Source organism: Acinetobacter soli (assembly GCF_000760595.1).
Classification (GTDB): Bacteria; Pseudomonadota; Gammaproteobacteria; order Pseudomonadales; family Moraxellaceae; genus Acinetobacter; species Acinetobacter soli.
Map to the genome: position 1 here is coordinate 288,358 of NZ_BBNM01000002.1, position 57,671 is coordinate 346,028.

Here is a 57,671-nt window from a genome sequence, read left to right on the forward strand (position 1 = left end):
CCAGATTAATCGTCTTGAAACGTATTTTGTCGAGCAGAATTTACCGGTTATCTATATTCAGCATATCAACCCACCAGAAGCCACTTTTTTTCGTCCCAATACATCTGGAGTCGAGTTACATGCCGGGCTCAAGCGCCAAGCTCATGCGATTGTCATTCCAAAAAACAAACCGAACAGTTTTTTAAATACCTCACTAGAAGACACCTTAAAAACCTTGGAGATTGAACAGTTGGTCATTACCGGCATGATGACGCACATGTGTATCGACTCCAGTACCCGTGCCGCAGCAGAGCGTGGCTATCAGCCGATTTTAATTGCCGATGCAACAGCAACACGCGATTTAACCTTTGAGGGTCACACCACACCCGCCGATGCCGTACAACATGCGTTTTTGAGTGCACTCACCACCTTTGCCGATGTTCAAAGCACCGCGGCTTTTTTACAAGCGCACGCTGCAACCTGAGATTCAACACCAAAGGTCATGGTTAGGAATAAAAACTAGGATGCGGAACTTTGCCAGTTAATACCCACTCCCCGACCTCTTGATATTTGTAATCGATTGGATCATGCAAGGTTTGGGTTCTTACATTTCGCCAGAAGCGATCCAGATTCAGCGCTGCTGTAGTCGCTCTGGCACCCATCACCTGAAACATATCTTGTGTGAGCATCAGCCCCGTGCGAGTCGCTGCAATTTTCGCTGTGGCCACCGCCACCGATACCTCACCCCGTTGCTGAGCACTCAAGTCTGGCCCTTCGTTCCACGCGTTTTGTAAGAGCGTACGGGCTTTGTTGGTCAGTAAGCGGACACTTTCAAGTTGCACGTAAAATTCGGCAAAATGCTTTTGAATATAGGGGTCATCTACACTTTGCGTTGCGCTTGACGTGGCCCATGCTTTTTGATGTTGCACCGCCTGATGCGCGACTTTAAAAGCGCCCTCTGCGACGCCCAAAAACAAATGTACAAAAATCAACTGCGCAATTAAAGGCCTCAGGCTCGAATACGGTGTACTCAGTGGCCCGGGATTGAGCAGTAATTCATGCTTTAAAATCTTGACCTGTTCAAAATGAGTGGTGCCGCTGTCTGTCTGGCGCTGCCCCATGTTATTCCAGTCGCCTAAAAAACGAATACCGTCACGTTGCGTGGGCACTACCGCAATCAGCAGTTTATCCTCTTGGTTATAACCCGAACAAAGCAGCATGTCTGAATCGATTGAACCCGAACAAAAACTTTTTTCACCCTGAAAAATAAAAGTATCGTCGTTGAGCTGTTGCACCTGCGTACGCCGATCTAGCGGATTCAGAGCATTGCCCCAAAAGAGCTGTTGCTGAGCGGTCTGGCGAAACCAGCTCTCATACTGCTCGGGCTGGGCAAAAAGCTGAACCGTGGCAATCAGTAAGTGGTGAAAACCATAGACATGCGCCAGAGAACTATCGACCTGTGCAATCAGTTGAATGGTCTTAAAAATTGTTTCCCAGTCGGCTCCCTGCCCACCATATGCTTTGGGAATTGAGAGCGAGAGTAGTCCGCTAGCCCGAATCAAATCACGCTCAATTTTGGCCGTGCCCCCTTGCTTGTCCCGTACGGCTGCGGTTTTCTCAAACGCTGCCGCCAAGCCTTGAGCTTGTGCCAAGGGATCAAATGTCTGTGCAAAATAAGGTTGATTCATGCGCAAATCCGAAGGACCAAAACAAGGTCTAAGCCTAGCAAATCTCTGCCCACTGCTTTATGCAAATTTAGGCATAGCTTTGCTCAAAACAATAAAATAAAAACACCTCCTGCTCACTTAAGCAGGAGATGCTGTCAGTACTTAAGTGGCTGCTTTCGACGCTGGGTATACCGTATGAATCAGATGTTCAACCACGGCGGGATCTGCCAAGGTGGAGGTATCGCCCAAGCTGTCTAGCTCATTTGCCGCAATTTTTCTTAAAATGCGCCGCATGATTTTTCCAGAGCGGGTTTTGGGCAAAGCAGGTGCCCAGTGCAGCGCGTCTGGAGTGGCAATCGGTCCCAGTATTTTTCGCACCCACTGTACCAGCTCTTGACGTAATTCTTCAGACTCTTCCACACCTGCCTGTAGCGTCACAAAGGTACAAATGCCTTGCCCTTTAATGTCATGCGGCATACCCACCACCGCAGCCTCAGCCACATGCGGATGCGCAACCAGTGCACTTTCGATCTCGGCTGTACCCAAGCGGTGCCCCGAAATATTCAACACATCATCAACTCGTCCGGTAATCCAGTAGTAACCGTCTTCATCACGACGTGCACCATCGCCGGTAAAGTAACGCCCGGGAAAGGTCGAGAAATAAGCTTCAATGAACCGTTTCGGATCGCCCCAGATGGTTCGCATCTGTCCCGGCCAAGCATCTTTAATCACAAGATTGCCTTCGGCAGCCCCTTCAATTTCATGTCCGTCACCATCTACCAGTGCAGGTTGCACACCAAAAAATGGACGTGTAGCCGAGCCCGGTTTTAGATCGGTTGCACCCGGAAGTGGTGCAATCAAAATTCCGCCAGTTTCGGTTTGCCACCAAGTATCGACCACTGGACAGCGTCCCTCTCCCACCACGTTGTAATACCATGACCACGCTTCCGGATTAATCGGCTCACCCACCGTGCCCAGCAGTCGTAAACTGCTCCGATCACTTTCACGTACATAGGCATCGCCTTCACGCATCATGGAGCGTATTGCCGTTGGGGCAGTATATAAAATGGTGACCTTGTGCTTATCGATAATATGTCCAATTCTGGCCCACGTCGGATATTGCGGTACACCTTCAAACATCAGCGTACTGGTACCGTTCGACAGTGGCCCGTAAATCAGGTAACTGTGCCCCGTGATCCAGCCCACATCGGCAGTACACCAATACACATCATCTTGCTTGATATCAAAAACTTCTCTAAATGTGGTGGTGGCGTACACCAAGTAGCCACCTGTGGTATGCAGAACACCTTTGGGTTTACCCGTCGAGCCGGAGGTATACAAAATAAATAACGGATCTTCTGCATTCATGGGTTCGGGTGGACACACATCATTCACTTCGGTAATCACCACGTGATACCAAAGATCACGCCCCTCTTGAAAGCGAACCGGATTACCTGTGCGATGAACCACGATCACATGCTCAACCGACTCGGTTCCCTTAACTTTTAGGGCTTCATCGACACTTTCTTTTAATGGCAGTAACTTCCCGCCACGCATACCGGCATCGGCAGTGATCACCAGTTTAGCCTGACAATCTTCTATCCTGCTGGCGAGCGAATCGGGTGAAAAACCACCAAATACCACACAATGCACCGCACCAATCCGTGCGCAGGCCAACATGGCGATCGCCGCTTCAGACACCATTGGCATATACAACACCACACGGTCGCCCTTTTCGATGCCATATTTTTTTAGCACGTTGGCAAAACGGCACACCTCTTCATACAGCTCTTTGAAAGAAATAATTTTATGCCGTGATGGATGATCGCCTTCCCAAATGATGGCAGGCTTGTGCGGATGTGTTTTAAGATGTCGATCCAGACAGTTGGCACATACATTTAATTGCCCGTCGGCAAACCATTCGATTTTAAAATCATCGGCCGCGTAATTGGTATTTTTAACTTGTGTAAATGGCTTGATCCAATCGACATTTCGGGCTTCTTCTGCCCAGAATCCATCAGGATCATCGATTGATTGCTGATAGCGCGCCAAATAATCGGCTTCAATGGTTCGGGCTGTTTTTTTAAACTCTTCTGGTACTGGATAGATTTCATTCATAGTATCACTTCCTTGATTTTTAGGCCCCATCACGAGGCTTTTTTAACCGACACTGTGTTTGATCTTTTTTTGTTGTTGCTGATGCAGTATCCACACACGTGGTTGGGCCTGACAATACGCATTTGGTCGTATATTTTTCAACCTATCAGATTCGAAACAATTTAAACACCCAAAGATTCAACATTTTTTGTATGTTGGTTGTAGTATTTCTTGAAGACATTCATACGATTGCCTGTATCCGCATCTATCTTGACGTTTCAGGCAGCACTTCAACAGGAGGGTGATATGCATTCTACCTCAACCGATCATTCCGACTGGTCATCACACCCTGCGCGCCGTAACGATCACCCCTTCTCGACTCGAGGGCGCTTTAATCGTTTAAGCTACTTGGGCTGGTATGGTTTCTTTAATTTGTTACCCATTGCATTGCTGTTATTGCTTCACTTCGGCTTGGGTGTAATTCGTCTTGATTTCGGAACACTGTACGATCATGGGTTTGCATTATGGCTCGATGGCTCGGGGTGGTTGCTGCTCGCTGGCACGTTGTTATTTATCTATCTTCATCTGCTCCTCATCATTCGACGCTTACACGACACCAATCATTCTGGCTGGTGGAGCCTGCTGTTTTTAGTGCCCGTGATTCAATGGATTCTATTGCTGTATTTACTGATCGCGCCAGGTTCATCTGGGGTAAATGATTATGGTCCACCCCGACCTTCTCATTTTTTAGAAAAGCTGATGGGATGGTTGGTCATGTTGATGTTTGTGATGAGCATTTTGGTTTTTGGACAAGCCATGCACTTTATGATGAGTACTGGCAATATCGATTTACAGCATTTAATGCTTCAGTCACACACTGGTTATTTCTAAACAAAATATGTGAAAGGTTGAGCGAATATACAGTTCATACTACACTTTCGCATTACTTTTCTCTTAACTTTTATCACATCAGGAATTCGAGTGTCTGAAGAAAATAAACTAGATCAGGTCGCATCAGATACAGCGATGCTATTGCAACAAGCGGGGCAAAAAACCACTCAATCCGTTCTACAGCATACCGAGAAATACCATGAAACTTACACTGCAATTGATAAAATTGTAGATAGTTTTTGGGAGCGTATTCCTTATTTATGTATCGCGCTTGTCGTATTTTTAGTTTTCTGGTTGTTGACCAAAGTCTTTAAACTATTCGTTGATAAAACCCTGACCAATCGTAGTTATACCCGTCAAAATTTGGTCTTGGTTCTGAATCGTGTTGGATCTGTCCTCATCTTGTTTATCGGCTTTCTGATTGCACTGGTGATTGCGATTCCAGGATTCACACCAGGCCAGCTCATGAGCGCACTCGGTATCGGTTCGGTGGCAATTGGTTTTGCATTCAAAGATATTTTCCAAAACCTGTTATCTGGCGTACTGATTTTACTGGGTGAACCGTTTCGTATTGGCGATGACATTGTTGTCAACGGAATGGAAGGTACAGTTGAAGATATCCAGATTCGCGCAACCTTTATTCGTTCCTACGATGGGCGCCGCATTGTGATTCCAAATGCCACGGTGTATACCAGTGCCATTACCGTGAATACCGCCTATCAGCGCCGTCGCTGTGAGTTTGTGGTCGGCATCGGTTATGACGACGATGAACAACAAGCCAAAAGCATTATTTTGAATATTTTGGACAATAATCGTAATGTCCTCAGCCAGCCTGCATTTAGTGTGAATGTGACAGCGCTGGCCGATTTTTCGGTCAACCTCACGGTGCGTTGGTGGATTGATACCACTGAAACCAATATTTCGGCTTCAGTGAGTGAGATTCAGACTGAGGTGAAACGTGCTTTTAATCAGGAAGGTATTAATATTCCTTACCCGGTACAAGAAGTAAAAGTACATAAAGAGTCGACCGCAGCATTGCCACATACTGCCTCAGCGCCTACCGACTCAGCTAAACAGTCGACCTAACACGTAAGATACTGCGGTTTCGGTTCGCAAAATACGGCTGCCTAACTGATACGTCTGGCAGCCGTTTTTTTGCATCAGTTCGACTTCATATGGAATAAAGCCACCCTCGGGGCCAATAATGAGTGAACAGCCGTGTGAAATGTTGATAGGCATGGTTTGTGCGCTATACGGATGCGCCACGTAGGCTGGACGTTCTGGTTGAATCATGCCCGGTAAAATATCTTCTACAAACGGTTTGAAGCGTTTGTAGAGCTGGATTTCTGGAGCAATTGTATCGCCGGCCTGTTCTAGCCCCAGTTGTACATAATCATCAAGCTGCTGTAAAAATGGCGTTTGCCAGTAACTCTTATCCACCCGATAGCTGTGAATCAGGCAAATTCGCTCAACACCAAGTGTCACACTGTCCATGATTAAACGGCGCAGCACTTTGGGGCGTGGCAGTGCCACAATAAGCGTGACTGGAAGTTTTTTAGGACACGCTTCTTGCTGTAGCGGCATTACCTCAATAGATTGCGCTGTAATTGTCATCACTCGGGTGAGGTAGCGTGCCTGCCCCAGTATCCCAACTTTGAGCGTATCTCCCACTTGCAGGTTCAGTTGCTCGCGCAAATGCATGACCTGACGCGGTTCATGAATTTGCCATGGCCCAGAGAGATTTTCTTGTGGTGGAATCAAGACCAGATTCATGTGATATATCCATCGAGCAGCGCAATATGGCGATCCAGCGCTCCCTGATTACGGGCTAAAATGGTTTGCGCATGTTGAGCACGTGCCACGGCTTGCGCAGATGCGTTGGCATAGCTGAGTAAATACTCGACTGCCTGAAGCGCATCTGGAGCAACATCAATCGCTGCTGCCTCAACAAACTCATCTACAATGGTTTGAAAATTGAAATAACGTGGCCCAATCACCACCGGACAATCCAGTGCCATAGGTTCTAAAATATTATGACCACCGCCGGGCGTATTGAGTGATCCCCCAACAAAAGCAACCTGTGCCAGTGCATACCACAACCACAACTCTCCCATACTATCGGCCAGATAAACCTGCGTCTCGGGCATGATAGATTCGGCAAGACTGCGTCGTGAGGTATTTAAGCCCAGATCCTGACTCACACGAAAAACCTCATCAAAACGTTCGGGATGGCGTGGCACTACAATACAAAGTAGCGCAGGATCATGATTTAGATGCGTTTTAAGGGCAGTCAAAAGCTGCTGTTCTTCGGGTGCATGAGTACTGGCAAGCACCATTATTTTACGTGCGCCGAGTTGCCACTGCTGCACTAGAGATGCCGCTTGCAATCCTACCGCTTCGGGTGCATGAATATCAAATTTGATATTTCCCACCACTTGGGATTTATCTGCGGCTAGGCCCAACGCAATATAACGCTGCTGAGTATTCTGGTCTTGCGCCAATAATGCGCTCAGATTGTTCAACATCCCTCGGGTAAGACCCGCCACACGGGCATAACCCCGTGCGGATTTTTCCGACAGGCGCGCATTGATTAAGACTCGGGCGACTCCATGTTGTGCGGCCTGATCAATCAAATTGGGCCACAGCTCAGTTTCGACCAAGATTAGTATTTTAGGCTGATAACGCGCAAAAAATTCACGCAGTAAATGCACCTGATCGACTGGTAGATAAACTGCTTGAAAACGATCCGGATAGGGCGGTTTTAAAAAAAGCGTCTTGGCACGTGCTTGACCCGTTTTGGTGGTATTGGTGACCAACACCGGATGACCCGCTTGAAGATAATGTTCGATGAGTGGCTGTGCTGCATTGGTCTCACCGACTGAGACTGCATGAAACCAGATGGCATGACGATGTTGAGGAGGCTGAAATGGACCAAAACGTTCACAACATTCTTGCTGGTATGCTGCGTCACTCTGGGCACGTTTACGGATTCGCCAACGATACAAAGGTTTGAGTAAAACCAAGGCCGCGTTGTACCACAATGGAGTCGCCAATACATCTGTCTCAATACATATTCGATGGGCAGAATATAGCAGAGCGCCATACATTTGTTAATGTATGGCGCTCTGATTAACTCACGCAAATTTAGGCGTCAAGCGTCGATTCACGTAGCGTAGGATAGTCGGTATAACCTTCTGCACCTTTGGCATACAAAGTTTCTGGATTGACATCATTCAGCGGTGCATGGTTGATTAGTCGCGTGTACAAATCAGGATTCGCGATATACGCTTTACCAAAAGATACGGCATCGGCATCGCCATTGGCCAATATACGACGCGCAGAATCTGGCGTTAGGCTTTCATTGGCAATCCATACACCACTAAATTGTTTACGCAATTCAGGCCCGATACTGTCTGCGGCTTCATATTCACGCGAAAATACAAAGGCAATTTCTCGCTCACTGAGCTGACGCATAACATAACCGAAGGTTTCAAGTAGGTTGGCATCGCCCATATCGTGCGAATCACCGCGAGGGGCAATATGTACACCAACACGTCCAGCACCCCAAACTGCAATGAATTCATCGACAATCTGCAACAATAAACGTGCACGATTTTCGAGTGAACCACCGTATTGATCATCACGCTGATTGGTTTGCGATTGCAAGAATTGATCGACTAAATAACCATTGGCAGCATGTAATTCTACGCCGTCAAAACCAGCCAGTTTGGCCATTTCAGCCGCATGTCGGTACTGTTGAACAATCTCGTCAATTTCTTCGAGCGATAATGCGCGCGGTGTCACATAAGGACGTTTCGGACGCAATAGGCTGACATGTCCTTCTGGCTGAATCGCGCTCGGTGCAACCGGGAGATCACCATCAAGCAACTGAGGATCTGAGATCCGGCCCACATGCCAAAGCTGCGCCACGATTTTGGCGCCTTGTGCATGAACCGCCTGAATAATGGGTTGCCAAGCATGTGCTTGTTCTTCTGTCCAAAGTCCTGGTGTATCTTCATAACCGACGGCTTTAGGAGAAATCACCGTGGCTTCCGTCAAGATCAGACCTGCATTGGCACGCTGCTGATAATACTCTTTCATCAACGCATTTGGCACTCGGCTTTCCCCACTGCGCGAGCGAGTCAGCGGCGCCATCACCAAACGGTTTTTTAATTCAAAATCACCAACTTTTAACGGAGAACTTAGTTCAGCCATCACAACCTCAGCTTACGCTCGATTAAAGCGTTTCTTTTAAATGATCGAGATATTGCTGAATCAACGCTTCGTTGCGCGAAAAATAAGACCACTGGCCATATTTCTCTACCGTAATGAGACCTGCCTGTTGTAAAACAGACAAATGATTAGACATGGTCGATTGTGACACATTGCCTAATCGCTCAATTTGCCCGGCACAAACACCCCGCTCAAAATTGCCGCATTCTTCTGCGGCCCAGTATTTTGTTGGATGCTTGAGCCATTCCAAAATCTGACGACGAGTCGGATTGGCGAGGGCTTTAAAAATTACATCGGTATCCATAAGCAAAGCTCAAAGATTAGGGCGCAAAGCGTTGTTCAACACCATACTTTACATTGTATCGTATAATTACGATATTAATATCTATTTTTATAAATATTAATATCGATTTTCATAGATATATTGTAAGCACAGGTAAACACGCTTTGCGGATGTTTACAATTACAAGCCTTGTTTCAAACTGGCTTCGATAAATTTATCCAGATCGCCGTCGAGTACAGCACCTGTATTTGAATTTTCGACACCAGTACGCAAGTCTTTAATACGTGAGTCATCCAGTACATAGGAGCGAATCTGGCTACCCCAGCCGATATCAGACTTCGAGTCTTCAAGGGCTTGCGCAGCTTCATTACGTTTTTGCATTTCAAGTTCGTACAATTTTGCACGTAACTGTTTCCATGCATGGTCACGGTTCGCATGCTGAGAACGCTGGTTCTGACAAGCCACCACAATCCCTGTCGGCGCGTGAGTCAAACGCACGGCAGAATCGGTTTTGTTAATGTGCTGTCCACCGGCACCCGATGCACGGTATGTATCGGTACGTACATCGGCCGGATTGATTTCAATTTCAATATTGTCATCAATTTCAGGTGAAACGAATACAGCACTAAACGAGGTATGACGACGGTTGCCACTGTCAAATGGCGACTTACGCACCAGACGATGTACACCAGACTCGGTACGTAACCAGCCATATGCGTACTCGCCTTCGACTCGAATGGTGGCCGACTTAATGCCCGCTACATCACCATCTGATTCTTCCATCAATTCAGCTTTAAAGCCATGACGCTCGATCCAGCGCATGTACATACGCAGTAACATGGAAGCCCAGTCTTGTGCCTCGGTACCACCCGAACCTGCCTGAATCTCGACATAACATGGGTTCGGGTCCATCGGATTGCTAAACATCCGGCGAAATTCGAGCTTGGCCAGCGCCTCTTCTGCCGCCACAAGCTCTGCATCAACATCTTCGAGCAGACTTTCGTCATCGGCTTCAACGGCAAGATCCAGCATTGCTTTAGCATCGTCGAGCTGATTGGCAAGACCATCTAAAACGTTCAGAACGTTTTCAAGCTCACCTTTTTCTTTGGCCATGGCTTGAGCACGGCTTTGGTCGTTCCAGATCGCCGGATCTTCAAGCTCGCGTAAAACTTCTTCTAGACGTTCTTTTTTTAGATCGTAGTCAAAGATACCCCCGTAGTGTTTGACTACGTTCGGTTAAATCTTTTAATTGGTTCAAATACGGATTAATTTCCACGCCACAATTCCCACATTACATTCATTTATTTCGCTGTCTAGTTTAACACAGCCCGCTTCGAGAGAGAGAAACTGCGTTTTAGTCCTATAAAAAAACCTCGATTTGTTTGAAATCTAATCCCTATAAAGCGTTATGAATTTGTTTTTACAACATTAATCCAATCTTAATTATGGAGGTCTAAACTGGTGCGTTTTAAATACAATTGGTCACAATATTGATGATTAATTGTGCATATTCGTGATAACTTCACAAAACCCTCTAGCTTTTAATAAAACAAAACATTTCATATTTATTATTTAATATCAAAAACTTAAAAATACTTAATTACACGAATTCCACATTATTACCGTTCGGTTACGTTGGCCTAATTGACGCACTCAAATTTTTCACTAGACTGAAAGTTGTAACAAAACATTAATTATTATTTTTTGGAGGGGAGATTTTCCATGAAAAAGTTAACACTGGCATCGGCACTCTTATCTTCACTCGCGTTGGTTGGCACTGCGCATGCATACCAAGCTGAGGTAGGCGGATCACTTGATTACCTAGACCCAGACAACAGCAGCAGCGTGACTAAATTTGGTGTAGATGGCACCTACTATTTTAATCCTGTTCAAACACGTAATTCTCCATTGGCTGAGGCTGCGTTTTTAGACCGCGCAAGTAATGTAAGCGCACAAGTTAAATACGGCGACAACAGCGGCACCAAAGATACCCAATACGGTGTAGGCGCCGAATACTACGTCCCAAATACCGATTTTTACGTAAGTGGTAATGTGGCACGTCAAGAACTTGAATACGACAATATTAATGCTGAACGTAAGAAAACAACATATGGCGCTGAAGTGGGTTATTTGCCAGCACCTGGTTTGTTAGTGGCATTGGGTGTTAAAGGTTATGATGTCAAAGGCGGAAACGATGGTGCAGACCCAACGATTCGTGCCAAGTATGTCACTCAAGTTGGTCAACATGACGTAAACCTTGAAGCCTACGGCGGCTTTGGTGATCTTGACGAATTTAGCGTACGCGGCGACTACTACCTCGATAAAACACTTAGTGTAGGTGTAGATTATTATAATGATGACACACTAGACAAAGATGAATGGGGCATCAATGCTAAGAAATTCTTAAGTCAGCAAGTGAGTGTAGAAGGTCGTGTTGGTTTTGGCGACAACTACAATACCTATGGCGTTCGTGCAGCGTATCGCTTCTAAGCAATCGGTTTAGACGTATAAAAAAACTGCTCCTCGGAGCAGTTTTTTTATGTCTGATCTAAATGTAGGATACGAAGCTGCAAATTCACACTGCCGTTAAATTCATTTCGATCTAACTCATAGACCAAATTGACAAACGGTATACTCGGATCAAATTCGAATTGATGTGCCGCATTAAAGGCAATCGCATCTACGGTTCCGTACTGATCCAGCGAGAGCTTTAGCTTTAAATGAAGTTCTTTGAGCCAGCGATAATCGAGCACCTGAAAGCGGCCTTCAAACTGTGGGTAAGGAAATTTTTGTCCCCATGGGCCTAAACGCTCAATCCAGTTTAAAGTATCGAGCTGGTGTGCAGACATCGGTAAAACGCCATCTGTCCAGAGGACCGCGTCCAGTAAAGATTCATCCATCTGAGCAACATACTGGGTAAAAATACGTTTAAACTCATCGAAATACTGTTTTTTCAGCGTTAAACCCGCCGCCGCCGCATGTCCACCAAAATGACTGACCAAATGCGGATATTGCTCAGCCACCTGCTCAATGGTATCGCGAATGTGAATACCATCGATGGAACGTGCAGAGCCCTTGATGTGCTCGCCATCGGTATCGGGTGCAAACACAATGGTTGGTCGATGAAACTGCTCTTTTAAACGCCCTGCAACAATACCAATCACGCCTTGATGCCAACTCTCTTCGAACAACACCAGCGCTGGTGGAATTTGTGTTTCATTGAGTTGAAGTGTTTCCAGATAGCCCAGTGCCTGCTGCTTCATTTCAGTTTCGACTTGACGGCGCTCTAGATTTAGCCGATTAAGTTGCTCTGCAATTGGATAAGCCGTTTTGAAATCTGGCGCCATCAGGCATTCAATTCCAATATTCATGCTGTCCATCCGACCAGCAGCATTGATACGAGGCCCAAGCACAAAACCTAAATCCTGTGCTTTAAGCGTTGCAGCGTCACGCTTGGCAATCTCGAGCAAGGCTAAAATACCCGGCCGACACTGCTGTTGCTGAATGCGCTTGAGTCCTGCATCGACCAAAATCCGGTTGTTGTAATCTAGCGTCGCAACATCGGCATACGTACCCAGCGCCACCAAATCCAGATATTGACTGATTTTGCAGCTCGATTTTTGTTGTTGCTGACGTAAAGTACACAAATGTGCAAGTAAATAAAACGCCACGCCCACACCGGCCAAGGCTTTACTTGGAAAGGTACACTCAAGCTGATTGGGGTTGACCACTGCTTCGGCATCGGGTGGCTGTTTGGTGGTGAGGTGATGATCGGTAATAATCACCTGCATGCCTAATGCCTGCGCGCGCGCTACTCCAGCATGACTGGATATTCCGTTGTCTACAGTAATCAGTAAATCTGGTGCGAAAGTGGTTTCGGCCAGATCTGCAATTGCAGGCGTCAGCCCATAACCGTATTTAAAACGATCCGGTACGATATAATCGACATGGGCGCCCAACGCTTTAAGCACCAAACACATCAATGCCGTGCTGGTCGCACCGTCTGCATCGTAATCGCCCACAATCACGATATGCTCATGCCGATCAATCGCTGCATCGATTAACGCTGTTGCAGTAGCCAAATCTTTGAGTTCTGGCTTGAGCAAATGCCGTAGTTTTAAATCCAGTTCCTGTTCGGACTGCACACCGCGTCGCGCCAAAATCTGTGCAAGAAATTCAGGCACCGCCTGAAAAGATTCTGGCGGCGTGAGTAAAGGGCGCTGCTTGATCTGAACGAAGTTCATTAAGGCATTAATCGTTGCATGATCCATTGATCATCATGCTTGTCATAGCTGATTCGATCGTGCATCCGATTACGTCGACCCTGCCAGAACTCATAGTGATCTGGCTGTACCCGATAACCGCCCCAGAAGGCTGGCTTTTCAATCTCGGCCTGATCTTGCACCTGCTCATGAAATGCCTTAAAGCGCTGTTCAAGCAATTCACGGCTTGCAATCACCCCGCTTTGCGGCGTACTTAAATGTGCTGCAATCTGGCTATCGCGTGGGCGTTTATGATAATACGCTGTCGACTCAGCCTCTGGAATCTTGACCACACTGCCACTGACACGGATCTGGCGCTCAAGACTCGGCCAGTAAAACAGTAATTCAGCAAAGGCTGATTCGGCCAAATCAAGCCCTTTTTGGCTATCGTAGTTGGTATAAAAGTCATACCCCTGTTCAGTCGCACCACGGAGTAAAACCGTTCGAACGTGCGGCCGACCAGCACGGTTACACGTCGCCAGTGACATGGCATAGGGTTCGAGGAAATTCTCTTGCAAGGCATGGTTAAACCACTGTAAAAACTGGCCATGTGGATTTGGATCCACTTGACCCTCATCTAACTGCCCTTTTTCATAGCTTAAACGCAGCTCACTCAGATCTTTAATGGTATCTGTCATGTGAATCTCTCTTATGCAGCAGCATGTTCACGGACGCAGTCCGCTAAACGATGCGCTAGGGTCGTCACTTCTTCTTCGTTATCGCCTTCCACCATCACACGAATCACAGGTTCGGTTCCTGATTTTCGAATCAGTAAACGTCCACGTCCCTTAAGTTGTGCTTCGGCCTGATTAAACTCCTGCGCCAGTTCAGGAATAGCATACGGATCGATCATTTGATCCAGACGTACATTGACCAATACCTGTGGGAACAGCTCAAAACCAGCCACAAGTTCATGCAAGGCTTTGCCTTTTTCAACCATAACAGTCAACACTTGCAAGGCAGCAATAATGGCATCACCCGTGGTGCTCTTGTCGAGTGTCAAGATATGACCAGATGGCTCACCGCCAATCACCCATTCATTTTCTTCAAGCGCCTGAAGCACATAGCGGTCACCAACTTTGGCACGTACAAACGGCACTTCGGCTTTGGCCAGTGCTAACTCGAGCGCCATATTGCTCATAACTGTCCCGACAATACCTGCCGGTTTCTTTCTAGCTTGGGTCGCCAGAATATACAGAATATGATCGCCATCGACCAATTGTCCGAATTTATCCACTAAAATCACGCGATCAGCATCGCCATCAAAGGCAATACCTAAATCTGCTTTATAATGCACCACGGCCTTTTGCAGGTTTTCTGGATGGGTCGAACCACAATGTTCATTGATGTTCATGCCCGTCGGATCGTTATACAGCGCAATCACTTTTGCACCGAGTTCACGAAACACCGATGGCCCGACATTGTAGGCAGCACCATTGGCACAATCCACTACAATGGTCAGACTGCGTAAGTCGAAATGATAGGGAAAGGTAGATTTACAAAACTCGATATAGCGACCATTGGCATCTTTCACACGGACACTTTTACCTAAATTGGCGGTATCTTCAATCAAAAGCTCATGCTCAAGCTCCTGATTGATCGCATCTTGTAAATCATCAGGCAGTTTTTTGCCTTCACCTGAAAAGAATTTAATACCGTTATCGAAATAAGGATTATGCGATGCGGAAATCACAATACCGGCATCGGCATGTAAGGCACGTGTGAGATGTGCAATAGCAGGCGTCGGTAACGGCCCGAGTAGGTGGACATAAACACCTGCGGCGTTTAAACCGGCCTGTAAAGCAGATTCTAGAATATAGCCAGATAAACGGGTATCTTTACCTAAAACAACAATGGGTTTATGAATTGGACTTGTTCGTTTTAATACTTTTCCAGCGGCAAACCCTAACTTTAGTGCAAATTCAGGTGTGATCGGCGTTACACCGAATTTTCCACGAATGCCATCGGTTCCAAAATAACTCATTTTTGACTCACTTTTCATTTTATGGTGACGCCACCATCCATGTGTTTACTTTACACCAAATCAAAAACGCCGTCAGTGGACTGACGGCGTTTTTCACTGAGGTCCGTAAGTGGTAATTAACCAATACGGTAGTTCGGTGCTTCCTTCGTAATCGTCACATCGTGAACGTGTGACTCTTGCATACCTGCTGCTGTGATTTTCACAAACTGGGTATTTTGGTGCATCGCTTCGATGTCGGCAGAGCCTGTATAACCCATAGATGAACGTAGGCCACCCATCATCTGATGTACAATCGCGCTCATTGGTCCCTTGTAAGGCACACGACCTTCAATCCCTTCCGGCACCAACTTTTCCACACCCGCTTTCGCGTCTTGGAAATAACGGTCTGATGAACCACTCACACCCGACATCGCACCCAATGAACCCATACCACGATACGCTTTGTAATAGCGACCTTGGAACAATTCAACTTCACCTGGCGCCTCTTCGGTACCTGCCATCAAAGAACCGACCATAATGGTGCTTGCACCAGCCGCAATCGCTTTCGCCATATCACCAGAGAAGCGAATACCGCCGTCTGCGATCAATGGAATTTCACCTTTGAGGGCACGTGCCACGTTGTCAATCGCAGAAATTTGAGGTACACCAATACCTGCAACAATACGCGTGGTACAGATCGAACCTGGACCAATACCAACTTTGACCGCATCTGCACCCGCATCAAGCAATGCCAAGGCTGCATCTGCAGTTGCGATGTTGCCGCCAATCACTTGTACTTGCGGATAGTTCTGCTTCACCCAACGTACACGCTCAATCACACCGGCTGAGTGACCGTGTGCGGTATCGACCACAATCACATCTGCACCAGCATCGACCAGTGCTTCAACACGTGCAGGGGTTTCGGCACCTGTGCCGACTGCTGCGCCAACACGTAAACGACCTAAATCATCTTTACAGCTGTTTGGATAAAGCTCGGCTTTACGAAAATCGGTCACGGTGATCAGACCTTTTAAGGCATGATGATCATCAACAACCAAGACTTTTTCGATACGATGCTTTTGAAGTAACGCTTGAATACTTTCTTTTGACGCACCTTCTTTCACCGTCACTAAACGGTCTTGAGGGGTCATAATATTGCTAACAGGTTGCTCAAGATTGGTTTCAAAACGTGTATCTCGACCGGTCACAATACCCACAACCTTGCCGTCCTGTACCACAGGCACACCACTAATGTTATTGGCTTGCGTAATCGCAATCAATTCACGTACGGTGGTTTGAGGGGTTACAGTAATCGGGTCTTTGACCATACCGGCTTCGAATTTTTTGACACGACGAACTTCAGCTGCTTGAGCTGCAATGTCCATGTTTTTGTGCAAAATACCGATACCACCGTTTTGCGCCATTGCAATGGCCATACGTGATTCAGTCACGGTATCCATTGCAGCCGAAACGAGTGGAATATTTAGTTGAATGCCGCGAGTCAAACGTGTCTTTAAGGAGACATCTTTTGGGAGAACTGTAGAATAGGCAGGGAGTAATAAGACATCATCGAAGGTTAACGCTTCTTGAACGATGGTCAGCATAACAATCTCACTGGTAATTTCCGTGAGCTATTATAAACAAATTTGCGCTTAAATTTCATTTTTTCTTGCGCTAATTTTTAAATTCTAAAACTTGTTACATCAATCAGCGCCCAGAAGGCGCTGAAATAATTAAATTAATTCCGCTTTTTTCATTTCACTTTTGAAGTATGCATAGTAAATCGGTGCAGCCACCAAGCCAATCAGCCCAAAAACGGCCTGAAATACCAGCATCGCAATCAATAGCTCCCACGCCTTGGCATTAATTCGCTGACCAATAATATCGGCATTTAAGAAGTATTCCAGTTTATGAATTAGAACCAGATACAACAGGGCAATGGCCGCCGTGGTAAAAGACACGCTCATGGCGGATAAAACAATCAAGGTATTGGACATCAAGTTACCAATTACGGGCAACAGGCCAAATACAAAGGTTAAAATCACCAAGGTTTTTCCAAAGGGCAAATGCATTCCCATCAGCGGTAAGGCAATGAAAATAAACAGTCCCGATAAAATCGTATTGATCAGGGAAATTTTGACCTGCGCAAAGACGATATTCTTGAAGGCACGGTATAACGTATCTAAGCGCTGCAGAAAAACGTGCCGAAACATTGGCATGTCTTTTTCGTCTTGATTCGGATGTAGTGAAATCAAGGCACCTAAGATCATGCCGACAATCATGGTGACAAAACCATGCAACACATCGGTTCCGGCATGTTGCAACGTGATCAGGTGCTCTTTGGATAAGCGCAGCAAAGTATCTTTCATCTCATCGATACTTTCAGGTACAAATCCAGGAAAATACCCGCCCACTTCACTTTGAAATTTTTTGAGCAAGGCATCCAGATTGGCATTGACCTCAGCCAGCCCACCGCCGCGTAGATCATGCACCACATAGGCACTTAAACTCACCATGAGCAGTACCAACAGACTGATAATCACCACACTAAATAATGCCACCACCGTTACACGGCCATACTTTCGATTGGAAAAGCGCTCGACATAGGGGCTTAAACTGGTGACCAACGCGTAAACCAGTAAACCCGACAAAAGCCCGGGCAACAGATGTAGCGGTAAAATCATGAGTAAACTGATGGTCATGATCAGATAACTGGCAATTACACACTGACGCTCATTTAGTAATGGCATACATGAATCCTTTTTCCTGCGTTCACTACAGATTTCTGATGCTTGAAGAATTTTTTTATATGAGGCTTGAGTAAGTTTCGCTGCTCACTCATGATTTATTTTAGCGCAAAATAAACATGATCCGATTTTTTCTGATGCGACTTTTTGAAAAAAACGCGCATGAGATTGCGCGTTTTTAGGTCGACTTGATTTTTTACAGCAATTTAAAAGAAGTAATGCTGTACCAGTGTTGAGACACCCACCACCAAGAAAATTGCCGCGCCAATCTTGTGAATGAGCGAAATAGGTAAACGATCGGCCATTTTGTTGCCAATAAATACCGCTGGTGCATTGGCAATCATCATGCCGACAGTGGTCCCGAGCATTACCCAAAACACACTGTCAAAACGTGCTGCCAGTGCAACGGTCGCGATCTGGGTTTTATCGCCAATTTCTGCCAAGAAAAATAAAATAAAGGTGGCGCCAAATACCCCAAAGCGTTGCCATTTATTGATACTATCGGTTTCGTCATCGAGCTTGTCTGGCACCAGCATCCACAGCGCCATTGCAATAAAGCCAATGGCCAATACCCACACCATAACGGTAGGATTTAAGACGGTCGTCAGCCACTGTCCTAATACCGCAGATAAACCATGGTTAATGGTGGTCGCCAATAAAATCGCGATTAAGATAGGAACAGGTTTGCGGAACCGGGCTGCGAGTAAAAGCGCAAGGAGCTGGGTTTTGTCGCCCATTTCAGCAAGGGCAACAACAGAAGTCGAAATCAGGAATTCTTGCATATCTGTTCTCTGGCTAGCATAACGTACCGATGACTTACCGCCCCTGCTAGCCAAATGTGCAGAACGATAAATCAAAGGTCTTGCCAACTCGGAAACACACGTATGCGTTTAAGCTATGATGACCATGTTCTGTGGAACAATTATGTTGATCATCACCTATTTACATTGCGTAAATAGAGGCTACTCCCCAATGAAGTGAATTGATTATACCTGTTTGATCGCCTAGTTTCAATTTGCTTTGATCTGAAACACATATTCAACCACTTTAAATCAAAAAACCCTGCCGAAGCAGGGTTTTTAAATAAACGATGACTTAGATCAGTAAGCTGCGGATATCTTGCAACAATTTGGTCAGCTTGTTGGTAAAACGCGCTGCATCGGCACCATTAATCACACGGTGGTCATACGACAATGACAACGGTAACATCAAGCGAGGCTCAAAATCTTTGCCATTCCATACTGGCTGCATCGCAGCAGGTGAAATACCCAAAATCGCCACTTGTGGCCAATTCACTAACGGTGTAAAGGCTGTTCCGCCAATCGCGCCCAAGCTTGAAATGGTGAAATTGGCACCTTGCAAGTCTTTTGGTGATAATTTCTTATCACGTGCCTTTTGACCAATTACACCTAGCTCAACCGCGATCTGCTTAATCGATTTCTGATCTGGGTTACGTAGTACCGGTACAGTCAAACCGTCTGGCGTTGCAACAGCAATCCCCATATGGATTTCGTTGCGAAGCAGTACTGATTTACCATCGTCAGACAAATGACCAGCAAACTCACGCTCTTCTTTGAGCAGGTGTGCCACAGCCTTGATGATAAACGCCATGATGGTCAGGCTGATGCCTTCTTTCTTGAAGTTACCCTTCAAGTCATTGCGCCATGCTTCAAGCTCAGTAATATCCGCATGATCAAACTGAGTCACTTGCGGAATAAAGTTGTTGAGCGACAATTGCGGAATCGAAACTTGCTGTAAACGCGTCAGTACTTTTTCTTCAACGCCACCAAATGCGCTGAAATCTGGCAATGACGGCAAGCCTGATGCCACTGCAGCCGCTGCTGCTTTTGGCGCTGCAACTGGTGCAGTTAAGCGCTGCTTCACGTATGCATAAATGTCTTCTTTAATCAGACGACCATGCTCACCAGAATTTTTGACCTGTGCCAACACCACACCCAATTCACGGGCGAGTTTACGTACAGCTGGACCAGCATAGACTTTGGCATTTTCAGCTTCTTGCTCTTTGGTCAATTTACTGTCTTGGCTTGCCTGTGGCGCTGCATGGTCGGCTTTGGCAGCAGGCGCAGGCGCTGCTTTTGGTGCCGCTGGTGCAGGTGCTGCTTCAGCTTTTGCTGGTGCTGCTTTCGGTGCACTTGGCGCTGCGCCTTCGGCTTCAACTGTAATCAGCAGTACGCCTTCTTGAACATCTTGTCCGGCTTTAACATGCACGGCTTTAACCACGCCTGAAACCGAACTTGGAACTTCAACTGTTGCCTTGTCAGATTCAACCACCACGATACTTTCGTCTTTGGTGATTTTGTCGCCCACTTTGACCAAAATCTCAGCCACTGCAGCCTTGTCCACACCTAAATCTGGAACATTGACCTCAACATCACCCGCAGGTGCGTTTGATTCAGTAGCAGGTTGTGCCGTTTCTGCCGCAGATTCTTTGGCTGGTGCAGCAGCGCTTGATGCAGCAGGTGCTTGTTCAGGCGCAGCAGATGCGCCGCCCGCTGTTTTAAGCTTAAGCAGCACAACACCTTCTTGAACCGTGTCGCCTTCTTTGATCGCAATAGACACCACAGTACCTGTTGCTGTACTTGGCACTTCAACCGACGCTTTGTCCGATTCAAGCAAAACTAGACTGTCATTTTCGGCAATCTCGTCGCCAACTTTCACCAAAATCTCGGCAACTGTTGCTTTTTCTACACCAATGTCAGGAACCTGAACCTCAATTTCCTGAGTTGCACCGCCAGCAGCAGGCTGTGCAGCTGGTGCTTCTTGTGCAGGTGCTGCTTCTTGTGCAACTGGTTTTTCTTCTGGTGCTGGCGCAGCGGCAGGTTCTGCCGTTGCACCCTCACTTTCAAGCTCAACCAAGTCTGTACCTTCAGTGACTTCATCACCAAGGCTAACCAAAATACGTTTGACCACACCAGCTGCTGTACTTGGTACTTCAACCGATGCTTTGTCCGATTCGAGCAAGATCAGGCTGTCGTTTTCAGAAATCGTGTCACCAACCTTTACCAAGATTTCAGCAACCGTTGCTTTATCTACGCCAATATCAGGTGTTTTCACTTGCATGTCTTAGTTCCCCTCACCTGAGTGTTCTTCATACGCTGCCACAGGATGAACCTCTGGATGCGTCTGTGGCGCCCATGCAACTGGACGGTCTGTTTCGAGTTCGAAGCTTGAAATCGCATCTTTCACCAGACGGTTTTCTACTTCACCTTCATCAGCCAGTTTTTTCAGTGTTGCCACGACAATGTGAGCTGCATCGACACCGAAGTAGCTACGTAGGTTAGCACGCGTATCTGAACGGCCATAACCATCGGTACCCAAAGTCACGTATGGACGGTTGTCTGGGAGGTAGGCACGAATCTGTTCGCTATAAGCACGCATATGATCCGTTGCCGATACCACGATACCGTCTGTACCACGAAGCTGCTGAGATACCCAGGATTCTTTGGTTTCTTCGGTTAGCGGATGCAAGCGGTTGTATTCATCACAGGCCATACCGTCGCGCGCCAACTCGTTGAAGCTGGTAACACTCCAGATATTTGAGTGAATTTGATATTCTTCACGCAAGATTTTCGCCGCTTTGATGACTTCACGTAAGATCACGCCAGAACCAAGTAACTGAACAGTGGCTTTTTCATCTTTTTCAAACAGGTACATACCACGTTTGATGCCTTCTTCAGCGCCTTTTGGCATTTCTGGATGCTCGTAGTTTTCGTTCATGAGCGTTAGGTAATAAAACACACGCTCTTGATTGACATACATGCGCTTCAAGCCATCATGTACGACCACTGCAAGCTCATAACCGAAACATGGATCATAAGAAATACAGTTCGGAATCGTTCCTGCAAGGATATGCGAGTGACCATCTTGGTGCTGTAAGCCTTCACCGTTTAGCGTCGTACGGCCAGCGGTCGCGCCCAACAAGAAACCTTGTGCCTGTGCATCGCCTGCTGCCCATGCAATATCACCGATACGCTGGAAACCAAACATTGAGTAATACATGTACATCGGAATCATTGGCAAGTTATTGGTTGAATAACTGGTTGCCAACGCGGCCCATGCACTCATCGCACCCGCTTCGTTGATGCCTTCTTGCAACATGTGACCGTCTTTTGCTTCACGGTAGTTCATGAGCTGTTCATTGTCTTCTGGGGTATATTTCTGACCATGAGCAGCATAAATACCCAACTGGCGGAACATCCCTTCAAGACCGAAGGTACGTGCTTCATCTGGCACGATTGGCACTACGCGATCTTTAATCGCTTTTTCTTTTAACAACGACGCGATCAAACGCACCATCACCATGGTGGTCGATTGTTCTTTACCGTTGCTACCGCTTAACACACTGTCAAATACTGAAATTTCAGGAATCGCCAAAGATTCGCTTTCTTTACGACGTGCAGGCAGATAACCACCTAAAGCCTCACGACGCGCTTTCATGTATTTAAGTTCTGGCGAGTTTTCCGCAGGACGATAGAACGGCAGATCTTCTAATTGCTCATCGTTAAATGGCAAGTTAAAACGGTTACGTACATATTTGAGTGAGTCAACATGCATTTTCTTGATTTGGTGCGTTTTGTTGACCGCTTCAATTTCGTCAGACAAACCGTAACCTTTCACAGTTTTTGCCAGAATAACGGTTGGCTGACCAGTGCTTTTCATTGCCTCAGCATAAGCTGCGTATACTTTGTACGGATCGTGACCACCACGATTCAGATTGTCGATATCTTCATCGCTTAAGTTTTTCACCAGCTCTTCAGCTTCTGGATATTTACCAAAGAAGTGCGCACGGGTGTAAGCACCACCTTTTACTTGGTAGCGTTGGTAGTCACCATCAACTGCTTCATCCATAATTGCTTTAAGTGCACCTGAGGTGTCTTTGGCCAAAAGTGGATCCCAATGACGGCCCCAAACCACTTTGATCACGCGCCATCCGGCACCGCGGAACAATGATTCAAGCTCTTGAATAATTTTACCGTTACCACGTACAGGGCCATCAAGACGCTGCAAGTTACAGTTGACTACCCAGATCAGGTTGTCGAGTTTCTCACGACCTGCCAGTGAAATTGCACCAGTACTTTCTGGCTCATCCATCTCGCCATCGCCGAGATATGCCCAGACTTTACGGTCTTCTTCTTTGATCAGACGACGGTTCATCAAGTACTTTTGAATATGTGCTTGATAAATCGACATGATTGGACCCAAGCCCATCGATACGGTTGGGAACTGCCAGTAATCTGGCATTAAGTACGGATGCGGATAGCTTGATAGACCATTGCCATTTACTTCACGGCGGAAATTATTGAGTTGGTCTTCTGTCAAACGGCCTTCAAGAAAAGAACGCGCATAGATCCCAGGTGCACAGTGACCTTGATAGTAGATCATGTCGCCGCCAAAGCTGTCGCTGTTGGCACGGAAGAAGTGGTTAAATCCAACGTCGTAAAGCGTTGCTGAAGATGCAAAGCTGGCCAAGTGACCACCTAAGTCGTCGCCTGTTTTGTTGGCACGTAGTACCATGGCCAACGCGTTCCAACGGATCAATGCACGAATACGGCGTTCCATGTCTTGATCGCCCGGCATTGCAGGCTGTTCATCCACAGAAATTGTATTGAGATAAGGTGTATTCAAGCGTTGAATGGGAACATGCTTCGCAATCGCGCGTTGATAAAGCTTTTCCAATAAAAAAGCTGCACGTTCAGTTCCCATGTGCTGTAAAACCGAATCAAATGCATCTTGCCATTCTTGGGTTTCTTGTGCGTCGGAATCACCATAAAACGCCATAGTTCACCTTTTCCTTAGTCTTTTGTCTAGGGTGTATTTTTATCATATTTACCGCCATGCAAGTTATCCCCGCAGGTGAATACAGATAGGCACTATTATTTAGATAATAAATACTGATTGACTTTTTATAACCCAAAATAACAAAAAAACGCCAATTAAAGCTGTTTTTTTATACACGAGTATTTGAAATTTGATGTTAGAGTCAAATTTGACTCAAAAATAAACAAACCGCGACTTTTGCGCGGTTTGTTTATTGTTAAGAATTTATGTAAAGCAAGATTCAATAAAACAGGAGTCAGATGGATATAAAGAACTTATGGCAACATGGCAAGATAAGAACCTGGATTCTTGCGCTGACCGTCTTTCACCACTTCAAAGTGTAAATGTGGTCCCGTGCAGCGCCCTGTACAGCCAACATTGGCAATGTGCTCACCCGCACCTACACGGTCACCGACCTGTACCATCACGCGTGAAGCATGTGCATAGCGTGTGAGGTAACCGTTGCCGTGATTAATCTCGACATATTGACCATAACCTGTACCCCAACCCGCCTTGGTCACAATACCCGGGCCAGAAGCATAGATCGGTGTACCACTTGGCGCAGAGAGATCAATTCCTTCATGTGCGCGTGTGGTGCCGAGTAAAGTTCGTGTACCAAATTCCGAAGAGACACGCACCATGTCTGGCAATGGATGCGTTACTAACCATGAGTAAGGGCTGTTATTTGAGGCGGCGCTATAACGCGAAGAAGAGGATTTACCGTACTTTTTTTCGATGCTTTGATTGTTCAGTTCAGTTGTTTTTTCTCGCAAGGTAACTGAAACCTGTGTCTTACCGGGAATATCCAAATCGTCTGGATGCGTGTAAGAACCTTGACTGAGTGTACGGGAAAGCTGTTCGAGTCGGTCGGATGATGTATCTGTCTGGTCAATCGTTTGGTAATCAGCGAAAGCAACTGATGCGGCAGAAGCTGCCAGAGAAAAAGCAAGTAAAATTCGACGCGTATGCATAAAAAACCTCGTGAAACTGTTCTTACTAAAAGTTCCTTGCGTGATCTCTTCCTTGATATCCATTGAATGACGCGTATAAGATGAGACATTGCCTGTAGTGAGTCACGACCATGTCTGAACCTAAAAACGTGTTTCAACAAACAAGAAAACACATAAAAACAGGAAACTTAACGTTTCTTACAACGCAAGTTGCACAGTGGCAAAAACTTACGAAATTAATTCAACCCTTATTGCCGCAACCTGAAAAATGGCAAGTAGTCTGTTATCAATATGGTGTCTTGACCCTCACCGGCGAAAATCAGGCCATGATTAGTCAGCTCGGTTATCTTCAAACACAATACATTACGAAATTAGCTCAACTAGAAGGCTTACACGAACTGCAACGACTCCAAGTGCGTTTACGACCAAAATCGCAACTTCCCCCAACATCATCACCGTCAGTTACCTCTCTCCCACCAGAAACCCAAGATATGTTACAAGGTGCTGCTGGTTTGGTGAGCGACCCTAAGCTTAGCCAAGCTTTACTACGTTTGGCAAGCAATAAAAAATAATCTCGAGCGTTAGGTCTGGCTCGCGGTGCGTCAAATCTGTGATGCAGTTATCTCTTTAAAGAATTACACTATAACATAACAACTGCGAGACAATGACTTAGCCAATGTTTACGTAAGAAATTGGGCAATCCTGTGCGTCATCAAATGTTACAATTTTATAATTAGCTGGATCACTTTGTACGTTGCGAAGTAACTGGTTATTTAAAGCATGACCAGATTTGTAGCCATCGAACTTGGCAATAATCTGATGACCCATCAAATACAAGTCCCCTACGGCGTCTAATATCTTATGGCGTACAAACTCATCCGAAAAACGCAAGCCTTCTTCATTCACAACACCGGTATCATCTACACCAATGGCATTTTCAAGACTGGCGCCCAGTGCAAGATTATTGGCTTTTAAGTAATCCAAATCTTTCATGAAGCCAAATGTACGCGCTTCACTCACCTCGTATACAAACGTTTCGGTTGAAAAATCAATCGTGGCTGACTGGTATTCTTTGGCAAAGGCTGGATGATCAAAATCAATGGTAAAATTAAGTTGAAAGCCATCGTGCGGAGTAAAAATGGCTTTTTTATCGTTGATCAGAGCTTCAACAGGTTTTAAGATCTTTATAAACTTTTTTGGGGCATCCTGTTCACACAGTTCACCTTGCATCAATAAATAGATAAACGGCCCTGCACTACCATCCATAATCGGGACTTCCGAGGCAGACACTTCAATAATCAGGTTATCTATTCCCAATCCTGCAATTGCACTCATGACATGCTCAATGGTGCCCACTTTGACATTATCAATGACCAGATTGGAACACATGAATGCTTCTTGAATGAGCAAAGCATCGGCGTGAATGTCGACTGGTGGATCTAAATCAATCCGGCGAAATACAATGCCACCGTCAATTGCATGAGGCAAAAAATTGATCATGACCTTCTGACCACTATGAAGACCAATGCCACTCGCCTTAACCACGCGTTTGAGGGTACGTTGTTTCAACATGCTACGCTTACTTTATCTCTAAAAACCGATATAAGTTAGCATATTTAGCTATTGATAAAAAATAAAAAAGGTAGTGAATCTCACTACCTTTTAGTTAACTCAATAACGCTATTATTTACGTTGTTGATTTTTAAGATAATCCTGAATACTCATCGGTGAAGAGCGTGGTGAAGAGCTTGGTGCAGCTGCCGCTTCAACACCCTGACGCTTGTTAATCGCCGGTACGTCATCGTCATCAGTTGTATGTGCACTTGGTACATTCACATGATGTTGAACATGACGTTTACGCGGTTCTGCTTCAGAGGCATTACGCGTTAACCCTGTTGCAATCACAGTCACACGTAATTCATCGCGTGCTTCAGGGTCAAATACCGTGCCGTAGAAAATCTCGCCTTCATCAAGATCGACAATCTGGTTAACCACGTCGGTAATAATCTCGGTTTCACGCAAGGTAATATCATCACCACCGGTAATGTTGATCAATACACCCTTGGCGTTAATGATATTGACATTATCGAGCAGCGGACTGCGAATGGCTTGCTCAGCTGCCTGACGCGCACGATCTTCACCACGGCCTAAACCAGCACCCATCATGGCGTAGCCACGGGTACTCATGGCAGTTTTCAAATCGGCGAAGTCAAGGTTAATGTGACCACGGTTAACTACTAAATCAAAGATACTACGTACCGCATTAAGCAAGACATCATCTGCTTTTTTGTACGCATCACGCATTGAGATGTCGCCATAGACACTGAGCAAACGCTGATTTGGAATAATAATCAATGAATCAACATGTGCCTCAAGTGCTTCTATACCTTTTTCGGCAGCACGCAAACGACGGCGGCCTTCAAAGTTAAATGGCGTTGTTACTACACCAACGGTTAAGATGCCCATCTCTTGTGCGATTTCAGCCACAACTGGCGCAGCACCAGTTCCAGTTCCACCGCCCATACCGGCAGTCACAAACACCATATCGGTGCCTTCTAAATGCTGGCGGATAATTTCGCGGCTTTCTTCTGCTGCAATCTGACCCACTTCTGGGTTTGCACCTGCCCCCAAACCACGTGTGCTTTGCTCACCAAGCTGCATCTTAAAAGGTGCATTCATGCTATCTAAAGCTTGCTTGTCTGTATTGGCGCAAACAAATTTCACACCTTTGATGTCGGATTGCACCATGTGCTGTACGGCATTTCCGCCACCACCACCTACACCAAACACAGTGAAACGGGCTTGACCGTTGCTATCGCTTAGTTCATCTTCTATAAATTCAAATGAGGCCATGACCTGTAGAGTTCCCTAATTCATATTGGCAGTCACTTCAGCCCGTATACTGCCTTGATCTTTAATAAAACTTCATTTTTAGGATGCTGCTCAAGAGTGACCTTGTCAAGTACGACAATTTTCTATTACAACTTCCCAACAATATTGTCCAAAAATACATACACCTTAAAAGATGGCTTTTAACTTGGTATTTAAGGTATTCCAACCATTTGCAACCCGATTCCACAATGAACGCTGGGCGACCTCTTCAGAATCTTCAACGGTATCTTGCAGTTCACTTTGGCTAAACATCAGTAAGCCCGCAGCTGTGGCATACATCGAGCGACGCATAGCCGCCTGATGCTGTTCATCAGCATACACCTGTAATGGCGGATTACCTAAATGTGCCGAAACACCCAGTATACGGCGTGCCAGACTCACCATACCTTCAATCTGACAAGCATCACCTGTTAAAACCACACCATGATACAGACCATGAATGGCACCACTACGCTCAAGTTCATCACGAACCTGACCTAAAATCTCTTCATAGCGTGCAATGATGATTTCTGCTAGCTCAATACGACTAATGGTTTGTGGCCCATCAATCGCCTGTACCTGAATCATCTGATCGGGTTTGATCGCACTCAAATCCACGCAACCATGCAGAATTTTAATACGTTCTGCTTCTTCCGTGGTGGTTTGCAGTACTGCTGCAATGTCACGAGTTACATTTTCCCCACCGCGCTGCAAAGTACGTGCCAGTGCTAAACGTCCGTCTAAATATACCGCAAGATTAGAAATACCTGCACCCATATCGAGCAAACACACACCATATTCTTTTTCGTCTTTGAGCAGGCTGGCTTCGGCAGTCGCCAAACACGACACCACCATCTTTTCAACACCAATGTTGGCGCCTTTCATGGCCCGATCCAGATTCTGCATGATACTGATCGGCATCATCATCAGCTGATAATGACCGGTCATGCTATGCGCCGACATATTGATCGGATTTTGTACCCACTCTGATTCGTCGTCGAGCTCAAAACCTAACGGCACCGCACTGGCCAAATAATAATCTGGCGTGACATGACTGGCTTTGGCCAGCTCTAAGGCACGTACCACTTCATTGGTGGTGATGGTGTGGTCGGCTTTGGCAATCGGCGTTCGGCCAGAGGCATAAAAACTTTGTAATTCTGTTGTTGGAATTGACACCCATGCCGTGTGCACACGACATTCCGCCATATTCTCTGCTTCAGCCACTGCATTTTTAATTGCCGAAATGACCTTATCGAGACTGACGATTTTTCCTTTATTCATGCCACGGTTACGTGCAGTCGCCATCCCGATGACTTGAATGTTATCCGGTGCGTGAACTTTACCAATTAAAACTGAAACTTTATGCGTCCCAATGTCAATCGCAACAATCGAGGGAACAGCTTCACTCATTACTCACTACCATTCGTTCGTTGTGTAATATGGCAAAATGCCTGTTATTTTTAAAGCCAAACATTATGGCTTTGCTGTTATTCCAGATGCAACATTTGTGTCATCACTCGTTACAACAAACTGACCATTTAGTATCTTAGGCGGTGTGCCTGTTTTCCATTGTAGTGATAATCCATTTCTATAGCGTAAATCAATGGCTGAGATTTTGGACCACACTGGTTTCAGGTCAGTTTGAGCCAGATGGCTTAAACGTTGCAGTTTACTCATGGTTTGATCTTGATCCACAATAATACGCAGACCAGAATCAAATTGCATAAACCACGTCATACGCTCGGTGAGATAAAGCTCGGTTAAACGTAAATTGACGGGCTGGAATAATTGATTAATTTCGTTATAGCGACGCATCATGGCCTTCGACTGGGTGATTGGCCCATGTAGCATCGGTAAATTTGGATGGTTTTTGAGCTCGGCTTCTGCATACACATCGCCGCTGTCACTGAGCAATCGGCCCGTGCCCCAGCGTGCAATCGGATGTCGCGGCATAATCCGTACACGAATACTATTGGGCCAAGCACGTGATACCACTACGCGATCTACCCAAGAAATCTCTAGTGCTTTGTCGCGGATCTGCTCCAGATCCGAGGTAAAGTAATTTTCTTTGATGATGGGTCGTATATGCTGCTCAAGCTGTGATTGCTCGATACCAGAGCGTGTGCCGACAATGTCTAAATCGGCAATTTTTGCATCGGTAATCACTTTATACAAACCAAACACGCCAGCAGCCAGCACCACAAATGCAATACACAGCAAGATCCAGCCACCAATATTGGCAAGCTTTTGCTTGCGCGTGGGTGGCTTTTCATGAATGGATGTAATCGCCGCTCGTTTACGACGCATGGATGCTGGAAGCTGAGCCATATTTAGTGTGTCGAACCTGTAAGAGTTTGCGCTAAAATTTCAACGCACAGTGCATCAAAATCGATTCCAACGGCCTGCGCAGCCTTTGGTACAAGTGAATGGCTGGTCATTCCTGGTACAGTATTGATTTCAAGCAACCAGAAGTTTCCATGCTCATCCTGCATCGCATCGACACGTCCCCAACCACTGGCTCCAACAGCATGAAAGGCACGCAAAGTGAGTGCTTGTAGTTTCTTTTCGTCGGTATCGGACAATCCCGACGGAATACCGTATTGCACATCGTTACGCTGATACTTGGCATCGTAATCGTAAAACGCCACGTCTTGAGGTGGCTGCAAACGAATGACGGGCAAAGCTTGACCATTGAGCACCACAATCGTGTACTCGCGCCCCGTGATCCATTGTTCAGCCATTACCACGGCATCATGGGCGGTTGCTTTTTCAATGGCGGTTGCAAAGTCTGCCATTTTTTCGACTTTACTCATGCCAATACTTGAGCCTTCATGTACTGGCTTGATGATCACAGGCAGGTTAAGAGACGCCACAATTTCGTTCAAATCTGAATCTTTATTGATAATCCGGTAAGGTGCAGTCGGTAAGTCACTGCCCTGCCAAATTTGCTTGGTCTTAATTTTATCCATGCCAATGGCGGAGCCTTGTACACCTGTTCCGGTATAAGGAATATCTAACCATTCCAGTACACCTTGAATCTGGCCGTCTTCCCCGCCCCGACCATGCAATACGATAAACGCGCGATCGTAGCCCACCAGTTCGGTGACGCTACGTTCTTTAGGATCAAATGCTTCTGCTTGAACACCCGAACGTAACAATGCATCGAGTACGGCCTGACCACTATCTAAAGAAACTTCTCGCTCAGCTGATTTCCCACCAAACAACACGGCAACTTTGCCGAACTTTGACGCATTTGACACGTTTTTATCCTTAAATTTTTCGCACACTGAATCTGACCAAAACCATTACACTGATTTTAAATACAAATGCTGCTGGGCAAGATCGACTGAAATTGCTCCCACGTTACCCGCACCTTGTGTCAATAACAAGTCATTTGCTTGTAACACTTTTTGTATGATGTTGGGCAAATTGCCTTCAACCGGATCGACCAAAATAGGCTCCACATCACCACGTAGGCGGATACTTCGTGCCAAGGCGCGGCTGTCGGCACCAACAATCGGCTTTTCACCCGCAGGGTAAACTTCGAGCAACAACAGTTGGTCCACCTGTGACAGCACTTCTACGAAATCATCGAAGCAGTCACGGGTACGGCTGTAACGATGCGGTTGAAACATCATGACCAGACGACGATCTGGATGGCTTTGGCGGGCCGCTTTAATGGTGGCTTCGACTTCTTTTGGATGGTGACCATAATCATCGACCAGTTTGACATCTCCATCACCAAGTGCATATTCACCTTGCACCTGAAAACGGCGTCCAACACCACTAAAACCTTCTAGCGCACGGCCAATGGCTGCATCGGAGACCCCTTCATCGGTGGCCACACCAATCGCTGCAAGTGCGTTTAAAATGTTGTGCAGCCCTGGCTGATTAACCGTCAGACGCAGTGGTTCGCGATCTTTTCGCAATACGGTAAAATGCGACTGCATACCTTCTTGCACCACGTCTACAGCACGAATATCGTTGTCTTCATTAAAGCCATAGGTCAAGGTTGGGCGGCCAAAACGCGGCATGATTTCACGCACATTCTGATCATCGCCACACACCACAGCCAAACCGTAAAACGGTAAACGATGAATAAACTCGACAAAGGTATCTTTTAATTTGTCGAAGCTTCCACCGTAGGTATCCATATGGTCCGCATCGACATTGGTAATAATGGCGGCCATTGGTTGCAAATATAAAAATGAGGCGTCGGATTCATCAGCTTCGGCCACAATAAAGCGACTTGCACCGAGCGCAGCATTCACTCCAGTACGATTGAGCAAACCGCCAATCACATAAGTTGGATCCAGATTTTCTTCGGCCAACATGGTGGTCAGCAAGCTGGTGGTTGTGGTTTTACCATGCGTGCCTGCAACTGCAATCCCATGACGGTAGCGCATCAGCTCACCCAGCATTTCTGCACGGCGCACCACAGGAATACGCTGTTCCATCGCTGCTTTAATTTCAGGGTTTTCCTGATCGATGGCTGTCGATACCACCAGTACATCCACAGCTTTCAGGTTTTCGGCACTGTGTCCGATATAAACTTTTACGCCTTTTTCTTCAAGCTGTGCCGTGGTTTTAGAGGCTTTGATATCCGAGCCAGATATTTTATACCCTTGGTTTTTTAAAACTTCTGCAATGCCGCACATCCCAGCACCACCGATTCCCACAAAATAAATGTGTTTAATACGGCGCATCTCAGGAACTTTAATGAGTTTTTTGGCTTGATCGGCTGGGGTTGTTGGTGACATAGGGCACTCTAACTTACAAAGTTTCAATAAGGTCTACCACGTGTTGGGTAGCATTGGGTTGCGCATGTTGGCGGGCTTTCACGGCCATTTCAGAGAGTAACTGACGATTCATGAGCGGGCGCAACAATGCATCGAGCGTTTCTGGTGTCATGCTAGATTGCTGGCAAATTTTGGCAGCACCGACATCAGCTAAAAACTTGGCATTGGCAGTTTGGTGATCATCCACTGCGATGGGTAACGGAACAAAAACTGCCGCCACACCCGCTGTTGCCACTTCAGTGACGGTTAACGCACCAGCACGGCAAATAATCAGATCGGCATCGCTATAAGCCTGTGCCATATCTTCGATAAACGGCATCACTTGTACATGTACATGAGAGGGTGCATTGGCATAGCGTGCACGGGTGTCATCGAGCTGTTTTTGCCCACATTGATGAAAAATATTGAGCGGCAATCCGAGCTTTAACAGCGCCTCTGGCAGACGTTCATTGAGTGCCTGTGCTCCCAACGATCCGCCTACAATTAAAATATTCAGTGGTTGGCCAGCTGCTTCACGGCTGTCATAGCGCCACTTCGGACTAAGAATGGCTGAAATTTCCTGACGCACCGGATTACCTGTGGTTACGACTTTGCTATGTGCAGGAAACGTATTGGGGAAAGCTTCACAGACTTTTGCAGCAACACGTGCGAGCTGCGTATTGGTAAAGCCTGCAACCGCATTTTGCTCATGAATCAGCACCGGTATCCGTAAAATACGCGCGGCAAGCCCACCAGGCCCTGCCACATAACCACCGAAGCCCGCGACTGCATCGATTTTGAGCTGCTTCATATAACGCATGGCACTGTACGTGGCCTTCATGATTTTAAATGGTGCCATGAGTTTACGCACCGCACCATTGCCACGCACACCTTGAATATCAATCTGATAAATCGGGATATTCTGGTCTTTGAGCAGTCGATTTTCCATTCCTGCAGGTGTTGCCAGCCATGCCACTTGGCACCCTTGTTGCTGCAATTGTTTTGCAACCGCCAATGCGGGAAAGACATGACCGCCTGTACCGGCAGCCATCATCATGACATGTTTGGATTTACGTTGTGATGCATCAGTCACGGTATACTTCTTTAGCTCAAAAACAAGGGAAATAACAGTTATTTATTTAGCGGATTATTCTAATCCTAAAGCACACGCAACGAAAAGCTTATTTCACGTGTTTGCAACATAAAGCATGGTGTTTTTTGGTTGTTCTACAGCAAAAAATATATTAACTGAATAAAAATCAAAATAATCATTTTTAGAATTATCTAATGTCCTTGCAGACACTGGCCGACAAGGACATAGCGTGATTTATTTTTTACTGTGGACGACCTGCTTCAAGCACATCAAACAACATATCGGCGATTGAAGTACCAAACTGCGCATCGATCTCGCGGATACAGGTTGGACTGGTCACATTAATTTCCGTGACGTAATTTCCAATAACATCGAGCCCGACAAAGACCAAGCCTTTTTCACGTAAAAATGGCCCCACTTTGGCTGCAATTTTTTTGTCATTTTCCGTGAGTGGACGTGCCTCACCTAAACCACCAGCAGCCAAATTCCCTCGCACTTCTCCATTTTGCGGAATGCGCGCTAAACAGTACGGCACTGGCTCACCATTGATCATCAATATTCGTTTATCGCCATCTACAATTTCAGGGATATAGCGTTGCGCCATGATCGGACGCGTTCCCATTTCTGTGAGCATTTCCAAAGTTGAGCCAATATTCTGCCCGCCTTGATGCAGGCGGAAAATTCCCATCCCGCCCATCCCGTCGAGCGGTTTAACAATCACATCACTGTGCGTTTGAATGAACTCACGGATTAAGCTCTGCTGCGATGTTACCAGTGTCGGCACTTGTAGCTCTGGAAACTGCGTGGCAAAGAGTTTTTCGTTACAGTCACGCAGGGACTGCGGTTTATTGATGATCCACACCCCTTCACGCTCCGCCTGCTCCAAAATGTAGGTGGTATAGACAAAGTTCATGTCAAACGGCGGATCTTTACGCATCAAGATCACATCGTAGTCGGCTAGCGACTGTTTCTGCTTCTCGCCCAGTTCGTAATAGTGCTGGTAATCTTCAAATACGCTGAGAGGTGCAATCAGACCACAGGCCTTACCTTGATCGATATATAAGTCGTGCTGTAATGCATATCCCAATTGATGACCTCGTCGGCTCGCTGCCCACAGCATGGCCATAGTGGAATCTTTTTTAAGATTCACCGTTTCAATCGGATCCATTACGACAAGTACACGCATAATCTGACGCTCATCTGTTGAGTTGTGGCAAAAGTATAGCGAATTTTTTATCTCACGCCGAACAGCAGCATAAAACAACACAGACCACAAAAAAAGGCAAAGATCCGAAATCTTTGCCTTTTCAACTATAGCGGAGGAAACTGTGACTTTCAATGTTGATGAAAGGCCGATTAAAAATCGCTTTCTTCATACATGTGAGACATGCGTTTTTGTTTGGTATTCAAATAATCTTGATTGAAGATATTCAGTCCGACTGTTAATCGCACACGATCAACCACATTGATTCCTAAATCTTGTAGTGCTTTTATTTTTAAAGGATTATTGGTAATTAACTTGACTTCTTCTACCTTGAGATGACCCAACATAATCGAGCACATATCATAGCGACGCGCATCGGCAGGAAGGTTGAGCAATAAATTCGCATCAACTGTATCATGCCCCTGATCTTGCAATGCATAGGCGCGAATTTTATTGGTTAAGCCAATGCCACGCCCTTCCTGACGCAAATACAGAATCACACCTTGCCCTGCATCATGAATCATCTTCATCGTGGCATGCAATTGAGGACCACAATCACACTTGAGTGAGCCGAAAGCATCCCCCGTTAAACACTCTGAGTGAATGCGCACCAACACGGGTTGTCCAGAGAGATCCGCACCGCCTTTACTCAGCGCCACATGTTCTTCGCCCGTTTTGGGATCTTGAAACACATGAATGTCGAAATCACCATAAGCGGTCGGTAATTTTGATTTTGCAACGAATTCTATAGCCATGAGTTTATCCGCTTGTAAAAAACCAATGAGATCAAACCCGGATACATCATCATGAATGATAAGATCAGGCGCTTTGAATAGCTTCTATGAAGCGACAAATCTAGATCCGAATTTAATAAGAAAAAGGCCCACTGGATTCAAAAGGTTAGTGAGTTTTTGCCGCAATATATGCAATAAAAAAGTGCTACAGCCACTGGTACATCATCATTTTCGATTTTAGGGTAACGACAGTACAGTGAATTTTTTGTGAACGCATCCAAGCGTTCGATGATAGTGATTTGTTTAGTCAGATCGGTATCAGCGTGTAGAAAATCTTACACTGTTTACTTTTTACCCATAACCCATGTGAATTTGACGTGAAGACTTACATTTAAATGACCAATTTACATCGATCAAAAATAATTCTTTTATTTACAAAATTTGATCACAACTCTAACTTAAGAATAGTAAATCGTTCACGATTTATACAGGACACAATTAGAACACAGCGGAATAACAAATGCGACTGGGGAACTTGATTACTCATTCCTTGTACCTTGTTTAACCACTCCAAACAGTGCTGGAAATAAAACTCATGAAAAAAAGTATATTGGCATTGGCACTTGCATCGGCAAGCTGCCTTTTGATTACAGGATGCAACTCAGACTCCGATAGCGATGATAACGTATCATCAAGTGCTACAGGAGATACCATCATATTAACTGCAGATGGCTCCATTGCCTCTGTAAACCGCGACACGCCAGATCAGATTGTATCATCGAAAAAAATCTCCATGCTGCAAGCCAACGATCAGCTTGTGGGGATCGATTATCGTCCGAAAGATGAAAAGCTTTATGCCGTTGGCTTACAAGGTAATTTGTATACCGTCGATCCGAGTACTGGTGCAGCGACTTTCTTAAGAAAGTTAACGGCTGACCCGACAGATACCACTGACGGTAATGCGCCTTTTACTAAAATTAATGGCGATACAGAACTGATTACAGTCAATTTTAACCCCGTGGCCGATCGTTTACGTGTCATCACCAATACAGGGCAAAATCTGCGCATCAACGTCGACACTGGTGCGACGATTACAGACCTCGATATCAACCCGACCACCAGCAGTCCAGTCATTGTTGCCGCTGCCTATACCAATGCATTTGCAGGCACCGCGACCACACGCTTATTTAGTATCGACCAGACCACCGACAGTATTTATTTACAAAACGCCAATGCGGGTACGCTAGGAACTTCTGCACGACTTGCAGAAGGACTGGATTTCCAAGGTGGCAGCGGTTTTGATATCGATCCAGTGAGTAACGTTGGCTATGCGGCCTTAAAAGCGGCAGGAAGCTATAAACTGTATCAAATTAATGTCGGGAATGTAGGCACCAGTAACCCTGCCGTATTTAATAGTGCGGCGCTAGCCAGCAGCTTCAATACTTCAGGCATTCGCGGACTGGCACTCAAACGCGCCAAAGATACCACCGCAACAGGTATTGGCTTAAATGCCAACAATAAGCTGGTGGTGTTCTCGTTGAGCACACCAAATAGCGTCCAAGAGCGTTCAATTAGTGGCGTACAGGTCGATGAGAAATTTATTGGTATCGATTACCGACTACGCACCACCACCGATAAGTCTGGCGTATTGTACGGTCTGACCAACAAAGCCAATCTCTATACCATCAATACCGATACAGGCGTCGCCACTTTGGTAACCCCTCTTAAGCCTGCTACGGGTAGTAGTTACGCCGGCTTACAAGGAACCTCTTTTGCAGTGGACTTTAACCCTGCGGCGGATCGCTTACGTGTGATCAGTAACACTGGACAAAGCCTGCGTATTAATGTCGATACGGGCGAAACCATTAAAGATGGTGACATTAATGGCATTGCGGGTGCAATTGTCACAGCAGCGGCGTATACCAACAGCTTCAAAACTGCAATCAGTGGTGTAGCAACCGAACTGTTTGATCTTGATCAAACCAATCAAACGCTGGTCAAACAAGACCCGCCAAACAACGGTACGATTAACCGAATTGGTGGGCTAGGAATTAGCTTGGGCACCGACAACGGCTTTGATATTGCAGGTGGTGATAACGGTCTGGCACTGGCAACAGTGGCAGGAAGCACTGGGCCTTCTGTGCTTTATCGAGTTGATATCAATACCACAACCACCAGCGATACCCGCGCACGCGCAGCAGTCAGCGTTGATGGTACGCCAAATGTGGCAGCATCGACTATTGGTACGTCAAGCACAGCGCCATTGATTGATCTGGCAATTTTGTTGAAGTAAAAAATACGCATGGGCAGATTTGCTTTGAATGAGTGAATCTGCCCCCTAAGCGTAGAGTTATTTCTTAATTCTTTCCTCAACCGCACGACGATCTATAAGTGCTTATCTTGGCTGACATTAAAAAACATTATTCAGCATGAAAAGCAATCACCAGGTTTTTCAAGAAACATATCCTTTTAAAAGTGATTCACATTCATTAAATTGACACTGAGTGGATTTAGCTTAAAGCACCTATAACTTATTACTGGGGGCTTTATTCATGCACGCATATTCTCGTCAATTGAGTCGCTTGTGCCTAATCTGTAGCTTAAGTTTTCTATTCATCAGTTGTAAAAATAGCAACTCTCAAAGTAGCACCTCAATCTCTCCCTCTACAGCCAATTCGATCAGTGGGCTACGCTTGATTGGCGACTATAACATTGCTGCCCAAACTCAGTTTAATGGGGTTGAATTTGGAGGAATTTCTGGAATTGATCGCGACAGTGAAGGTCATTATTGGGCGATCTCGGACGATCGTGGTGAAGTCGCGAATCCTCGTGCCTATGTTTTAGATATTGCACTAGATGCCAACCAAATATCATCCATTACCATCAATAAAATGATTTATCTACATGATGAAAATAATCAATTGCATCCGATAGGCCGTAAAACTATCGATCCGGAATCGATACGAATGGCTCAAAATGGTCATGTTTATATCTCAAGTGAAGGAAATTATTCCAGCAACAGCACCGATCTGTACCAACCTTTTATCCGTGAATATAGCTTAAATGGCTCAATTATTAGACAATTTAATATTCCAAAAGCTTTTTATTATCAAGATAATCTGACGCAAGGTGGACGCAGTAATAAATTATTTGAAGCACTGACCTTAACACCCAAAGGACAATTATTTGCTGCGACAGAAGATGCCTTAATTCAAGATGGACCAATGACCAGCATCAACAATGGTAGCGTCATTCGGTTTTTAAAATTTGATATCAACACAGGACAAAACACAGCGCAATACGCTTATGATATCCCCAAAATTCCGGTAGACAGCCCACCAGAGACCTTTCGACCAGACAATGGTGTTTCAGAAATGCTGGCATTAAGTGAAAATGAATTTTTGGTGATTGAACGTGCATATGCCGATTTGGTAGGCAATACGATTCGAATTGTGAAGGCAACGATTCAGCCAAACACAACTGATGTGCGTCAAATTTCAAGTTTAGTCAATGCACAATACCAATCTATATCTAAGCAAACACTTCTTGAACTTCCGATTCAATACAACTCTATTAAAATTGAAAATATTGAGGGCATCAGTTGGGGGCCTACATTGGCCAATGGGCATCGTACACTCATTTTAGTTTCAGACAATAACTTCCAAAATCAAAAAAATACCCAGTTTTTAGCTTTTGAAGTATTGCCTTAAATCAAATGATGCATATCTCTGAAATAAAACGATAACAGCTTAAGTATGGATCGAGATACTGCACTCAGATGCTGGAATCATCTCGCTTGCTTTAGTGACACGACACTGTATCTTGAAACAGTTAATCGAATAGAGCACATATAACATGCAACTTTATCGCTATTTAACCGGTCCAGACGATGCCCAGTTTTGTGCAAGAGTCAGCAAAGCCTTGAATCAGGGCTGGACATTATACGGCGCACCGACCATGACATTTAACGGCACTCAGGTCATTGTAGGGCAAGCCATTACCAAAGAAGTGGATGCCGCTTACGAACCAGAAGCAGATATGCTTGAAACGCTCAAACAACATGCCTAAATTAAAAATGCCTGTCTCGTGACAGGCATTTTTTATATTTAAATCTGTTTTTAAACGGTCATTTACGCCAGCGTTGTTTCACCTACATGATGATAGGCACGGTTGAAATAAACCAAACCTTGCTCATGATGCTGCTGACGAATTGCCACAATCGGACAAATAAAAATGGTGTGTGTGCCCACTTGCTGAATTTGCTCGATTTCACAATCAAAGCTGACCAATGCATCATTTAAAACCGGCGAACCTGTTTCCAGCTCAATCCATTCGCCATATTGAAAGCGTTCTTCAGGACTAAGCTTCGATGCAAACACTGTCGAGAGCTGCTCATGCTGAGCACCGAGTACATTCACACTCAGGATTTTATTTTTGAGAAAATGCGCATGAGAGCTAGCAGACTGATTCATGCAAACCAATAAAGTAGGTGGTGTATCGGTCACGCTACACACCGCAGATGCAGTAAATCCGTAGCGCCCTGACATGCCCGCTGTGGTCACAACGCTGACCGCACTGGATAATAACGACATTGCGTTTCGAAAGTCTGTTGCTGCAACCATTCCCATCTTCCTCAATTGAATCCTGTGCCCAACAGGCACAGGTCACCGACTGAATTTACTGATTCACCCCAAGGCATTTATATCCCCAGGATGATTAAAACGCTTAGGCTGAAAGTTCACGGCGAATAATTTCGGCACCTGCACTCAGGGCCTGTAATTTACCGCGTGCAACGTGACGTGCGAGTGGAGTCATACCGCAGTTGGTCGATGGATACAACTTATCTGCATCAACAAACTGTAAAGCTTTACGCAAGGTATCTGCCACTTCTTCTGGTGTTTCAACCGTATTGGTTGCAACATCAATTGCACCCACCATGACTTTTTTACCACGGATCAGTTCAATCAGATCCATAGGTACACGTGAATTGTGACATTCAAGTGAGATAATGTCGATCTTTGACTGCTGTAGCTTTGGAAAGGCTTCTTCATACTGACGCCATTCTGAACCAAGCGTTTTCTTCCAGTCTGTATTGGCTTTAATGCCATAACCATAGCAGATATGTACTGCTGTTTCGCATTTAAGACCTTCAAGCGCACGCTCAAGTGTGGCAACGCCCCAGTCATTGACTTCATCAAAGAATACGTTAAATGCTGGTTCATCGAACTGGATGATGTCTACACCCGCTGCTTCTAATTCTAACGCTTCTTGGTTCAGAATTTTAGCAAATTCCCACGCCAACTTTTCACGGCTCTTATAGTGCGCATCAAATAGGGTATCGATCATGGTCATTGGGCCAGGCAGTGCCCATTTAATTGGTTGTGTGGTTTGCTGACGCAGAAACTTGGCATCTTCAACAAACACAGATTTCTGGCGTGAAACTGCGCCGACAACCGTTGGTACGCTGGCATCGTAACGGTTACGAATTCGAACCGTTTCACGCTTTTCAAAATCTACGCCATCAAGATGCTCAATAAAGGTGGTCACGAAATGCTGACGCGTTTGTTCACCATCACTGACGATATCAATACCAGCATGTAGCTGCTCTTGCAAAGACACAAGCAATGCGTCACGTTTGCCTTGTACTAGATCATCGCCTTCGAGTTTCCACGGTGACCAAAGTTTTTCAGGTTCTGCAATCCAAGACGGTTTTGGTAAGCTGCCAGCAGTTGATGTCGGTAATACACGTTTCATAATCAATAATCTTCTATCTTAAGTTAAACAGCAGCACAATTTTTTTCAGCGTAAGTCTTTTTATCCGAATGACCTGTTTCTGTGTAAGTTGCAGCCCATTGCGTCAAAATATCTTGGTACGGTTTGATGAAGTGTTCTTCTGTCCACTTGCCTTGTTTGATTGCCAACTGACTACGCTCTTCGCGGTCATACACAATGCGTGTCAATGAGAAATCTTGGTGCTTTAAGCTTGGTTGATAAATTTTTCCAGCGGCTGAGTTGGCATTGTAAATTTCTGGACGATAAATCTTCTGGAAACTTTCCATGGTGCTGATGGTCGCAATCAGCTCAAGATCGGTATAATCACGCAGCAAGTCACCTTGGAAATAAAATGCCAGTGGTGCCACGCTATTTTTTGGCATGAAATAACGGACTTTTAGACCCATTTTGGCAAAATATTCATCGGTCAATGAATAAGCTTCTTGTTGATATTCCACACCGAGTACAGGATGCTCATTGGTTGTACGGTGATAAGTCTTGGTGTTCGATACGCTTAAACAAATTACAGGCTGCTTGGCAAAGTTCTGCTTGTAGGCTGCTGAGTTGACGAACGACTTAAAGATTTTACCGTGTAAATCGCCATAGTTTTCTGGAATGCTGAACTTTGCCTGATTTTTATTATGTTCCAAGAGCAAAACGCTAAAATCGTAATCCCGAACATACGAAGAAAAATTATTGCCCACAATACCATCTATACGCTGATTGGTTTGATAATCGATGATTGTGGTTTTTAAAATTTCAATCGTTGGAAATGTTTCACCGTTGCCTTCAACATCAATCCCGACCGAAATAATATCGAGTTCTAAGGCGTAACGATCACCATTTGGATTATCCCACTGGGCAAGATCATTGAAACGATTATTGATCATCGTCAATGTATTACGCAGATTCTCTTCACGAGCTTCGCCTCTGGCTAAATTCGCAAAATTAGTTGTAATGCGCGTATTGTCGGCTGGACGATAATTTTCGTCAAAACGAATACTCTTAATCGAAAATTCAAACGCTTTACTCATGGTGATCTGCCCCTATTCTCTATGCAGACAGTTATACCCGAAGCCTTAGATGAATAAAAATGATTTAGTTTCACAGCAAACTGAGTAAAATTCATGTTTAACCCAATAGCCCCATAAATAAAGGCATTCAGCGATTGGCTAAAATGAATCTAAGGATTCAATGGACGTTTTTAATGGTGATTTATTCTGCAATCTTGATATTAATGACATTTCAGCGCACGCGATGGAATCGCAAATAAAAAAAGGAAGCCGATGCTTCCTTTTTTGATTACTCAATATTAAATGCCGTATTTCAAACGGTAATCTTCCATTTTGGCTAACGCTTGAGTTTCACCTTTGGCTTCAAGATAATTCATTAAATCTTTCATGGTGATCAAGGCATGAACCGGGATCTCAAGCTCTTTTTGAACTTCCTGAATGGCAGATAATTGGCCCTGACCACGCTCTTGACGATCGAGTGCCACCAGCACGCCTGCAATGGTTGCCCCTGCATTTTTTAAAATGGTGACCACTTCACGAATGGCCGTGCCTGCGGTAATTACATCATCGATAATCCAGACCTTTTTACCTTCAACCGCAGCGCCGACCAGCACACCACCTTCACCATGATCTTTGGCTTCTTTACGGTTAAAGCCCCACGGCACACTTTTACCATGCACTTGCGATAATGCCACCGCTGTTGCGGCAACAAACGGAATACCTTTATAGGCAGGGCCAAAAATGACATCGACATGCTGACATTGCATCAATTGATCGGCATAGCCTTGCGCCAGTAGCGACAATGCTTCACCATCGTTTAACAAACCTGCGTTAAAAAAATACGGACTGACACGTCCTGATTTTAAGGTAAACTCACCAAATTTAAGCACACCGCGTGATAACGCGAGTTCGATAAAGGCTTGCGGGTTAAAAGACGATGGCGTTGTCATAGGTGCTCCAGATTCATCAATTGAGGTCAAACTTGCGCATGATACCAAAGGATCAGTATCCAAGTGATGTAAAAATTCTACGAGTCGTTTCAATCAACGTAAATGGCTTACGTGCATCGGTCACTAAAGGCCTACTCGAATGGTTAGAAAAGTCCGAGGCAGACGTGGTATGTATGCAAGAAAGCCGCATCACGCATGCCCAATGGACCGACAAATTTAAACCCGAAGGCTGGTATACGCACCTGTTTCCTGCCGAACGTGCAGGCTATGCAGGTACCGCAATTTATAGCCGTATTCCCTTTCGCGCTGTTCAGGACGGTTTGGGCTTTGAACTGGCTGATTCTCAAGGTCGCTTTATTGCTGCCGAGTTTGATTTGGGCCTCGAACAGCCAGCCTATGTATGCTCCTTGTATCTTCCTTCTGGATCTTCTGGCGATGAAGCACAGGCGCGTAAAGATGTGTTTTTAGAGCAATACGCCCAGATCTTAAAGCAATGGCGCGATGAAAATAAATCGATCATCGTATGTGGTGATTACAACATCGTGCACAAGCGTATCGATATTAAAAACTGGTCGGGCAATCAAAAGTCGTCGGGCTGTTTACCGCACGAACGTGCATGGCTCGATCATATTTATGATGAACTCGGTTATGTCGATACTTTTCGTGAGGTTCGCCCTGAAGCAGAGCTGTACTCGTGGTGGTCAAACCGTGGTCAGGCGCGTGCTAAAAATGTAGGGTGGCGAATTGACTATCATGCGTGTTCCCCAGACTGGAAATCCCGTACCGTCAATGCTTGGGTATATAAAGATGAATGGTTTAGCGACCATGCACCGGTCATTGTGGATTATAAAATTAGCTAATTTAGTGTACATATGTACACTGAATAAACGTCAAAAACCTACATTTGTTGTGGAAATTTAGTATTTTTATTTCATAGGTTTAAGCGCATTATACACACACGGCACAGGGACATGTCAGGATGACAAAGGGATAGGACGCCGTAGGACGAATACGATAACCGGATGGTTATTTCAAGGATGTGACATTGGACGTTGAAATGAGACCCGCATGATCAGGATGATTAAATGCGGGTTTTCTCTATTTAAATATCCAATTTTATTTTTATATCTTCATACTTCTTTTAAATCTATTTAAACACTGTCATGTGTCAATCTTATGACATTTTCAAACTTTCATCTGCATCTTGTTTGTCTGTATTTCTGCAAAGGTTATTCCACGTGATTACAGATTGGCGTTGCACTGGTGCTTTTTAAGATTTTTAGATAGGCTTAAGCGCTTGTGATGAGAAAAGTTGATGATCATGCTGGAAATTTACGGAATTAAAAATTGTAGTTCAATGAAAAAAGCGTTTGATGCACTCGATGCCAACGGCTTGCGTTACACATTTCACGATTATAAAAAGCAAGGTATTGATGCCGAAACCCTCGGTGTGTGGCTAGAAAACATCGGCCCAGAGCTTCTAGTGAATAAAAAAGGCACCACATGGCGCAAACTCAGCCCAGAACAACAACAAGCAGCACTTTCTGATACTGCCACACTGATTCAAACTCTGATTGAGCAGCCAAGTATCATTAAACGTCCGGTTCTCAAAACAGATTCTGGTTTTGTCGTTGGCTTCGATGCCGATACATATGCGGCATTAAAGGGCTAAACCGTTCAAAGCAAACAGCCGAATGACTCATTCGGCTGTTAATACAAATTTATGACTTCATATACTTAGCTTACACGAACCCATGTCTGGTTACGCCCAAGTGCAGAAATACCGATGTAGCCACGTAAGTTCAGCTTTTTCCCGCCTTCGGCAATCTCACCTTTGAGTCGGTAAGTTTTACCAGTTTTTGGGTCCATGATATTCCCACCGTCATAACTGGTGCCGCCAGTATTCTTCAGGTTGTGAACAATGGTCACGCCTTTAAGCGGTTTATTTTTGTATGGGCCTTCACACTCAGTACAGCCATTTTCTTGGCCTGGTGTAAGCACATTCTGGATGGTACCCGATAAGGTGCCATTTTTTTGCTCGGTAAATTTGACAATCGCTTTGGGTTGGTTGGTTTTATCATCAATGGTTTTCCATACCGTACCATTGAGCGGATCAGCCGCATTTGCCAAAACCGTTGCGCCTAACAATCCTAATGCCAATGCTATTTTTTTCATTTTTGTCCAATATCCTTGTAGTCTTAACCGACAGTTATAGTATTAAAAACTCACAACAATAATGCAATTTTTGTATGTGACTATTTAGTGTAGCCTTGTTAATCGCAGGGGAAAAAACATATACATTGCGAATAAACTGTAAAAATCTGCAACACCACTATAGGTTGTAAATTATGTGGAAACAATATTTTACCGAAACAATTTTAAAAACCACGATACGAACACCAAGCCGTTTTAGCTTGCCACCCACAACGCTGCGAATTGCACTTGAGCAAATGTGCCGGATTTTTCCCGTGAATAAAACCGTGACCGTGCGTTCAGTGCGCTTGGCGGGCGTTCGTGCCGAGGAAATCAAACCGCAATCATCTTCGACACAGCTTATTTTTCATATTCACGGCGGTGCCTTTTTTCTGGGAAGCTTAAATACCCACCGTGCCTTTATGACCGATCTGGCAGCGCGCACCCAGATGCAAATTCTGCATGTCGATTATCCACTTTCTCCAGAGGCGCGTTTTCCAGAAGCATTAGATGCTTTATACGATATTTACCATATCTTGCTCGATCAAGGTGTTTTGGCCAAAGATATCATCTTGTCTGGCGATTCTTGTGGTGCAAATCTGGCGCTCGCTCTGGCGCTGCGTTTAAAAGATAATCAGGATCCTTTACCAAGTGGCCTGATTTTAATGTCACCATTTTTAGATCTGACATTGAGTAGTGAATCACTGCGCCTAAATAAAAAGCACGATGCCTTACTCTCAATTGAAGCACTTGAAGCTGGCATTGAATACTATATTGGCTCACGTGTAGCACGTGATGATCCGCGCGTTTCGCCGCTTTTTGCAGATCTGTCAGGTTTGCCACCAACCTTGGTTCAGGTGGGGTCAAAAGAAATCTTGCTTGATGATGCCAAGCGCTTTCGCGATTATGCAAAAGCTGCGCATGTAAAAGTTGATTTCAAACTCTATACCGGCATGTGGCATAACTTCCATATGTTTAATGCATGGTTTGATGATGCCAAACAGGCTATTTCAGATCTTGCCGTATTTGCTCATCAACTTGATCGTGATTAAATGCAAGCTGGCATTTTGCCAGCGGCATTTCAAAAATAATAAGAAGAAATATCTGATACATCATAATAAATGCTATCTTAAATTCTGAAATCTAATAGAAGTCATGGATAATTTGGCATGACAAAAACAAATTCTAGACTTTGGTCTTTCATTTTTAGCATGTATATGAAGAATCCTATTATTAATTGGACGGTTCTTGAAAAATGCAAACTCATCATCCTGCTGTCATCTGGCATGATTTTGAGCTGGATTATCTGGAAGCTTTTTGTACTGCTACATCCAGAGCTATGGAAATATGTAAATATTAGATTAATCAAAATTGACATGTGGGTCTGCAGCCTCACATTGACTCTTTTAATTTTCTTGATGTATCTGTGTCATTATCATGCACATAGAATCTGGATCCAGAAAGTTATTCCTATTGTCACTATTTATCTGTTTGCGCTGATCCTATACCATGGGAGCTATATGACGGGTTCTTTAAGCCCCGCCACCGCAGTAGGGTATATCAGTACAGTGGTCATTGGTTTAATTTTATTTGACCGCTGGCTCATTTATATTACCTTGATTCCAGCGACCTTATTACTGCTCATAACTGGCTATCTAAGCCTGAAGCAATACATTCCCTATGCACCAGTTTTTAATATCGCTGCCCTAAAACCATCACCTGCACAGCATAACTTTTGGGTGGGTAGTATGGTGTTTTTTTCAGTGCCTATCCTGATTGGCTTTTTTGGTTTATTTGAAATTTTACTTTCTCAATGGCGCGAGCGTGAATATGAAATCAAGCGTCTCAGTCAACTAGATTTTCTGACCAATCTTTTAAATCGTCGTAGCATTAACGAGGCGCTCAATACATTACAGCATGATCACACCCCCCAAAGCTATGCCATTATTTTGCTGGATGTCGATCACTTTAAGCGTATTAATGATCAGTATGGACATCACACTGGTGATCAAGTGCTCATTGCAATCGCTGAATGCCTGCGCCAACACTCACGCCAGCAAGACAAAATTGGACGCTTTGGTGGCGAGGAATTTATTGTACTGTTGCCGCAAACCTCGCTTCGCGCAGCACGACAGGTTGCAGAGCGTTATAGACTCGCACTAGAAACGCTGATCATTTCGCCCTCTAAACATCTGCATATTCAGGTCAGTGCCAGCTTTGGTGTCGCAAGTTGCAACGAGGCTGAGGATAGCTCGCAAATTTTAACTCAAGCCGATCAGGCGCTTTATTTGGCCAAAGCCTGTGGTCGAAATCAAGTCAAAAGCTACACGGGGGATATCCAGCAATTTGCACATCATTGATGTGTATTAACGCTGCGCTTCAAAAGCATGAACCTGTTGCAAAAGTTCATTTTTACTAAAGGCACCAGTCAATCTAAGGCCGCGAATTTCTTTATGCTGACGATCTAAAAACACATAAGTGGGTGGCCCTAAAATTTCCCATTGATTCAGCAATTGCTGATGAGAGGCATCATAACGGCTTAAATCCAGCTTGATCAGATAATACGGCTGAAGAGCGGTCTGTACCTCGGCATCTTTTAAAATACGATGCTCGATCGGCTGACACGCCACACACCAGTCGGCATACACATCAATAATCACGGCTTGATTGGCAGGCGCATTTTGCAAGAGCTTCTGAAAGTCTTCAGCCGTATTTGCCACATGCCATGTATTGCTTGAGGCCTGTGTATCGGTGAGCCAACGCTGCGTATGTTGATACTGATCATAGGCGACAAACGGAATCACCAGCAGCAACAGCACCATATACAGCCACTTTAACTGGTCGCGATACTTTACGAGTCGATACACCGCGTAGATGATAAATCCGAGGCCTAACACTAAACTCAACAGCTGAATGATGACATCTGGTAACAAGGGACGAATAAAGTAGATCGCCAGCGCCAGCATAATAAAGGCAAAGATCACCTTGATCTGGTTCATCCAGTCGCCGGCTTTTGGCAAAATTTTGGTGCCTAAAAAGGTGGCAATTAACAGCGGAATGCCCATACCAAAGCCTAGACAGAACAGCAACAACGCGCCGCGAAGCTGGTCTTGGGTTTGGGCAATAAAGAGTAAGGTGCCGGCCAACGGTGCCGTCATGCAAGGCCCCACCAACAGGGCAGAAATAATGCCCATCACGGCTGCCCCCACAAGGGTACCGCCTTGTTGTACCGATTGAATCCGATCTAACTTGTTGGTCAGTGCTTGTGGTAATTTCAGCTCAAACAAGCCAAATAAATTTAAGGCAAACACCACAAACAACAGGCTAAAACCAATAATGGTGGCCGGTTGCTGTAACCAGCGCTGAAAATTCAGACCCGCAGAAGATGCAATCAATCCCAGTACTGCATACACAGCCGCCATACTTACCACAAAGGTCAATGCCACAGCCCATGCTTTGAGACCCTTACTTTCGCGCACAATCAAGGAGGTCAAAATTGGCAACATCGGTAGTGAACATGGTGTAAATGCAAGTAAGGCCCCCAAGCCCATAAACAACAAAACGGTATAGCCGAGTGAATGCTGTTCAAGTTGCGATGTCCATGCCTGATCTTGTGCCACTGGCGCTGTGCTTGTGAGTTTGGTTGGTGTGGCCGTATCTGCTGCTGTGGCGGTGGTTTCATTTTTTGCAGATGAAAGTCCTGCAAGATCGGTCAGGCGTTTGGGTGCATTCGCAGTTGTATTTTGCGCATTGATCAGACCATCAGCATCGGTTTCAAAATCGAAGGTCTGTGGAGGGTAGCAAATCCGGTCTTTGGCACAGCCCTGCCACGTCACTTGATAGTGCTGTGAAGGTTGAGTGCGAATCGAAAAATGCACCTGATCATAATAAACTTTGGTGTGACCAAAGTTGTCATCGAACTGGTCAATCGCCTTCGGTAGTTTCAAGCTGAGCGGTTGATTACCTTGGCGTACCTCAAATTTGTGCTGGTATAAATAATAATTTGGCTGAATATTCCATGACAATTCAGCCTGATCTTGAGAGGTCGATTCGACATTAAACGAAAATGCCTGCTCGGGAGACAGTAATCCTTCAGCAGCCTGCGCATGTTGCACAAGCATAAAGATCAAGACAATCCATGCACCCAAGCTCGCGGCAATGCTGTTTTGTAGTCGAATCGACATCTGCATAAATATTTTTACACCTTAGATTTAAAACAGGTAAGACACACCAAAACCACCGGTGTAACCGCGATCATTACCATTGAGCTGCACACCAACGCTGGCATCAAACTGGGTACGATCATTCAGTGCATAAATCACACCGGTACCTAGACCATATTCATAATCTTGACTTTCGGCTTTACGATACACAAACTCGGAAAACCCTGACCATTTGCCCCCAAACTTATAGCCCAGTGTCGGTACTGCAGTGACCGCCCAGTTGCTGTTTTGAACTTCGTAAAACATGCTGATCGAAGTTTCAAGTAAGTCACTGTAATCGTAGGCAACGGTCGAGCCTAGGCTATAAATATCATCATGTGCAGAAAACTCGTCATTGCCTGTAGCAATCACGGCCTGAGCCAATACTGCCATCGTGAGTCGGTCATCGTTCAGATCAATGGCTTTTTTCAAACCCACACTGATATCGCCCAAACCATGGGTTTCATTTTTAACGCCTGCACGTTTGTACTGCGACCAAAATGGCCCCTGCCAGCCCAATTGCAATTCTAAATCTTGCGTCAAACCGGTTCGTAAAAGCACGTCCCCATTGACGGTGGTCACGCGTTCTTTAGCCCCATCGACATTGGCTTCGGTGTAAGAGACCGATGGAAGTCCCTGCTCCCATGCCAATTTCCCCACTGGCGTTATACCAGTCCCAAAGCCGGTTCCGGGACGATCAAATGAAAATTCAGCCGCAAAACTACTAATGCTGGCCGTTGTACCCAATATAAAAACCAATGTTTGTAATTTTTTCATCGTTTTACCCTGTGTTTTAAGTCAATTCTTTTGACATTTTGGCGCCATGTTGACGCAGTAACTCCAATGTCTGTTTTTCTTCTGTTAATGCTTCAGACCAGTCAATTTCGTCGTAGTCACAATCAAAAAATAAATCACTGATCGATGACAAGATCGTCAGACCTTCTTCATCACGCGTATTCGGATCAACCTTCTCTTCAAGCAGACGCTGTACCACCGGGACACACGCTGAGCTTGCCGCATCCCATAGCGGACCATAGAGCTCCTCTGCATCCCACAAATGTAGATTGGCTTTGGCCTGAATCAGTTCTTCTAAAATATCAAGATGCACTTGAAGCTGTTGCTTCTTTTGCTCTTCAGTGAGTGGTTCACCCGATTCATAGGCTTCGCATACATTTTCCCACCACTGAAACAAGCCGTCACACAGAATCGAAATTGGCGGGCCTTTTTCAAGATCGATGAAATTCGGATCGAGACCTGATGCTAACAGGCGTTTAACCTGTTCAAGGTCTAATTCTTCGATGGCCTGAACAAAGGCTTTTTGTTGGTCTGTTAACATGAGCATCTCACAAAGCTAAAGAGTATAAAAAAAGGTTTGCTGTTATTTTTTCATTTATTAGATACGAATTAAAGCATACTCAGAAAAATACTACTGTTGAATCGTGTAGTCGTCCAATCATACCTGTAAATTGTGATGACATAAAAAAAGCCCTTTCGGGCTTTTTTTGATGACTGACTTATTCTTCGTCAGCAAATTCAACTCGACCACCACGTGTCGGCTCAAGTTTTTCAAAGGTATGTTCAAGATTACGTTTCAGTTTATCAATCGCACCATGAATTGATAGATCGACATTTCTTGCTTTATGGCTCACCGCAATTGGCTTTAAACCTGCCGGGCGCGCTTCGATTAAACAGCGAATGTCTTCATCACCACGTTTTTCACCGTTTTCATCGCTCAGATGAACCGAAAAATGGGTAATGCGTTCTGAATGACGTTGAAATTCTTTAGAAAGTTCTGCACGAACATAATCAATTAAACGTTCACTACTTTGGATGTGTTTATCTGTGCGGATTTCAATATTCATAATCCCATCCTCTTTATATCTGTAATTCTATATAACAATCTATGCAAAACTTAATTGGCACGTTTTGAGCATGCTTTAATTTGGTGCTGTTGTATATCAACATTGTGTAATGGCTTGTTATCTCCTTTTATCCATCTGTGAGATGTTGTTTTTGGGTCTTTGAAGATCTTCTCTAACTTCAATATCCGTCTATACTCAAAAATATGCAAGCTGATTTTTTTATTTTTTTCGTCATTTTGATCAAAAAGGATGCATGATTGTGACCGCGTCGTATTTAAGAGGCCAAGACCTCATCGAGCAACTGAACACTACCCCCTACTCTCGCGACTTAATCGGTTATCATGGCCAGCCACCGCATGCCAACTGGCCCAATCAAGCCAAAATTGCCGTCCAGTTCGTACTCAACTACGAAGAAGGCGGTGAAAACCATATTGAGCATGGCGATGCCGGTTCAGAGCAGTTTTTATCAGACATTATTGGTGCAGCAAGCTTCCCGTCCAAACATATGTCGATGGATTCGATGTACGAATATGGTGCACGTGCAGGCTTTTGGCGGATTCATCAGGAATTTCAAAAACGTGGCCTACCCATGACCATTTTTGGTGTGGGTATGGCTTTGGCGCGTCATCCGCATATTGTAGACGCGATTAAAAACAGTCCTTACGATGTGGTTTCTCATGGGCAGCGCTGGATTCATTATCAAGATATGGATCTTGAGACTGAGCGCATGTATATGGATCAGGCACTCTCTGTATTAGAAGCGCTCTTTGGCGAAACACCCATCGGTTGGTATACCGGACGCGATAGCCCCAATACGCGTCAGCTCTTGGCGGAGTTCCCACAGATTCAATACGATTGTGACTATTATGGCGATGATCTGCCGTTTTGGACCACGCTGACCCAACCCGATGGCAGCACCCGACCGCACTTAATTATCCCTTACACGCTTGAATCGAACGACATGAAATTCTGCTCACCGGGTGGCTTTAACAGTGGCGAGCAGTTTTTTCAGTATCTCAAAGATGCCTTTGATGTGCTCTATGCCGAAGGTGAAACTGCACCAAAAATGCTCTCTATCGGCATGCATTGCCGCATTTTAGGTCGTCCTGGACGCTTCAAGGCATTACAACGCTTTTTAGATTATGTGCAGTCACATGATCGAGTGTGGATCTGTCGCCGTAACGATATCGCCAAACACTGGTATACGCAGCATCCTTATCAGGCACCTTAAAGCGCCTGAAAACATATCTAAATAGACATCATCATTAAATAGATATCTCCATTATTTCGCTTTGGAGATATCTATTCCCAGTGGCATTGTAATTGCTCCATAATCAGGAAGTACCTTTTTGCATATGGATGAAAACAGTGCGTTTTTCTGAATTTAATGCTGCGCCGATCGACGATGCAAAGACCGTGTTGCATGCATGTGTACATATTCCATCATGGACTCAGACACTAAGCCAACAGCGTCCCTATTCATCTCGTGATGAGCTACTGAGCACCGCGGCAAATCAAGCCGAACGCTGGACGTGGCAAGATATTGAAGCAGCGCTGGCGACGCATCCGCGTATCGGTGAAAAGAAAGCCAAGCAAGCGTTGACTGAGCGCGAAGCTGCATTTTCTGATGCAGAGCAATCGGGGGTAAAGCAAGATGAAACCACGCAACGCGCACTTTTTGAAGGCAATATGGCCTATGAAGAAAAGTTTGGTTTTATTTTCTTGATCAAAGCCGCAGGTTTGAGCAGTGACCAAATGCTCAGTGCATTGAACCAGCGTTTGTCGCATGATATCGACACCGAAAAACAAATCGTGCATGAACAGCTTGCAGCGATTGCCCTTTTAAGACTTTCTCAAGGAATTGAGCCATGATCAGCACGCATATTTTAGATACGCATCTGGGTAAACCCGCGCAAAATGTAGATGTCCGTCTCTACGATGCCACCACACGCACGCTGCTGGGCCAAGGCCGCACCGACCAAGATGGCCGTTTAAAAGCATTTGGTTTAACGCAAATAAGCGCTGGCGCCTATTTACTCGAATATGATGTAGCCCATTATTTTGCACAGAAACAGCTCAAGACTTTTTTCCCCAATGTATTGATTCAATTCAATATTGAAAACCCAGAAGAGCATTATCATGTGCCACTTTTAATTAGTCCTTTTGCTTACTCGACCTATCGTGGCAGCTAATACAACGCCTTTTTGCGATACGCTCGTTTATCAGTGCCATCATCGCGAGGAACACCTTTAAAACCAGATTATTGCAAAGCCAAGGGACTGGCTTTGTATAAACTGCCGAGTTTTAGTGAAAGTTTAAATTCTGCTTTTATTTTAGCCCCGGCGCGCTATTATTGACGCGCTTTTATGGGGATAAAAATTATGAAGCTGACGCAACTGGCCTGTGCCGCATTGATGATGACTGGCAGCGCCGCACTATATGCGAAACCGATCTGGCAAGATTTTAGTGTGACAGGACTTTACGGGGAAAATTACGAAGTGGTGGATAAAAAGGAAACCACCATTACGCTTGAATATGCAGCCAAAGTGAAATATGCCGATGTGTTCTTTTTTATGGATCGCATGCGTGGCAGCGACGATTATAAAAGTACTTACTTCGAGCTATCACCTCGTTTTAGCTTAGGTGAAATTACTGGGCATTCCTTTGCCTATGGGCCAATCAAAGATGTGTTGGTGTCGACCACATGGGAAAGCAACAGTGCCAATGGCAATAACTTTGACAACTTCCTTTACGGCTTTGCGGTCGATTTCAACGTGCCGTACTTTCAGTATTTTGCACTGAACTTTTACCGTGCCAACAACGAAAAAACCGACGATGACTACCAGATGACAGCGGTCTATGCGCTGCCATTTAAAGTTGCGCAGGAAGAGTTCTTGGTAGACGGATTCATGGACTGGTCAACCGCTGAAGGCGATCATGCCAGCGAATTAAACTGGACCACGCAGTACAAATGGAACGTGGGCAAACATATTTCACCAGACACACGTTTGTATTTAGGTATTGAGCATTCCATCTGGAATAACAAATTTGGCTTAAAAGGTTTCGACGAGCATAACGTCAGTGCCTTGGTCAAATACCACTTCTAAAATATCAACATCGGGATACGCCATGTATCCCGATGCCAACTCATCTAAACCTCTAAAGACTTTAATCCAGCGGATTTCCCACAATATTGCCAATAATGCCATTCATAATGTGCAACCCTTTTTCCTGACGCAATTCTGCATACCATGCATGGGTCACAGCTTCATCTTTCATATGCGTCACATCACAGCGTTTACGGGCCCGAAGTACCATTTCATTGGCGCGTTGGTTGCGCTTCTCCTGATAACGTTTCAGCGCGTCTTCTATACTTAAAGTATTGATTTGCAGTGAACGTGCCAGATAAATCGCATCTTCCATCGCCTGACAGCCACCTTGCCCGATATCCGGCGTGGTACTGTGCGCAGCATCGCCTACTAAAACCACGCGACCTTTGTAGAATTGTGCAAACGGCTCGATATCACAAATTTCGACCCGATTGGTTTTTTGCGGATCTAAGCGCTCAATCAGGGTTTGTACTTGCGGACACCAGCCTGAGAAATATCCTTTTAATTGCTCTTTATAAGTAGATCTGTCATTTTCCAGACCCGCAGCTAATGGCACATCTAAAAAGAAATAAAAGCGACCATTGGCCACAGGCATGAGTGAAGCACGTTTACCTTCGCCCACATAGGTGGTCCAATGATGTGGACCAGCCAAATCTTCAGAAATCTCGACCAGACCGTTCCAGTTGACATAACCGGCATAACGGCGCTCGACCTGCTCACCCAAAACGTAAGCACGAGTAATTGAATGCGTTCCATCAGCGCCCACCAGTATATCGGCATGCGTGCTGCTACCATCGGCAAAGTGGATTTCGACCCCTTGTTCAACTTCTTTCAAGGACATCATGCGCTTACCCAAATGAATATCATCGTGTCCAAATTCATCCATTAGCATGGCTTGCAATTCGGCACGAGAAACCGGATAAGGGCGCTGACCCACCTCTTCAATTAAAGGCTGCAAACTGAATTCGGTCATGACTTCGCTGCTCAGACCATCCACATAAGCCAGATGATCCATCTGCCCGCCGAGTCGCGCAATTTTATCGGCCAAACCGAGATAATTCAGGCATTTGACGCCATTGGACCAGAGGGAAATGGCAGCACCAACCGGAAGAATTTGCTCCGCTTGCTCATAAATGCGGACTTGGTGACCAAACTTTTTTAAGGCAATACCTGTCGTTAAGCCGCCCATACCTGCACCAATAATGACCACATTCATGTGTTACTCCTTATTTTTACGACACTTTTATCTTATATTGTCTTAAGCCAAATCCATGCCACGTGTAGGGAAATGCACCAGATTATTAGAATTGGCATATACCCTGCATAACAAAGCACGATGATGATGCATTTTTGTGTCATTCTGAGTTAAAAAGACACATCAACTTACGTCAAGTTGATCTTGATTAATTACTTATAACGGAAATATACAATGGCCACGCTTCTTGCACCAGCATTTGAACTCCCATCAGCACTACATTCGCTAACCAATCTGGCAGATACCAGAATTGGCGCTCAAATTGTTGAATGTTCAGATGATTTTTTTGCTGAGGCAAAGCGGATGCTGCAATTTGAAGCACCAATCTTTGTCGAAGACAAGTTTGACGACAACGGAAAATGGATGGATGGATGGGAAACTCGTCGTAAACGTCATGCTGGTTATGATTGGTGCATTGTGAAACTTGGTGTTGCAGGCACGATTCAGGCTGTCGATATTGACACCACTTTTTTTACCGGCAATTATCCGGCATCTGCCTCATTAGAGGGCTGCTATGCACCAAATGGAGACACTGCACACGCAAAGTGGCAACCACTTTTGGGCAATTCGATTTTAGGGCCAAGCCAGCATCATGTTTTTGATGTGAATCAAGACGGTATTTTCACGCATATTCGACTGAATATTTTTCCAGATGGTGGTGTAGCACGTTTACGTGTCTATGGTGAGGTCCAGATTCAGACCACAGATACAGACCAAACCTTAGATTTACTGGCGTTACAAAACGGTGGCCGCGTCATTGCCTATAGCGACGCACATTTTGGTCATCCGCGTAATTTGATTAATCCGGGCCGTGGTGTAAACATGGGTGATGGCTGGGAAACCAAACGTCGCCGTGCACCAGGATTTGACTGGTGTGTACTGGCACTGGGCAAAGCAGGAAAAATCGACAAAATTGAGATCGATACGGCACACTTTAAAGGGAATTACCCTGCGCAAGTATCAATCCAAGCTATTTATATTGAAAATGCAACCGACCCACAGTTAATTCCGCAAAGCATGTTCTGGCCATTCCTTCTAGAAGCGCAAGATATGCAGATGGATCATATCCATGCGTATATCAATGAAATTTTGGCACACGAAAAAATTTCTCATATTCGCGTGAATATGATTCCAGATGGTGGCATTAGCCGTATTCGTCTATGGGGCAAACTGGTCTAAACCGAGAATTCATTATGCCGCAACGAAACATTCAGATTCAGCCACTCACTGTTGAAAACTTTCAGGCCTTTGGCGAGGTGATCAGCTGTACAGGGCATGCCTTTTTTCACATCAATGATGCGCATACCGAGCGCTATCATGCCATTGTTGAAACGGAAATTCAGGGTGATGCCAAAGCTGGTATTAGTATTTTTCGAAATATCAAAGCCACTGCTGTGCCATTTCAGATCGAGATGCTTGAGCGACATCCTGCGGGTTCGCAAGCATTTATTCCGATGCAGGGTCAGAAGTTTCTGATTGTGGTCGCCTTGGCCTCAAAGACGCATCCCGATCAACCAGATCTTGATCAGATTCATGCGTTTGTGTCTGATGGCAGTCAGGGGGTGAATTATCGTGCTGGCACATGGCATCATCCATTACTGACACTTGAAGCACCCAGCGACTTTGCCGTGATTGATCGGATTGGTACAGGCCACAATTGTGATGTGTATCGATTTGAGCAACCGGTTTGCATCCAAGAAATGATATAAAGTTTCGCTACGCAT

The 57,671-nt window shown here is 45.2% G+C and carries 53 protein-coding genes and 1 riboswitch (1 of these 54 running past the window's edge); of the genes, 18 read left to right on the plus strand and 35 right to left on the minus strand.

Annotated elements, in window-relative coordinates:
- On the plus strand, positions 1-463 hold the 3' portion of the coding sequence (locus tag Aso01_RS03710) for a cysteine hydrolase family protein (protein WP_004933982.1). 89 nt of this gene lie to the left of the window's left edge; only the last 463 of its 552 coding nucleotides appear in the window; its start codon lies off the left edge, out of view; it ends in the stop codon at positions 461-463.
- 22 nt (positions 464-485) lie between these two features.
- Here the strand turns inward: Aso01_RS03710 and Aso01_RS03715 are convergent, their stop codons facing one another.
- Both Aso01_RS03715 and acs read right to left on the minus strand, forming a co-directional pair.
- The gene (locus Aso01_RS03715; protein ID WP_004933979.1) at positions 486-1,667 is read right to left on the minus strand and encodes an acyl-CoA dehydrogenase family protein; all 1,182 of its coding nucleotides are present in this window, start codon (positions 1,665-1,667) and stop codon (positions 486-488) included.
- A gap of 141 nt (positions 1,668-1,808) precedes the next feature.
- Entirely contained in the window at positions 1,809-3,764 is a 1,956-nt protein-coding gene (gene acs, locus Aso01_RS03720; protein ID WP_004933976.1) for an acetate--CoA ligase, read from the minus strand.
- A gap of 285 nt (positions 3,765-4,049) precedes the next feature.
- Here acs and Aso01_RS03725 point away from each other — a divergent pair, with 285 nt between their 5' ends.
- The gene (locus tag Aso01_RS03725; protein WP_004933973.1) at positions 4,050-4,634 is read left to right on the plus strand and encodes a DUF805 domain-containing protein; all 585 of its coding nucleotides are present in this window, start codon (positions 4,050-4,052) and stop codon (positions 4,632-4,634) included.
- A gap of 135 nt (positions 4,635-4,769) precedes the next feature.
- A complete protein-coding gene (locus Aso01_RS03730) occupies positions 4,770-5,720 on the plus strand; it encodes a mechanosensitive ion channel family protein (protein WP_227264946.1) in 951 nt (316 codons plus the stop codon).
- Here Aso01_RS03730 and Aso01_RS03735 read toward each other — a convergent pair.
- The 5 genes from Aso01_RS03735 to prfB all read right to left on the minus strand — a co-directional run bounded on the left by Aso01_RS03735 (position 5,700) and on the right by prfB (position 10,426).
- Positions 5,700-6,407 carry a 16S rRNA (uracil(1498)-N(3))-methyltransferase gene (locus Aso01_RS03735; protein ID WP_004933967.1) on the minus strand — a complete coding sequence of 236 codons (708 nt, stop codon included), beginning with the start codon at positions 6,405-6,407 and terminating at the stop codon, positions 5,700-5,702. The genes Aso01_RS03730 and Aso01_RS03735 overlap by 21 nt on opposite strands.
- Positions 6,404-7,687 carry a 3-deoxy-D-manno-octulosonic acid transferase gene (locus Aso01_RS03740; protein ID WP_039909777.1) on the minus strand — a complete coding sequence of 428 codons (1,284 nt, stop codon included), beginning with the start codon at positions 7,685-7,687 and terminating at the stop codon, positions 6,404-6,406. The genes Aso01_RS03735 and Aso01_RS03740 overlap by 4 nt, the downstream gene beginning before the upstream one ends.
- Before the next feature lie 91 nt (positions 7,688-7,778).
- Entirely contained in the window at positions 7,779-8,849 is a 1,071-nt protein-coding gene (locus Aso01_RS03745) for an alkene reductase (RefSeq protein WP_004933961.1), read from the minus strand.
- Between the two features lie 22 nt (positions 8,850-8,871).
- A complete protein-coding gene (locus Aso01_RS03750) occupies positions 8,872-9,171 on the minus strand; it encodes an ArsR/SmtB family transcription factor (RefSeq protein WP_004933957.1) in 300 nt (99 codons plus the stop codon).
- Between the two features lie 159 nt (positions 9,172-9,330).
- Positions 9,331-10,426 (minus strand): peptide chain release factor 2 gene (gene prfB, locus Aso01_RS03755; RefSeq protein ID WP_119690053.1). Its coding sequence is split into 2 segments (ribosomal slippage): positions 9,331-10,353 and positions 10,355-10,426, totalling 1,095 coding nucleotides; the frame shifts between segments, so codons are not numbered across the junction.
- A 446-nt stretch (positions 10,427-10,872) separates the two neighbouring features.
- On the opposite strand from prfB, the gene Aso01_RS03760 reads away from it, so the two are divergent.
- Entirely contained in the window at positions 10,873-11,640 is a 768-nt protein-coding gene (locus tag Aso01_RS03760; RefSeq protein ID WP_004933950.1) for a putative porin, read from the plus strand.
- Positions 11,641-11,687: 47 nt separating this feature from the next.
- Here Aso01_RS03760 and recJ read toward each other — a convergent pair whose 3' ends face one another.
- The 9 genes from recJ to Aso01_RS03805 all read right to left on the minus strand — a co-directional run bounded on the left by recJ (position 11,688) and on the right by Aso01_RS03805 (position 24,931).
- Entirely contained in the window at positions 11,688-13,394 is a 1,707-nt protein-coding gene (gene recJ, locus Aso01_RS03765) for a single-stranded-DNA-specific exonuclease RecJ (protein ID WP_034440422.1), read from the minus strand.
- On the minus strand, positions 13,394-14,050 hold the full coding sequence (pdxH, locus tag Aso01_RS03770) for a pyridoxamine 5'-phosphate oxidase (protein WP_004933945.1): 657 nt from the start codon (positions 14,048-14,050) through the stop codon (positions 13,394-13,396). Before pdxH ends, recJ begins: the two co-directional genes overlap by 1 nt.
- Positions 14,051-14,061: 11 nt before the next feature.
- The gene (gene glmM, locus Aso01_RS03775; RefSeq protein WP_004933937.1) at positions 14,062-15,396 is read right to left on the minus strand and encodes a phosphoglucosamine mutase; all 1,335 of its coding nucleotides are present in this window, start codon (positions 15,394-15,396) and stop codon (positions 14,062-14,064) included.
- A gap of 116 nt (positions 15,397-15,512) precedes the next feature.
- Entirely contained in the window at positions 15,513-16,979 is a 1,467-nt protein-coding gene (gene guaB, locus Aso01_RS03780) for an IMP dehydrogenase (protein WP_004933934.1), read from the minus strand.
- 129 nt (positions 16,980-17,108) lie between these two features.
- The gene (locus Aso01_RS03785; RefSeq protein ID WP_004933933.1) at positions 17,109-18,125 is read right to left on the minus strand and encodes an AI-2E family transporter; all 1,017 of its coding nucleotides are present in this window, start codon (positions 18,123-18,125) and stop codon (positions 17,109-17,111) included.
- 203 nt (positions 18,126-18,328) lie between these two features.
- Entirely contained in the window at positions 18,329-18,904 is a 576-nt protein-coding gene (locus tag Aso01_RS03790; protein ID WP_004933930.1) for a TMEM165/GDT1 family protein, read from the minus strand.
- Positions 18,905-18,952: 48 nt separating this feature from the next.
- Positions 18,953-19,105: riboswitch (yybP-ykoY riboswitch) on the minus strand.
- A 112-nt stretch (positions 19,106-19,217) separates the two neighbouring features.
- A complete protein-coding gene (locus Aso01_RS03795) occupies positions 19,218-21,203 on the minus strand; it encodes a 2-oxo acid dehydrogenase subunit E2 (protein WP_004933927.1) in 1,986 nt (661 codons plus the stop codon).
- 3 nt (positions 21,204-21,206) lie between these two features.
- Complete coding sequence (gene aceE, locus Aso01_RS03800; RefSeq protein WP_004933924.1) at positions 21,207-23,921, minus strand: pyruvate dehydrogenase (acetyl-transferring), homodimeric type; 2,715 nt, start codon at positions 23,919-23,921, stop codon at positions 21,207-21,209.
- Between the two features lie 314 nt (positions 23,922-24,235).
- The gene (locus Aso01_RS03805; RefSeq protein WP_004933921.1) at positions 24,236-24,931 is read right to left on the minus strand and encodes a M23 family metallopeptidase; all 696 of its coding nucleotides are present in this window, start codon (positions 24,929-24,931) and stop codon (positions 24,236-24,238) included.
- Positions 24,932-25,041: 110 nt separating this feature from the next.
- Here Aso01_RS03805 and Aso01_RS03810 point away from each other — a divergent pair, with 110 nt between their 5' ends.
- On the plus strand, positions 25,042-25,482 hold the full coding sequence (locus Aso01_RS03810; RefSeq protein ID WP_004933917.1) for a hypothetical protein: 441 nt from the start codon (positions 25,042-25,044) through the stop codon (positions 25,480-25,482).
- Positions 25,483-25,579: 97 nt separating this feature from the next.
- On the opposite strand, the gene lpxC is transcribed toward Aso01_RS03810, so the two are convergent.
- The 9 genes from lpxC to ribA all read right to left on the minus strand — a co-directional run bounded on the left by lpxC (position 25,580) and on the right by ribA (position 35,611).
- Positions 25,580-26,482 carry a UDP-3-O-acyl-N-acetylglucosamine deacetylase gene (lpxC, locus tag Aso01_RS03815; RefSeq protein WP_004933914.1) on the minus strand — a complete coding sequence of 301 codons (903 nt, stop codon included), beginning with the start codon at positions 26,480-26,482 and terminating at the stop codon, positions 25,580-25,582.
- A 111-nt stretch (positions 26,483-26,593) separates the two neighbouring features.
- Positions 26,594-27,763: a cell division protein FtsZ gene (gene ftsZ / locus Aso01_RS03820; protein WP_004933913.1), complete on the minus strand. Its 1,170-nt coding sequence runs from the start codon at positions 27,761-27,763 to the stop codon at positions 26,594-26,596.
- A gap of 165 nt (positions 27,764-27,928) precedes the next feature.
- Positions 27,929-29,191: a cell division protein FtsA gene (gene ftsA, locus Aso01_RS03825; RefSeq protein WP_004933909.1), complete on the minus strand. Its 1,263-nt coding sequence runs from the start codon at positions 29,189-29,191 to the stop codon at positions 27,929-27,931.
- Positions 29,192-29,254: 63 nt separating this feature from the next.
- Positions 29,255-30,109, minus strand: coding sequence for a cell division protein FtsQ/DivIB (locus tag Aso01_RS03830; RefSeq protein ID WP_004933907.1), 855 nt, complete (start codon positions 30,107-30,109; stop codon positions 29,255-29,257).
- 2 nt (positions 30,110-30,111) lie between these two features.
- Complete coding sequence (locus Aso01_RS03835) at positions 30,112-31,041, minus strand: D-alanine--D-alanine ligase (RefSeq protein ID WP_004933904.1); 930 nt, start codon at positions 31,039-31,041, stop codon at positions 30,112-30,114.
- Positions 31,042-31,086: 45 nt separating this feature from the next.
- On the minus strand, positions 31,087-32,541 hold the full coding sequence (murC, locus tag Aso01_RS03840) for a UDP-N-acetylmuramate--L-alanine ligase (RefSeq protein ID WP_004933901.1): 1,455 nt from the start codon (positions 32,539-32,541) through the stop codon (positions 31,087-31,089).
- Positions 32,542-32,554: 13 nt separating this feature from the next.
- Positions 32,555-33,652 (minus strand): undecaprenyldiphospho-muramoylpentapeptide beta-N-acetylglucosaminyltransferase, encoded by a 1,098-nt coding sequence (murG, locus tag Aso01_RS03845; RefSeq protein ID WP_004933896.1) that lies wholly within the window; start codon positions 33,650-33,652, stop codon positions 32,555-32,557.
- 241 nt (positions 33,653-33,893) lie between these two features.
- Positions 33,894-34,838, minus strand: a complete 945-nt coding sequence (gene gshB / locus Aso01_RS03850; protein WP_004933893.1) for a glutathione synthase — start codon at positions 34,836-34,838, stop codon at positions 33,894-33,896.
- A gap of 170 nt (positions 34,839-35,008) precedes the next feature.
- Positions 35,009-35,611: a GTP cyclohydrolase II gene (gene ribA, locus Aso01_RS03855; RefSeq protein WP_004933891.1), complete on the minus strand. Its 603-nt coding sequence runs from the start codon at positions 35,609-35,611 to the stop codon at positions 35,009-35,011.
- A 574-nt stretch (positions 35,612-36,185) separates the two neighbouring features.
- Here ribA and Aso01_RS03860 point away from each other — a divergent pair.
- The 3 genes from Aso01_RS03860 (at position 36,186) to Aso01_RS03870 (ending at position 39,658) form a co-directional block, all read left to right on the plus strand.
- A complete protein-coding gene (locus Aso01_RS03860) occupies positions 36,186-37,883 on the plus strand; it encodes a DUF4394 domain-containing protein (RefSeq protein WP_004933888.1) in 1,698 nt (565 codons plus the stop codon).
- Positions 37,884-38,142: 259 nt separating this feature from the next.
- A complete protein-coding gene (locus Aso01_RS03865; protein ID WP_004933886.1) occupies positions 38,143-39,300 on the plus strand; it encodes an esterase-like activity of phytase family protein in 1,158 nt (385 codons plus the stop codon).
- A gap of 145 nt (positions 39,301-39,445) precedes the next feature.
- Entirely contained in the window at positions 39,446-39,658 is a 213-nt protein-coding gene (locus tag Aso01_RS03870; protein ID WP_004933879.1) for a DUF1737 domain-containing protein, read from the plus strand.
- A gap of 62 nt (positions 39,659-39,720) precedes the next feature.
- On the opposite strand, the gene Aso01_RS03875 is transcribed toward Aso01_RS03870, so the two are convergent.
- The 4 genes from Aso01_RS03875 to pyrE form a co-directional block, all read right to left on the minus strand.
- On the minus strand, positions 39,721-40,212 hold the full coding sequence (locus Aso01_RS03875; RefSeq protein ID WP_004933877.1) for a flavin reductase: 492 nt from the start codon (positions 40,210-40,212) through the stop codon (positions 39,721-39,723).
- A 103-nt stretch (positions 40,213-40,315) separates the two neighbouring features.
- Positions 40,316-41,344, minus strand: a complete 1,029-nt coding sequence (locus Aso01_RS03880; RefSeq protein WP_004933875.1) for a methionine synthase — start codon at positions 41,342-41,344, stop codon at positions 40,316-40,318.
- A 23-nt stretch (positions 41,345-41,367) separates the two neighbouring features.
- Positions 41,368-42,396 carry a DUF1852 domain-containing protein gene (locus Aso01_RS03885; RefSeq protein WP_004933869.1) on the minus strand — a complete coding sequence of 343 codons (1,029 nt, stop codon included), beginning with the start codon at positions 42,394-42,396 and terminating at the stop codon, positions 41,368-41,370.
- 278 nt (positions 42,397-42,674) lie between these two features.
- Complete coding sequence (gene pyrE, locus Aso01_RS03890; protein WP_004933866.1) at positions 42,675-43,325, minus strand: orotate phosphoribosyltransferase; 651 nt, start codon at positions 43,323-43,325, stop codon at positions 42,675-42,677.
- Between the two features lie 38 nt (positions 43,326-43,363).
- On the opposite strand from pyrE, the gene Aso01_RS03895 reads away from it, so the two are divergent.
- Both Aso01_RS03895 and Aso01_RS03900 read left to right on the plus strand, forming a co-directional pair.
- Entirely contained in the window at positions 43,364-44,185 is an 822-nt protein-coding gene (locus Aso01_RS03895) for an exodeoxyribonuclease III (protein WP_004933863.1), read from the plus strand.
- Between the two features lie 461 nt (positions 44,186-44,646).
- A complete protein-coding gene (locus tag Aso01_RS03900; protein ID WP_039909803.1) occupies positions 44,647-44,997 on the plus strand; it encodes an arsenate reductase in 351 nt (116 codons plus the stop codon).
- Between the two features lie 65 nt (positions 44,998-45,062).
- Here Aso01_RS03900 and Aso01_RS03905 read toward each other — a convergent pair whose 3' ends face one another.
- Positions 45,063-45,500 carry a DUF2147 domain-containing protein gene (locus Aso01_RS03905; RefSeq protein WP_004933856.1) on the minus strand — a complete coding sequence of 146 codons (438 nt, stop codon included), beginning with the start codon at positions 45,498-45,500 and terminating at the stop codon, positions 45,063-45,065.
- Between the two features lie 173 nt (positions 45,501-45,673).
- On the opposite strand from Aso01_RS03905, the gene Aso01_RS03910 reads away from it, so the two are divergent.
- Both Aso01_RS03910 and Aso01_RS03915 read left to right on the plus strand, forming a co-directional pair.
- Positions 45,674-46,570, plus strand: coding sequence for an alpha/beta hydrolase (locus tag Aso01_RS03910; RefSeq protein WP_004933853.1), 897 nt, complete (start codon positions 45,674-45,676; stop codon positions 46,568-46,570).
- A 117-nt stretch (positions 46,571-46,687) separates the two neighbouring features.
- Positions 46,688-47,878: a GGDEF domain-containing protein gene (locus Aso01_RS03915; protein WP_004933850.1), complete on the plus strand. Its 1,191-nt coding sequence runs from the start codon at positions 46,688-46,690 to the stop codon at positions 47,876-47,878.
- A gap of 6 nt (positions 47,879-47,884) precedes the next feature.
- Here Aso01_RS03915 and dsbD read toward each other — a convergent pair whose 3' ends face one another.
- The 4 genes from dsbD to Aso01_RS03935 form a co-directional block, all read right to left on the minus strand.
- Positions 47,885-49,708, minus strand: coding sequence for a protein-disulfide reductase DsbD (gene dsbD / locus Aso01_RS03920; RefSeq protein ID WP_004933847.1), 1,824 nt, complete (start codon positions 49,706-49,708; stop codon positions 47,885-47,887).
- 21 nt (positions 49,709-49,729) lie between these two features.
- Positions 49,730-50,497 (minus strand): transporter, encoded by a 768-nt coding sequence (locus Aso01_RS03925; protein WP_004933844.1) that lies wholly within the window; start codon positions 50,495-50,497, stop codon positions 49,730-49,732.
- 16 nt (positions 50,498-50,513) lie between these two features.
- A complete protein-coding gene (locus Aso01_RS03930) occupies positions 50,514-51,056 on the minus strand; it encodes an ankyrin repeat domain-containing protein (protein ID WP_004933840.1) in 543 nt (180 codons plus the stop codon).
- 178 nt (positions 51,057-51,234) lie between these two features.
- Positions 51,235-51,582 (minus strand): HPF/RaiA family ribosome-associated protein, encoded by a 348-nt coding sequence (locus Aso01_RS03935; RefSeq protein ID WP_004933837.1) that lies wholly within the window; start codon positions 51,580-51,582, stop codon positions 51,235-51,237.
- A 259-nt stretch (positions 51,583-51,841) separates the two neighbouring features.
- On the opposite strand from Aso01_RS03935, the gene puuE reads away from it, so the two are divergent.
- From puuE to Aso01_RS03955, 4 genes are all read left to right on the plus strand, one after another.
- On the plus strand, positions 51,842-52,813 hold the full coding sequence (gene puuE / locus Aso01_RS03940) for an allantoinase PuuE (RefSeq protein WP_004933834.1): 972 nt from the start codon (positions 51,842-51,844) through the stop codon (positions 52,811-52,813).
- Between the two features lie 137 nt (positions 52,814-52,950).
- Positions 52,951-53,454 carry a 2-oxo-4-hydroxy-4-carboxy-5-ureidoimidazoline decarboxylase gene (gene uraD / locus Aso01_RS03945; protein ID WP_171063719.1) on the plus strand — a complete coding sequence of 168 codons (504 nt, stop codon included), beginning with the start codon at positions 52,951-52,953 and terminating at the stop codon, positions 53,452-53,454.
- The gene (gene uraH / locus Aso01_RS03950) at positions 53,451-53,774 is read left to right on the plus strand and encodes a hydroxyisourate hydrolase (RefSeq protein WP_004933828.1); all 324 of its coding nucleotides are present in this window, start codon (positions 53,451-53,453) and stop codon (positions 53,772-53,774) included. The genes uraD and uraH overlap by 4 nt, the downstream gene beginning before the upstream one ends.
- A gap of 189 nt (positions 53,775-53,963) precedes the next feature.
- Entirely contained in the window at positions 53,964-54,689 is a 726-nt protein-coding gene (locus Aso01_RS03955; RefSeq protein WP_004933826.1) for an outer membrane protein OmpK, read from the plus strand.
- Between the two features lie 61 nt (positions 54,690-54,750).
- Here Aso01_RS03955 and hpxO read toward each other — a convergent pair whose 3' ends face one another.
- Complete coding sequence (hpxO, locus tag Aso01_RS03960) at positions 54,751-55,908, minus strand: FAD-dependent urate hydroxylase HpxO (protein ID WP_004933820.1); 1,158 nt, start codon at positions 55,906-55,908, stop codon at positions 54,751-54,753.
- A 213-nt stretch (positions 55,909-56,121) separates the two neighbouring features.
- Here hpxO and alc point away from each other — a divergent pair, with 213 nt between their 5' ends.
- Positions 56,122-57,126 carry an allantoicase gene (gene alc, locus Aso01_RS03965; protein WP_004933818.1) on the plus strand — a complete coding sequence of 335 codons (1,005 nt, stop codon included), beginning with the start codon at positions 56,122-56,124 and terminating at the stop codon, positions 57,124-57,126.
- Between the two features lie 14 nt (positions 57,127-57,140).
- Positions 57,141-57,656 (plus strand): ureidoglycolate lyase, encoded by a 516-nt coding sequence (locus Aso01_RS03970; RefSeq protein WP_004933816.1) that lies wholly within the window; start codon positions 57,141-57,143, stop codon positions 57,654-57,656.
- The last annotated feature ends 15 nt before the right edge of the window (positions 57,657-57,671 follow it).

Coding starts and splice junctions, on each gene's coding strand:
- Aso01_RS03715 (WP_004933979.1), bottom strand. CDS start 1,667: ATGAATCAACCTTATTTTGCACAGACATTTGATCCCTTGGCACAAGCT.
- acs (WP_004933976.1), bottom strand. CDS start 3,764: ATGAATGAAATCTATCCAGTACCAGAAGAGTTTAAAAAAACAGCCCGA.
- Aso01_RS03725 (WP_004933973.1), top strand. CDS start 4,050: ATGCATTCTACCTCAACCGATCATTCCGACTGGTCATCACACCCTGCG.
- Aso01_RS03730 (WP_227264946.1), top strand. CDS start 4,770: ATGCTATTGCAACAAGCGGGGCAAAAAACCACTCAATCCGTTCTACAG.
- Aso01_RS03735 (WP_004933967.1), bottom strand. CDS start 6,407: ATGAATCTGGTCTTGATTCCACCACAAGAAAATCTCTCTGGGCCATGG.
- Aso01_RS03745 (WP_004933961.1), bottom strand. CDS start 8,849: ATGGCTGAACTAAGTTCTCCGTTAAAAGTTGGTGATTTTGAATTAAAA.
- Aso01_RS03750 (WP_004933957.1), bottom strand. CDS start 9,171: ATGGATACCGATGTAATTTTTAAAGCCCTCGCCAATCCGACTCGTCGT.
- Aso01_RS03760 (WP_004933950.1), top strand. CDS start 10,873: ATGAAAAAGTTAACACTGGCATCGGCACTCTTATCTTCACTCGCGTTG.
- recJ (WP_034440422.1), bottom strand. CDS start 13,394: ATGAACTTCGTTCAGATCAAGCAGCGCCCTTTACTCACGCCGCCAGAA.
- pdxH (WP_004933945.1), bottom strand. CDS start 14,050: ATGACAGATACCATTAAAGATCTGAGTGAGCTGCGTTTAAGCTATGAA.
- glmM (WP_004933937.1), bottom strand. CDS start 15,396: ATGAGTTATTTTGGAACCGATGGCATTCGTGGAAAATTCGGTGTAACG.
- guaB (WP_004933934.1), bottom strand. CDS start 16,979: ATGCTGACCATCGTTCAAGAAGCGTTAACCTTCGATGATGTCTTATTA.
- Aso01_RS03785 (WP_004933933.1), bottom strand. CDS start 18,125: ATGCCATTACTAAATGAGCGTCAGTGTGTAATTGCCAGTTATCTGATC.
- Aso01_RS03790 (WP_004933930.1), bottom strand. CDS start 18,904: ATGCAAGAATTCCTGATTTCGACTTCTGTTGTTGCCCTTGCTGAAATG.
- Aso01_RS03795 (WP_004933927.1), bottom strand. CDS start 21,203: ATGCAAGTGAAAACACCTGATATTGGCGTAGATAAAGCAACGGTTGCT.
- aceE (WP_004933924.1), bottom strand. CDS start 23,921: ATGGCGTTTTATGGTGATTCCGACGCACAAGAAACCCAAGAATGGCAA.
- Aso01_RS03805 (WP_004933921.1), bottom strand. CDS start 24,931: ATGCATACGCGTCGAATTTTACTTGCTTTTTCTCTGGCAGCTTCTGCC.
- Aso01_RS03810 (WP_004933917.1), top strand. CDS start 25,042: ATGTCTGAACCTAAAAACGTGTTTCAACAAACAAGAAAACACATAAAA.
- lpxC (WP_004933914.1), bottom strand. CDS start 26,482: ATGTTGAAACAACGTACCCTCAAACGCGTGGTTAAGGCGAGTGGCATT.
- ftsZ (WP_004933913.1), bottom strand. CDS start 27,763: ATGGCCTCATTTGAATTTATAGAAGATGAACTAAGCGATAGCAACGGT.
- ftsA (WP_004933909.1), bottom strand. CDS start 29,191: ATGAGTGAAGCTGTTCCCTCGATTGTTGCGATTGACATTGGGACGCAT.
- Aso01_RS03830 (WP_004933907.1), bottom strand. CDS start 30,109: ATGGCTCAGCTTCCAGCATCCATGCGTCGTAAACGAGCGGCGATTACA.
- murC (WP_004933901.1), bottom strand. CDS start 32,541: ATGTCACCAACAACCCCAGCCGATCAAGCCAAAAAACTCATTAAAGTT.
- gshB (WP_004933893.1), bottom strand. CDS start 34,838: ATGCGTGTACTTGTCGTAATGGATCCGATTGAAACGGTGAATCTTAAA.
- ribA (WP_004933891.1), bottom strand. CDS start 35,611: ATGGCTATAGAATTCGTTGCAAAATCAAAATTACCGACCGCTTATGGT.
- Aso01_RS03860 (WP_004933888.1), top strand. CDS start 36,186: ATGAAAAAAAGTATATTGGCATTGGCACTTGCATCGGCAAGCTGCCTT.
- Aso01_RS03865 (WP_004933886.1), top strand. CDS start 38,143: ATGCACGCATATTCTCGTCAATTGAGTCGCTTGTGCCTAATCTGTAGC.
- Aso01_RS03870 (WP_004933879.1), top strand. CDS start 39,446: ATGCAACTTTATCGCTATTTAACCGGTCCAGACGATGCCCAGTTTTGT.
- Aso01_RS03875 (WP_004933877.1), bottom strand. CDS start 40,212: ATGGTTGCAGCAACAGACTTTCGAAACGCAATGTCGTTATTATCCAGT.
- Aso01_RS03880 (WP_004933875.1), bottom strand. CDS start 41,344: ATGAAACGTGTATTACCGACATCAACTGCTGGCAGCTTACCAAAACCG.
- Aso01_RS03885 (WP_004933869.1), bottom strand. CDS start 42,396: ATGAGTAAAGCGTTTGAATTTTCGATTAAGAGTATTCGTTTTGACGAA.
- pyrE (WP_004933866.1), bottom strand. CDS start 43,325: ATGACAACGCCATCGTCTTTTAACCCGCAAGCCTTTATCGAACTCGCG.
- Aso01_RS03895 (WP_004933863.1), top strand. CDS start 43,364: ATGATACCAAAGGATCAGTATCCAAGTGATGTAAAAATTCTACGAGTC.
- Aso01_RS03900 (WP_039909803.1), top strand. CDS start 44,647: ATGCTGGAAATTTACGGAATTAAAAATTGTAGTTCAATGAAAAAAGCG.
- Aso01_RS03905 (WP_004933856.1), bottom strand. CDS start 45,500: ATGAAAAAAATAGCATTGGCATTAGGATTGTTAGGCGCAACGGTTTTG.
- Aso01_RS03910 (WP_004933853.1), top strand. CDS start 45,674: ATGTGGAAACAATATTTTACCGAAACAATTTTAAAAACCACGATACGA.
- Aso01_RS03915 (WP_004933850.1), top strand. CDS start 46,688: ATGACAAAAACAAATTCTAGACTTTGGTCTTTCATTTTTAGCATGTAT.
- dsbD (WP_004933847.1), bottom strand. CDS start 49,708: ATGCAGATGTCGATTCGACTACAAAACAGCATTGCCGCGAGCTTGGGT.
- Aso01_RS03925 (WP_004933844.1), bottom strand. CDS start 50,497: ATGAAAAAATTACAAACATTGGTTTTTATATTGGGTACAACGGCCAGC.
- Aso01_RS03930 (WP_004933840.1), bottom strand. CDS start 51,056: ATGTTAACAGACCAACAAAAAGCCTTTGTTCAGGCCATCGAAGAATTA.
- Aso01_RS03935 (WP_004933837.1), bottom strand. CDS start 51,582: ATGAATATTGAAATCCGCACAGATAAACACATCCAAAGTAGTGAACGT.
- uraH (WP_004933828.1), top strand. CDS start 53,451: ATGATCAGCACGCATATTTTAGATACGCATCTGGGTAAACCCGCGCAA.
- Aso01_RS03955 (WP_004933826.1), top strand. CDS start 53,964: ATGAAGCTGACGCAACTGGCCTGTGCCGCATTGATGATGACTGGCAGC.
- hpxO (WP_004933820.1), bottom strand. CDS start 55,908: ATGAATGTGGTCATTATTGGTGCAGGTATGGGCGGCTTAACGACAGGT.
- alc (WP_004933818.1), top strand. CDS start 56,122: ATGGCCACGCTTCTTGCACCAGCATTTGAACTCCCATCAGCACTACAT.
- Aso01_RS03970 (WP_004933816.1), top strand. CDS start 57,141: ATGCCGCAACGAAACATTCAGATTCAGCCACTCACTGTTGAAAACTTT.